Source organism: Bordetella muralis (assembly GCF_965139205.1).
GTDB classification, from domain to species: Bacteria; Pseudomonadota; Gammaproteobacteria; order Burkholderiales; family Burkholderiaceae_B; genus Bordetella_A; species Bordetella_A muralis.
Genome location: NZ_CBCSIU010000018.1, coordinates 70,081 through 121,668 on the forward strand (window position 1 = coordinate 70,081; position 51,588 = coordinate 121,668).

General features: G+C 59.6%; 50 protein-coding genes and 1 pseudogene. 28 read left to right on the forward strand and 23 right to left on the reverse strand.

The features are described from left to right. Window positions 1–220: 220 nt before the first annotated feature. The 3 genes from hpnC to hpnE are packed head-to-tail and all read left to right on the forward strand — an operon-like array spanning window position 221 to window position 3,272. Complete coding sequence (gene hpnC / locus ACNA0I_RS21060; protein WP_415807982.1) at window positions 221–1,045, forward strand: squalene synthase HpnC; 825 nt, start codon at window positions 221–223, stop codon at window positions 1,043–1,045. A 47-nt stretch (window positions 1,046–1,092) separates the two neighbouring features. Continuing rightward, window positions 1,093–1,959, forward strand: a complete 867-nt coding sequence (gene hpnD / locus ACNA0I_RS21065) for a presqualene diphosphate synthase HpnD (RefSeq protein WP_415807983.1) — start codon at window positions 1,093–1,095, stop codon at window positions 1,957–1,959. Continuing rightward, on the forward strand, window positions 1,956–3,272 hold the full coding sequence (gene hpnE / locus ACNA0I_RS21070; protein ID WP_415807984.1) for a hydroxysqualene dehydroxylase HpnE: 1,317 nt from the start codon (window positions 1,956–1,958) through the stop codon (window positions 3,270–3,272). The genes hpnD and hpnE overlap by 4 nt, the downstream gene beginning before the upstream one ends. Before the next feature lie 163 nt (window positions 3,273–3,435). On the opposite strand, the gene crcB is transcribed toward hpnE, so the two are convergent. Further along, a complete protein-coding gene (gene crcB / locus ACNA0I_RS21075) occupies window positions 3,436–3,825 on the reverse strand; it encodes a fluoride efflux transporter CrcB (RefSeq protein ID WP_415807985.1) in 390 nt (129 codons plus the stop codon). Window positions 3,826–3,934: 109 nt separating this feature from the next. On the opposite strand from crcB, the pseudogene ACNA0I_RS21080 reads away from it, so the two are divergent. Next, a pseudogene (locus ACNA0I_RS21080) lies at window positions 3,935–4,262 on the forward strand (PepSY-associated TM helix domain-containing protein); the annotation flags it as partial. A 92-nt stretch (window positions 4,263–4,354) separates the two neighbouring features. Here ACNA0I_RS21080 and clpB read toward each other — a convergent pair. After that, window positions 4,355–6,952: an ATP-dependent chaperone ClpB gene (gene clpB, locus ACNA0I_RS21085; protein ID WP_415807986.1), complete on the reverse strand. Its 2,598-nt coding sequence runs from the start codon at window positions 6,950–6,952 to the stop codon at window positions 4,355–4,357. Window positions 6,953–7,245: 293 nt separating this feature from the next. Between clpB and ACNA0I_RS21090 the strand changes: the two genes are divergently transcribed. Then, window positions 7,246–7,974 (forward strand): helix-turn-helix domain-containing protein, encoded by a 729-nt coding sequence (locus tag ACNA0I_RS21090; RefSeq protein WP_415807987.1) that lies wholly within the window; start codon window positions 7,246–7,248, stop codon window positions 7,972–7,974. A 5-nt stretch (window positions 7,975–7,979) separates the two neighbouring features. Beyond that, window positions 7,980–9,146, forward strand: coding sequence for a hypothetical protein (locus ACNA0I_RS21095; RefSeq protein ID WP_415807988.1), 1,167 nt, complete (start codon window positions 7,980–7,982; stop codon window positions 9,144–9,146). A 100-nt stretch (window positions 9,147–9,246) separates the two neighbouring features. Here ACNA0I_RS21095 and ACNA0I_RS21100 read toward each other — a convergent pair whose 3' ends face one another. From ACNA0I_RS21100 to ACNA0I_RS21115, 4 genes are all read right to left on the reverse strand, one after another. Then, window positions 9,247–9,504, reverse strand: a complete 258-nt coding sequence (locus ACNA0I_RS21100) for a DUF3820 family protein (RefSeq protein WP_415807989.1) — start codon at window positions 9,502–9,504, stop codon at window positions 9,247–9,249. Next, window positions 9,485–10,084, reverse strand: a complete 600-nt coding sequence (locus ACNA0I_RS21105; protein ID WP_415807990.1) for an NUDIX domain-containing protein — start codon at window positions 10,082–10,084, stop codon at window positions 9,485–9,487. Before ACNA0I_RS21105 ends, ACNA0I_RS21100 begins: the two co-directional genes overlap by 20 nt. Window positions 10,085–10,217: 133 nt before the next feature. Then, a complete protein-coding gene (locus ACNA0I_RS21110; RefSeq protein ID WP_415808031.1) occupies window positions 10,218–10,559 on the reverse strand; it encodes a hypothetical protein in 342 nt (113 codons plus the stop codon). A 196-nt stretch (window positions 10,560–10,755) separates the two neighbouring features. Further along, on the reverse strand, window positions 10,756–10,944 hold the full coding sequence (locus tag ACNA0I_RS21115; RefSeq protein WP_415808032.1) for an oxidoreductase-like domain-containing protein: 189 nt from the start codon (window positions 10,942–10,944) through the stop codon (window positions 10,756–10,758). A gap of 282 nt (window positions 10,945–11,226) precedes the next feature. Between ACNA0I_RS21115 and ACNA0I_RS21120 the strand changes: the two genes are divergently transcribed. Further along, window positions 11,227–11,949, forward strand: a complete 723-nt coding sequence (locus ACNA0I_RS21120; RefSeq protein ID WP_415807991.1) for an AraC family transcriptional regulator — start codon at window positions 11,227–11,229, stop codon at window positions 11,947–11,949. 71 nt (window positions 11,950–12,020) lie between these two features. Beyond that, on the forward strand, window positions 12,021–12,677 hold the full coding sequence (locus tag ACNA0I_RS21125) for a LysE family translocator (protein ID WP_415807992.1): 657 nt from the start codon (window positions 12,021–12,023) through the stop codon (window positions 12,675–12,677). A 27-nt stretch (window positions 12,678–12,704) separates the two neighbouring features. On the opposite strand, the gene ACNA0I_RS21130 is transcribed toward ACNA0I_RS21125, so the two are convergent. After that, window positions 12,705–13,127 (reverse strand): organic hydroperoxide resistance protein, encoded by a 423-nt coding sequence (locus ACNA0I_RS21130; RefSeq protein WP_094822217.1) that lies wholly within the window; start codon window positions 13,125–13,127, stop codon window positions 12,705–12,707. Between the two features lie 150 nt (window positions 13,128–13,277). Further along, on the reverse strand, window positions 13,278–13,742 hold the full coding sequence (locus ACNA0I_RS21135) for a MarR family winged helix-turn-helix transcriptional regulator (protein ID WP_415807993.1): 465 nt from the start codon (window positions 13,740–13,742) through the stop codon (window positions 13,278–13,280). Between the two features lie 274 nt (window positions 13,743–14,016). Here ACNA0I_RS21135 and ACNA0I_RS21140 point away from each other — a divergent pair, with 274 nt between their 5' ends. The 5 genes from ACNA0I_RS21140 to ACNA0I_RS21160 all read left to right on the forward strand — a co-directional run bounded on the left by ACNA0I_RS21140 (window position 14,017) and on the right by ACNA0I_RS21160 (window position 19,829). Continuing rightward, window positions 14,017–14,280 carry a hypothetical protein gene (locus ACNA0I_RS21140; protein WP_415807994.1) on the forward strand — a complete coding sequence of 88 codons (264 nt, stop codon included), beginning with the start codon at window positions 14,017–14,019 and terminating at the stop codon, window positions 14,278–14,280. A gap of 56 nt (window positions 14,281–14,336) precedes the next feature. Next, window positions 14,337–14,753: a DUF2946 family protein gene (locus ACNA0I_RS21145; RefSeq protein ID WP_415807995.1), complete on the forward strand. Its 417-nt coding sequence runs from the start codon at window positions 14,337–14,339 to the stop codon at window positions 14,751–14,753. Window positions 14,754–14,869: 116 nt separating this feature from the next. Beyond that, a complete protein-coding gene (locus ACNA0I_RS21150; protein ID WP_415808033.1) occupies window positions 14,870–16,945 on the forward strand; it encodes a TonB-dependent receptor in 2,076 nt (691 codons plus the stop codon). A 57-nt stretch (window positions 16,946–17,002) separates the two neighbouring features. After that, on the forward strand, window positions 17,003–18,361 hold the full coding sequence (locus tag ACNA0I_RS21155) for a PepSY-associated TM helix domain-containing protein (RefSeq protein ID WP_415807996.1): 1,359 nt from the start codon (window positions 17,003–17,005) through the stop codon (window positions 18,359–18,361). 358 nt (window positions 18,362–18,719) lie between these two features. Then, on the forward strand, window positions 18,720–19,829 hold the full coding sequence (locus ACNA0I_RS21160) for a porin (protein WP_415807997.1): 1,110 nt from the start codon (window positions 18,720–18,722) through the stop codon (window positions 19,827–19,829). A gap of 78 nt (window positions 19,830–19,907) precedes the next feature. Here ACNA0I_RS21160 and ACNA0I_RS21165 read toward each other — a convergent pair whose 3' ends face one another. After that, window positions 19,908–20,600 carry a GntR family transcriptional regulator gene (locus ACNA0I_RS21165; RefSeq protein ID WP_415807998.1) on the reverse strand — a complete coding sequence of 231 codons (693 nt, stop codon included), beginning with the start codon at window positions 20,598–20,600 and terminating at the stop codon, window positions 19,908–19,910. Between the two features lie 80 nt (window positions 20,601–20,680). Here ACNA0I_RS21165 and ACNA0I_RS21170 point away from each other — a divergent pair, with 80 nt between their 5' ends. Continuing rightward, the gene (locus ACNA0I_RS21170; RefSeq protein WP_415807999.1) at window positions 20,681–21,559 is read left to right on the forward strand and encodes a spermidine synthase; all 879 of its coding nucleotides are present in this window, start codon (window positions 20,681–20,683) and stop codon (window positions 21,557–21,559) included. 141 nt (window positions 21,560–21,700) lie between these two features. On the opposite strand, the gene ACNA0I_RS21175 is transcribed toward ACNA0I_RS21170, so the two are convergent. The 7 genes from ACNA0I_RS21175 to ACNA0I_RS21205 all read right to left on the reverse strand — a co-directional run bounded on the left by ACNA0I_RS21175 (window position 21,701) and on the right by ACNA0I_RS21205 (window position 28,163). Then, complete coding sequence (locus tag ACNA0I_RS21175; RefSeq protein WP_415808000.1) at window positions 21,701–22,609, reverse strand: allantoinase PuuE; 909 nt, start codon at window positions 22,607–22,609, stop codon at window positions 21,701–21,703. Between the two features lie 14 nt (window positions 22,610–22,623). Further along, complete coding sequence (locus tag ACNA0I_RS21180; RefSeq protein WP_415808001.1) at window positions 22,624–23,100, reverse strand: ureidoglycolate lyase; 477 nt, start codon at window positions 23,098–23,100, stop codon at window positions 22,624–22,626. Window positions 23,101–23,193: 93 nt separating this feature from the next. After that, complete coding sequence (locus ACNA0I_RS21185; RefSeq protein ID WP_415808002.1) at window positions 23,194–24,018, reverse strand: ABC transporter permease; 825 nt, start codon at window positions 24,016–24,018, stop codon at window positions 23,194–23,196. After that, a complete protein-coding gene (locus tag ACNA0I_RS21190; protein WP_415808003.1) occupies window positions 24,011–24,862 on the reverse strand; it encodes an ABC transporter permease in 852 nt (283 codons plus the stop codon). The genes ACNA0I_RS21185 and ACNA0I_RS21190 overlap by 8 nt, the downstream gene beginning before the upstream one ends. Next, window positions 24,859–25,890: an extracellular solute-binding protein gene (locus ACNA0I_RS21195; RefSeq protein ID WP_415808004.1), complete on the reverse strand. Its 1,032-nt coding sequence runs from the start codon at window positions 25,888–25,890 to the stop codon at window positions 24,859–24,861. Before ACNA0I_RS21195 ends, ACNA0I_RS21190 begins: the two co-directional genes overlap by 4 nt. A 10-nt stretch (window positions 25,891–25,900) precedes the next feature. After that, window positions 25,901–26,986: an ABC transporter ATP-binding protein gene (locus ACNA0I_RS21200; protein WP_415808005.1), complete on the reverse strand. Its 1,086-nt coding sequence runs from the start codon at window positions 26,984–26,986 to the stop codon at window positions 25,901–25,903. Between the two features lie 280 nt (window positions 26,987–27,266). Further along, window positions 27,267–28,163, reverse strand: a complete 897-nt coding sequence (locus ACNA0I_RS21205) for a DMT family transporter (RefSeq protein ID WP_415808006.1) — start codon at window positions 28,161–28,163, stop codon at window positions 27,267–27,269. A 191-nt stretch (window positions 28,164–28,354) separates the two neighbouring features. Here ACNA0I_RS21205 and ACNA0I_RS21210 point away from each other — a divergent pair, with 191 nt between their 5' ends. The 8 genes from ACNA0I_RS21210 (at window position 28,355) to ACNA0I_RS21245 (ending at window position 39,634) form a co-directional block, all read left to right on the forward strand. Further along, a complete protein-coding gene (locus ACNA0I_RS21210) occupies window positions 28,355–29,278 on the forward strand; it encodes an MBL fold metallo-hydrolase (protein ID WP_415808007.1) in 924 nt (307 codons plus the stop codon). Between the two features lie 120 nt (window positions 29,279–29,398). Then, on the forward strand, window positions 29,399–30,328 hold the full coding sequence (locus ACNA0I_RS21215) for a LysR substrate-binding domain-containing protein (protein ID WP_415808008.1): 930 nt from the start codon (window positions 29,399–29,401) through the stop codon (window positions 30,326–30,328). A gap of 106 nt (window positions 30,329–30,434) precedes the next feature. Next, window positions 30,435–31,115 (forward strand): RraA family protein, encoded by a 681-nt coding sequence (locus ACNA0I_RS21220; RefSeq protein ID WP_415808009.1) that lies wholly within the window; start codon window positions 30,435–30,437, stop codon window positions 31,113–31,115. Between the two features lie 106 nt (window positions 31,116–31,221). Next, window positions 31,222–32,214: a Bug family tripartite tricarboxylate transporter substrate binding protein gene (locus tag ACNA0I_RS21225; protein ID WP_415808010.1), complete on the forward strand. Its 993-nt coding sequence runs from the start codon at window positions 31,222–31,224 to the stop codon at window positions 32,212–32,214. 200 nt (window positions 32,215–32,414) lie between these two features. After that, window positions 32,415–33,917 carry an ABC transporter substrate-binding protein gene (locus ACNA0I_RS21230; protein ID WP_415808011.1) on the forward strand — a complete coding sequence of 501 codons (1,503 nt, stop codon included), beginning with the start codon at window positions 32,415–32,417 and terminating at the stop codon, window positions 33,915–33,917. Between the two features lie 20 nt (window positions 33,918–33,937). Next, complete coding sequence (locus ACNA0I_RS21235) at window positions 33,938–35,737, forward strand: gamma-glutamyltransferase family protein (RefSeq protein ID WP_415808012.1); 1,800 nt, start codon at window positions 33,938–33,940, stop codon at window positions 35,735–35,737. Window positions 35,738–35,850: 113 nt separating this feature from the next. Beyond that, the gene (locus tag ACNA0I_RS21240; protein WP_415808013.1) at window positions 35,851–37,884 is read left to right on the forward strand and encodes a hydantoinase/oxoprolinase family protein; all 2,034 of its coding nucleotides are present in this window, start codon (window positions 35,851–35,853) and stop codon (window positions 37,882–37,884) included. A gap of 28 nt (window positions 37,885–37,912) precedes the next feature. Then, a complete protein-coding gene (locus tag ACNA0I_RS21245) occupies window positions 37,913–39,634 on the forward strand; it encodes a hydantoinase B/oxoprolinase family protein (RefSeq protein ID WP_415808014.1) in 1,722 nt (573 codons plus the stop codon). On the opposite strand, the gene ACNA0I_RS21250 is transcribed toward ACNA0I_RS21245, so the two are convergent. Further along, window positions 39,592–40,515 (reverse strand): LysR family transcriptional regulator, encoded by a 924-nt coding sequence (locus ACNA0I_RS21250; RefSeq protein ID WP_415808015.1) that lies wholly within the window; start codon window positions 40,513–40,515, stop codon window positions 39,592–39,594. The genes ACNA0I_RS21245 and ACNA0I_RS21250 overlap by 43 nt on opposite strands. A 115-nt stretch (window positions 40,516–40,630) precedes the next feature. Here ACNA0I_RS21250 and ACNA0I_RS21255 point away from each other — a divergent pair, with 115 nt between their 5' ends. Then, entirely contained in the window at window positions 40,631–41,620 is a 990-nt protein-coding gene (locus tag ACNA0I_RS21255; protein WP_415808016.1) for a Bug family tripartite tricarboxylate transporter substrate binding protein, read from the forward strand. A gap of 96 nt (window positions 41,621–41,716) precedes the next feature. Here ACNA0I_RS21255 and ACNA0I_RS21260 read toward each other — a convergent pair whose 3' ends face one another. The 4 genes from ACNA0I_RS21260 to ACNA0I_RS21275 all read right to left on the reverse strand — a co-directional run bounded on the left by ACNA0I_RS21260 (window position 41,717) and on the right by ACNA0I_RS21275 (window position 44,228). Beyond that, on the reverse strand, window positions 41,717–42,631 hold the full coding sequence (locus tag ACNA0I_RS21260; protein WP_415808017.1) for a PhzF family phenazine biosynthesis protein: 915 nt from the start codon (window positions 42,629–42,631) through the stop codon (window positions 41,717–41,719). A 109-nt stretch (window positions 42,632–42,740) separates the two neighbouring features. After that, window positions 42,741–43,109 (reverse strand): HVO_A0114 family putative DNA-binding protein, encoded by a 369-nt coding sequence (locus ACNA0I_RS21265; RefSeq protein ID WP_415808018.1) that lies wholly within the window; start codon window positions 43,107–43,109, stop codon window positions 42,741–42,743. Beyond that, complete coding sequence (locus ACNA0I_RS21270; protein ID WP_415808034.1) at window positions 43,099–43,446, reverse strand: toxin-antitoxin system TumE family protein; 348 nt, start codon at window positions 43,444–43,446, stop codon at window positions 43,099–43,101. The genes ACNA0I_RS21265 and ACNA0I_RS21270 overlap by 11 nt, the downstream gene beginning before the upstream one ends. 77 nt (window positions 43,447–43,523) lie before the next feature. Continuing rightward, a complete protein-coding gene (locus ACNA0I_RS21275) occupies window positions 43,524–44,228 on the reverse strand; it encodes a GntR family transcriptional regulator (RefSeq protein ID WP_415808019.1) in 705 nt (234 codons plus the stop codon). 105 nt (window positions 44,229–44,333) lie between these two features. On the opposite strand from ACNA0I_RS21275, the gene araD reads away from it, so the two are divergent. From araD to ACNA0I_RS21295, 4 genes are all read left to right on the forward strand, one after another. Beyond that, window positions 44,334–46,067, forward strand: a complete 1,734-nt coding sequence (gene araD / locus ACNA0I_RS21280) for an L-arabinonate dehydratase (protein WP_415808020.1) — start codon at window positions 44,334–44,336, stop codon at window positions 46,065–46,067. A 103-nt stretch (window positions 46,068–46,170) separates the two neighbouring features. Next, window positions 46,171–46,890, forward strand: coding sequence for a ribonuclease activity regulator RraA (locus ACNA0I_RS21285; RefSeq protein ID WP_415808021.1), 720 nt, complete (start codon window positions 46,171–46,173; stop codon window positions 46,888–46,890). A 269-nt stretch (window positions 46,891–47,159) separates the two neighbouring features. Beyond that, a complete protein-coding gene (locus ACNA0I_RS21290; RefSeq protein WP_415808022.1) occupies window positions 47,160–48,149 on the forward strand; it encodes a Bug family tripartite tricarboxylate transporter substrate binding protein in 990 nt (329 codons plus the stop codon). Window positions 48,150–48,351: 202 nt separating this feature from the next. Next, on the forward strand, window positions 48,352–48,840 hold the full coding sequence (locus tag ACNA0I_RS21295) for a VOC family protein (protein WP_415808023.1): 489 nt from the start codon (window positions 48,352–48,354) through the stop codon (window positions 48,838–48,840). A 37-nt stretch (window positions 48,841–48,877) separates the two neighbouring features. Here ACNA0I_RS21295 and ACNA0I_RS21300 read toward each other — a convergent pair whose 3' ends face one another. Beyond that, a complete protein-coding gene (locus ACNA0I_RS21300; protein WP_415808024.1) occupies window positions 48,878–49,714 on the reverse strand; it encodes a class II glutamine amidotransferase in 837 nt (278 codons plus the stop codon). A gap of 51 nt (window positions 49,715–49,765) precedes the next feature. After that, entirely contained in the window at window positions 49,766–50,188 is a 423-nt protein-coding gene (locus ACNA0I_RS21305; protein WP_415808025.1) for a VOC family protein, read from the reverse strand. Between the two features lie 187 nt (window positions 50,189–50,375). Between ACNA0I_RS21305 and ACNA0I_RS21310 the strand changes: the two genes are divergently transcribed. Next, the gene (locus tag ACNA0I_RS21310) at window positions 50,376–51,422 is read left to right on the forward strand and encodes an NADP(H)-dependent aldo-keto reductase (protein ID WP_415808026.1); all 1,047 of its coding nucleotides are present in this window, start codon (window positions 50,376–50,378) and stop codon (window positions 51,420–51,422) included. The last annotated feature ends 166 nt before the right edge of the window (window positions 51,423–51,588 follow it).

Sequence of the window (51,588 nt, forward strand, 5' to 3'; positions counted from 1 at the left end):
CCCCCACGCCGCGCCTTCGGCTTGCTGCCCCCCGAGGGGGCGCTTTTTGCCTTGAGGCGGCTCGGCGGCAAAAAAATACCCCCACGCCGCGCCTTCGGCTTGCTGCCCCCCGAGGGGGCGCTTTTTGCCTTGAGGCGGCTCGGCGGCAAAAAATACACTACTAAAATGCCCTTATCTCCGAACACCACCCTCAGCCTCGACATGGCTGATTCCTAGAAGTATGGCCGTCGATCACTACGAAAACTTTCCGGTTGCCTCGCTGCTGCTGCCGCGCCGCCTGCGCGGCCCGGTCACCGATATCTATCGGTACGCACGCGCGGCCGATGACATTGCCGACGAGGGCAACGCCAGCGATGCGCAGCGCCTGGCCGACCTGGCGGCCTTTCGCGCCGAACTGCATCGCATCGGCGCCGAGCCGGGCAGCATGCCCGCCCCGTCGGCGACCCTCGCCCCTATTTTCACGCCGCTGGCGCAGACTATCGCCCAGCATCAACTGCCGATCACGCCGTTTTTCGATCTGTTGTCCGCCTTTGAACAGGACGTCACCGTCAAACAATACGAGGACTACGCCACGCTCCTGGATTATTGCTCACGCTCGGCCAACCCGGTCGGACGGCTGATGCTGCACTTATATAACGCCGCCACGCCCGACAATATGGAGCAGTCCGACGCCATTTGCACCGGACTGCAACTGGTCAATTTCTGGCAAGATGTGCGAGTAGACTGGCGCAAGCAGCGCTGCTACCTGCCTCGCGAGGATCTGCTGCGCCATCACGTCACCGACGAGGACATCGCGGCCTGCCGGCTGACGCCCGCCTGGCGGACACTGATGGCATTCCAGGTGGCGCGCACCCGGGCACTGCTACACTCTGGCGCTCCGCTGGCTCGACGCCTGCCCGGCCGCATCGGCCTGGAACTGCGTCTGGTTGTGCAAGGAGGCCTGCGCATTCTCGAGCGAATCGAGCTCTGCGGCTATGACGTCTTCATGAATCGGCCCAAATTGGGCGTGAAAGACTGGGCTGTCATGCTGTGGCGCAGTCGTTAGAGCGACGCGAGACGTGCTGAAAAACCGATGGGATACCTACCAAATTTATGACGCCTGACGAATATTGCCAGGAAAAAGCCGCCAAAAGCGGTTCGAGCTTTTACTATTCGTTCCTGTTCCTGCCCCCCGAACGCCGCCGCGCCATCACGGCGCTGTATGCGTTCTGCCGCGAGGTGGACGACGTGGTCGACGAATGCACGGATCCGTCCGTTGCACGCATCAAGCTCACTTGGTGGAGAACACAGGTCGATCAATTGTTCGCAGGACAGGCCGAACATCCGGTGATGCGGGCGCTGCAACCACACCTGGAGCCCTGCGGCATCGCACGCGAGCGCATGCTGGCAGTCATCGACGGCATGGAAATGGACCTCGACCAGACCCGCTACCTGGACTGGCCTGGCCTGCGCAAATACTGCTGGCACGCCGCCGGCGTCGTGGGCGAATTGTCCGCCGGGGTATTCGGCTATAGCGATCCGCGCACCATGGAATACGCCAGCAAATTGGGGCTGGCGTTCCAGCTCACCAATATCATCCGGGACGTCGGCGACGACGCGCGACGCGGCCGCATCTACTTGCCTATCAACGAATTGCAGCAGTTCGAAGTCAAAGCCGCCGACATTCTGAACGGTACGTATTCCGACCAATTCTCTGCGCTGATGGCATTCCAGGCCGATCGCGCCCGGCAGCTCTACAAAGAAGCGATGCAGAGCCTGCCCGAAGCGGATCGCCGCGCGCAGCGCCCTGGCTTGATGATGGCGGCGATCTACCATGCGCTCCTGGACGAGATCGAACGCGACAACTGGCAAGTGCTGCATCAGCGGATTTCGCTGACGCCATTGCGCAAACTCTGGCTGGCCTGGAAAACCTGGGTCAGCGGCGGCCGCGGCCTGGTGCGTCGCCTGGCAGCACGATGAAGGCCGCCGTCATCGGCGCCGGATGGGCCGGGCTCGCCGCCTGTGCCGCTCTGCGCGACGCCGGCGCGCAAGTTACCGTATTCGAGGCAGGCCGTACTCCTGGCGGACGCGCACGGCGCGTGGTGCATCCGGAGTTCGGCGGCCATCTGGACAATGGCCAGCATATTCTGCTGGGCGCCTATGATCAGACTTTGGCACTGATGCGCCGACTGGGCCGCAACCCCGCCACGCTGCTCATGCGCCGGTCGCTACGGCTGAGCAGCCTGGACGGACAGTTCCGCCTGTCGGCGCCGGCCCTGCCCGCGCCCCTGCATGCTGCAGTCGCCCTGCTCACGGCCCGTGGTCTGTCCTGGAATAGCCGTTTTGCCGCTGTACGCTTGATGTATGGCTTGAAAAAAATGGCCTGGCACCCGCCACGGGACTGGACGGTGGCCCAGTTGATGGCGCATTTTCAGCAACCCGAACCGCTGATCCGGTGCGTATGGGAGCCCCTTTGTTTGGCGGCGCTGAACACGCCGCTGGGTGAAGCCAGTGCGACCCTGTACGCCCGTATTTTGCAAGACAGCCTGAACGGCCACCGCCACAACAGCGATCTGCTATTGCCCTGTGTAGACCTGTCGGCGCTGTGGCCGGATGCCGTCGCCCTGCGCGCCACCATGCGTTATGGCGCGACCGTGCGGCATTTAGCCCCCTCGGCGCACGGCGTCGATGTCAATCGGGAACGCTTCGATACGGCGGTGCTCGCCGTTCCCCCGTCGGTTGCCGCGCGCCTGCTCGAGGACGCCCTGGTAGACGCCAACACGCCAGGCCTGCTCAAAGCCCTGCAAGCGTTCGACTACATGCCGATCGCCACATTGAACCTGAGACTGGCGTCCCCCTGGCCGTTGCCGGAACCCATGATGCAATTGCGCGAGGACAAAGCCCGCGGCCATTTCGGCCAATGGATATTTGATCGCTCGCGTCTGACTCGCAACAGCCCCGGCGCAGAGCTGGCGATCGTGACCAGCGCAGCCCACGACCTGGCCGAGGATGATCGCGACACCATCATTGCCAACCTGACCGCACAGGTGGCCGAACAGGCCGCGCGCCATCCGTCACGATTGGCGCCCATGCCTGCCACCGATGCGGCCGAGCTATTCATTGAAAAGCGCGCCACCTTTGCCGCCGTGCCTGGACTGAAACGCCCCCTGAACACGACGCCTTGGCCAACCCTGGCGCTGGCGGGCGACTGGACTGACACAGGCTATCCGGGCGTGCTGGAAGGAGCGGTGCGCAGTGGGCTCAAGGCGGCCCAGGTTCTGCTGGCACGATGATCAATCGGATGCTGATGCTCACCAAGCCGGCGCGGATATGGCGGCGCGCGCGAACCCAAACGCAACTCGAATTCGCGCACCTGGCTGGCTCCTGGGACGAGTACGCGCGTTAGGCGCTGAACGCTACGCCCTTACCGGCAGGCGCAAACGCCCCTCATTTTCCTCAGCGCAGCACCGCATGAGCGCTGGCCAATCCCAGCGCCGTCAACGCGAGCGAACCGATCAGGCTCACGGCCGCATAACCCAACGCTGCGCCATAAGCCCCACGCTCCAGCATTGCCACCGTTTCCGCCGAAAACGTCGAAAACGTGGTCAATCCGCCCAGGAATCCCGTCACGGCCGCCAAGCGCACCCATTGTGGCCATTCCGGGTGCGCCAGCAATACCGCCAGGGCCACGCCAATCAAATAGCCCCCGATCAGATTGACGAGCAACGTGCCCCACGGCCAACCGGAGGAGGTATTCAGCCACACCCCCAGCAACCAACGCGCGCACGCCCCGAAAGCGGCTCCGACCGACACGGCCAGAACGTTAAGTGGAATCAGCGATTGCATTTTTATATTTGAGACCCATTCTCATTTAAGTACTAGAATCCGCAGCCTTAGTGCAATATTGGTCATGGACAGTCAACCCGCCTCTCGCTGACGAGCCTACTGGCTCAAGACACTACACCAATGGCATTGGATCAGTTCCGCATTATGCCTCTTGGGCATGTTGTTGTTCGCTATCACCGGATTGACGCTCAATAACGCCTCGTCGATCAGCGTCAACCCGGCGGTCACGACACACGACGCACAACTGCCCGCCGCGCTGCTGGCCGAGCTCAAGGCGTCGACACCTCGGATAAAAACATGCGTCCTTCTTGGGGCGGCCCGGCAACGGACGAGACCCCCACGCCGCGCCTTCGGCTTGCTGTCCCCCAAGGGGGCATTTTTGTCTTGGGGCGGCCCGGCAACGGATGAGACCCCCACGCCGCGCCTTCGGCTTGCTGNCCCCCAAGGGGGCNTTTTTGTCTTGGGGCGGCCCGGCAACAAAAAAGGGCAACGCGACATCGCGTTGCCCTTTTCCATGACGCCAGTTCAATCACTGCAACGTGCGCGTGAACACGAACTTGCCGTCTTGCCAATCGACCGGCACCACATCGCGCGGCCCGAAGTCGCCTTCGAGGATCAGCTTGGCGACCGGGTTTTCGATCTGCTGCTGGATCGCGCGCTTCAGCGGTCGAGCACCGAACACAGGATCGAACCCGGCACGCGCCAACTCGGTCAATGCCGCATCGGACACCTCCAGGCGCATTTCCTGCCGCTCCAGACGATCTGCCAGACGCTTGAGCTGAATCCGTGCAATCGACTCGATGTGCTGTGCTTCCAGTCCGTGGAATACCACTACCTCGTCGATACGGTTCAAGAACTCCGGACGGAACGACTGCTTCAGCTCATCCCACACGACCTCCTTGATCACTTCGTAAGGCTGTCCCGCCATGCTCTGGATATGTTGCGACCCCAGGTTGGATGTCATCACAATCACCGTATTGCGGAAATCCACCGTACGGCCTTGACCATCGGTCAGACGACCATCGTCCAGGACTTGCAGCAGCACGTTGAACACATCGGGGTGGGCTTTTTCCACCTCGTCCAGCAACACCACGCTGTACGGCTTGCGGCGTACCGCCTCGGTCAGGTAACCGCCCTCTTCGTAGCCCACATATCCCGGTGGCGCACCGATCAAACGCGCGACGGAGTGTTTTTCCATGAACTCACTCATGTCGATACGAATCAGATGTTCCTCGGAATCGAACAAGAAGTCCGCCAACGCACGCGTCAGTTCGGTCTTGCCCACACCGGTCGGCCCGAGGAACAGGAATGACCCATACGGACGCGAAGGATCCGCCAGACCTGCACGCGAGCGGCGAATCGCATCGGAGACCAGCCGGACAGCTTCGTCCTGCCCCACCACGCGCTTGTGCAGATAGTCTTCCATTTGCAGCAATTTTTCGCGCTCGCCCTGCATCATCTTGGCCACGGGGATACCCGTCGCGCGCGACACGACCTCGGCGATTTCCTCGGCGCCGACTTGCGTACGCAGCAAACGAGGCTTATCCGATTCGGACTGCTCGCCTTGCTGCTCGGCATTGTCGGCCGCGCTCAAACGCGCCTCCAGCTCGGGCAGCTTGCCGTATTGCAGCTCGGCCAGTTTGTCGAATTGCCCCTTGCGTTGCAATTCGGCCATCTCGGCGCGCACGCGGTCGATTTCTTCCTTGATGGCTTGCGTGCCTTGTACAGCGGCCTTTTCGGCTTTCCAGATTTCCTCGAAGTCGTTGTACTCGCGTTGCAGCTTTTCGAGTTCCTCTTCGATCACGGCCAGGCGGCGCTTGGACCCGTCATCGGTTTCCTTGCGTACGGCTTCGCGTTCGATCTTCAACTGAATGATGCGTCGATCCAGACGATCCATGACCTCGGGCTTGGAGTCGATCTCCATACGAATACGCGCCCCTGCTTCGTCGATCAAATCGATGGCCTTGTCCGGCAGGAAACGGTCTGTGATGTAGCGATGCGACAACTCGGCGGCGGCCACAATCGCAGGGTCGGTGATTTCGACACCGTGGTGGATCTCGTAGCGTTCCTGCAACCCGCGCAGGATCGCGATCGTCGACTCGACATCGGGCTCGTTGACCAACACCTTCTGGAATCGGCGCTCCAGCGCGGCGTCCTTTTCAATGTATTTGCGATACTCGTCCAACGTCGTTGCGCCGATGCAATGCAACTCGCCACGCGCCAACGCCGGCTTGAGCATATTGCCCGCATCCATCGCACCCTCGGCCTTGCCGGCGCCCACCATAGTGTGCAACTCATCGATAAACACGATGTTCTGGCCGTCGTCTTGCGCCAGCTCTTTCAGCACGGCTTTCAGACGCTCTTCGAACTCGCCACGGAACTTGGCGCCTGCCAACAGCGCCGCCAGGTCGAGCGACAACACCCGCTTGCCGCGCAGAGTCTCGGGGACTTCGTCATTCACGATGCGTTGCGCCAAGCCCTCGACGATGGCGGTCTTGCCCACACCGGGTTCGCCGATCAGCACGGGGTTGTTCTTGGTGCGGCGCTGCAGGATCTGAATCGTGCGGCGGATTTCATCATCACGGCCGATCACGGGATCGAGTTTGCCTTCGCGGGCGCGCTCGGTCAGGTCCAAGGTGTATTTGGCCAGGGCCTCACGATTGGATTCGCCCTCGGCGGCAGAGACGTTTTCGCCTCCACGCACAGCGTCAATCGCAGCCTCAAGCGCTTTCTTTTGCAAACCGGCATCGCGCAGGATCGTGCCGGCCGGACCTTTGTCGTCAGCCAGCGCCAGCAAAAACAATTCGCTGGCAATGTACGTATCGCCACGCCGCGCGGCTTCTTTGTCGGTGCGCGTCAGCACCGCCTGCAGGTCGCGCCCGACCTGCACGTTGTCGTTACCCTGCACTTGAGGCAGCGCTTTCAACGCAGCGTCCAACGCGGCCGGCACGCGGTTCACCGCGACACCTGCGCGCGCCAGCAAGCTGCCTGCCCCGCTGTCTGCGTCAGACAGCAGCGCCGAGAGCACATGCACGGGCTCGATATAGGGATGGTCGTTGCGAGCAGCCAAGCTTTGCGCATCAGCCAAAGCCTGCTGGAATTTAGTCGTCAGTTTGTCGAATCGCATAAGAGTTGTCGTTAGGCTTGATGGGGAGCCTGACCGGAACTGCTACGCGGCTTGGCTCGATGAATAACATGTGCGGATGTTGATCGTTTTTTCAAGGCCTTTCAGGCCCCAAAACGTGGGAATTTCAGCACGATTGCACAATATGTAACAATCCAATTCCTCCTCGACTGCACGGTTCCCGCAGTCGCGGGACCCATTCACACGGAGCCGCCTTCGGTGGCGCTTACAATAGGGTACAGCTCGTTCATGTCCTTGCGTCTGCGCGAGGCACCGCACCACTCGCAGCCCACTCTATGCAAAAACGTGTTCCCCTGTCACCAGAATCGTCCAACTGCTCGACATGCATGCTGGGCCACGTCTGCGTTCCCGTCGGGATGGCCGCCGCCGACGTTCAGCAACTGGACAAGCTCGTGCAAGAACGCATCCGCCTGCCCAAGGGCGCGACGCTCTACACCCAGCAAGACAAATTGGACGCGGTATACAGCGTACGCTACGGCAGCGTCAAAACCCAGATCGAAGACGCAGCCGGACATATGCAGATTACCGGCTTTCACCTGCCGGGAGAAATGATAGGCCTGGACGGCATGCTGCAAGGACAGCATGTCTCTACCGCGCTGGCCATGGAAGACGCCGAGGTTTGTGTCATCCGTCTGTCTCAAATCGATCATATCGCCGCCCAACTGCCCTCGCTGCAACATCAGATGCGCCGCCTCATGAGCCGCGAACTGGAACGCTCGTATCAGATGCTGGCCTCGCTGGGCAGCCTGCAATCCGAACAGCGCCTGGCGGGCTTTTTGCTCAATCTGTCGCAACGCTATGCCGCACTCGGATATTCTTCCACCGAATTCGTGCTGCGCATGACCCGTGAGGAAATCGGCAACTTTCTCGGACTGACCCTAGAGACCACCAGTCGACTGTTTTCGCGCCTGGCACGCGAAAACCTGATCGCAATTCGTCAACGCGAAGTCCAATTGCTGGACATCCCCGCGCTGCAGCAACGATTAGGGCAGGAACGTTGCTGAGAGCGATGCTCGTGCCTCGCCTCCCGTCACACCCGGGCTCATCTGGCTGGGCGATGATGGCGCTGATGCTGGCATTGACGCTGGTTGGGGGCGCTGCCGTGGCCCAAACGCCCCTGCCTCCGCCTTACAACTACGATGAACCGCTGCCCAAAGGGCCGCGCCCGCTGCCCGCATGGCAATATCTGACGTTGGGCGAGGCCAAGCACACCTACCGCATGCCGGTCTATGCCAACCACAAACTCGGCAAAGGCCTGAAAAGCATACGCCGCGTCATCGTCGTGCTGCCAGGCGCCCGCCGCGATGCCGGGCAGCACTACCAGGATATCGAAGCCCTCGTTAACCGCGATCCCGCCCACAAAACCGATACGCTGGTTCTGGCCCTGGAGTTTCCCACCTCCGTCGATGCCGACTTTGCGAAACTCCCTGCCTGGCGCAAATCCAGTTGGGAAGTCGGTGGCAAGAGCATCCAGGCTTCGGGGCGCCCGGGGCCGATCAGCGCGTTTCAAGTGCTCGACGATATTGTGAAATGGTCGGCCGATCGCAAAGCGATCCCGGCACTCTCCGACATCGTGCTGGCCGCGCATGGCAGCGGCGCGCAGTTGCTGCAGCGCTATGCGATCCTCAATGACCTGGACGGCACCGTGCGCCGCGAGGGCTTGGGGCTGCGCTATGTCGTGGCAAACGCGCCTTCCTATCTGTACCTGACAGCTGAGCGCCCTCGCCGCACCAGCGGGGGCTATGCCTCTTACGAGCGGGGCATTTGCCCGACCTATAACCAATACCCCTACGGCCCGCAACAGTTTCCTGCCTACGCCAGCGACCCCGGCCCTGCCAGCCTGTACGTGCGTTACGCCTCGCGCGATGTGGTCTATCTATTGGGCGGCGCGGACAACAATCCCGAAGATCACGGGTTGGACAAACATTGCGCCGCCGAGGCTCAGGGTGCCACCCGGCTGTCGCGTGGCCTGGGCTATCTGCGCTATGACCACCTGCTGGCACACCGGGGCAGCTCGCCCATCAACCTCACGCACACGCCACAGCGAGTCATGGGCGTCGGACACGACGCCACGGCGATGTTCGGCTCTCAATGCGGCACACAGGCCTTGCTGGGTCACGACGCACGCATTGCAGAGCGCGCGGCCTCGTGCGAAGCCATTACGCCAGCCCCCTGAGCCCGGTTGCTGGCGAAGTTGCCGAGCCTGCCCCTGCTTGATTGCTGCCGCCGGCAAAGCCATCGAGCCAACACAGGGCCCGCTGCCACCAGCAAGATAATCATGCCTGGACTTTAGCCGCCACCTTCGGCTTGCTGCCTGTCCCGGCCTGTTGGCGCAGCGGTTGCAGCAACGCCGACAGACCATTGTGGTCCAACTCGTGCATCAACGCCAATAACCTGCCGATCTGCCCAGGCGGAAATCCCTTGCGCGCAAACCACGCCAAATAAGGTCCCGGCAGATCTGCGATTAAACGCCCCTGATATTTGCCGAACGGCATCTCCAGCGTGACGAGACGTTCAAGATCTTCTGGATTCATCGTGCGGCTGCCAATCCAACGGCCAATTTCCGGCCAGCACATTTTGCAGCCACAGCGTGCACGTCAGCGTCTTGGCATCCGTCACGCGGCCACTGCGGCAAGCGTCGGCCAATTCGTCAGGCGCCGTAGCGCGCACCTCCAGGAACTCGTCCTGATCGAGCTGGGCCGTGCCAGCGACCAGCCCGCGCGCGAAGAAGATATGGATGATCTCGGTCGAATAGGCGATCGCCAGATGCATCGCCCCCGCGCTGGCCCATTCCTTGGCGGTGTAGCCTGTTTCCTCGAGCAGTTCGCGCTTTGCACACGCCAACGGATCCTCGCCAGGATCGAGCTTGCCCGCCGGGAACTCGGTCATCACCTGTCCCACAGGATAACGGAACTGCCGCTCCATCAACACGCGCCCATCGTCGAGCAACGGAATGATCACCACGGCGCCCGGATGCACGATGTACTCGCGCGTGGCCTGCCTGCCATCGGGCAGGCGGACCGTATCGCAACGTGCTTTGATAAAGCTGCCTTCGCAAAGGGACTGGCTATCAACCAGCGTTTCAATCAAGTGGGCGTCGTCGGCAGCGTTCATGAGTAGCAAAAAAACAAAAACGGATGGAAATGCGATCGCATCAAACGCATTGACGGTGCAGTCAAAAACCGAAATTGCTCTCGGCTCCGGGCACATCAACGTGTCGAAACAATCAGCTTACCATCCCGGTGCTTTATTGTTGACGACGCGCTTCCAGTTCACGCAGACATGCAGCAACTTCGTTTTGCAGTTGTGCGCGATCGACCGCCGCACGATCGGCGTTGTTGCGGCAGCGCTCGTATTGGGCCAGGCTCTCCGGGGTATCGCGCACCACGCCTGACGGGGCTGCCGTACCAGCCTGCGGCTGTTCCGTAATGCGCAAGGTCGAAGGAGGCGAGTAACTGCCGTCGCGCGAGGGATAGCTATATTCCTGCGCCTGCTGCGCAGCCTCATGCATCTGTTGAGCCTGCGCCATCCCGACGGTGCCCATCAGGCAAGTCAAAGCGGTAAAGCTGGAAATTACGATCGTCTTCATCATCTATTGCTCCGGAAAAACCTCGGCACTCATGCCGGGGAAGAGAGGGCGCAGCCTCGTCAGGCATTGGCACCCATTTATCGTAACGTCTGGCACCGCGCCCCAGAGCGCAAAAATAGGTGCCAAAGCGCAACAAAATCTCCGCCCTGATTCCAGCCCTGACGTTGCCGGCCTCAAGCGGCCGCGCACTCGCTATTCACGATGATTCCGCATGCCGAGCCCGCCAAGCGCGCAAAGCCTCGCGATAAGCTTCCATTTCGTCGTTATACATGTCGTAAACGCACGGAATACAGCCACTTTGACAACACTCGTTAGGGCCGGGAGGGGTAGGCGGCACAGGCTCGGGATCATCAGCAGATGAGTCCTGCGCAGCAGCATCCGTCATCACAGCAGGAAATACAGGCTCTTCAGGCGCACGATGCAGGCCAGGCAACGCCGAACCCGGCCGCTGTGCAACGGTGTCCATATCGGTAGCATGTATCGAAGAATTCATAATCACTATTATCGCCCCATCATCCGATGGACGGCGGCCTGCGCTGCCAGTGATAATCTGTTGACTATCGGCCCAGCGTCCTACCGACTCTTTATGCCCCACCCCCAATTTTGGCGCGACGCGCGACTGCCCTACGTGGAAAGCCGGCGGGCTGTTCACAGCCGCGCATGCTACGTGACGCACACGCACGACACCATGTCGATCGGCACAGTCGACAGCGGCCATAGCACCTTTACGTGTGGCGACACCTCATATCGGCTCGCCGCCGGCAGTCTGGTCATGGTGCCGGCGCATTGCGCGCATGCCTGCAATCCCGATTCCGACGCGGCATGGAGCTATCAGATGCTGCATCTGGACGCTCAATGGGTTCGCGCGTTGTTGGCCGAGCACGATGGGGATGCCGCGCTGCCTGATCACGCGGCCGTGAGCCATGCACTGCCCGCCTATCAGCGATTCTGTGAACTCAACGACCTGTTGTTTTCAGACGCCGCGCCCGCCGACAAGGAGTCTGCGCTCATCTTGTATGTAGGGAGCCGTTCATGGTTGGGCCTGCCGCTGGCAGCCCCGCCTCCTCCACTGGTGCCGCACCGCTTCCAACACATCATGGCCGCGCTGCACGAATCCGGTAACCATGACATATCCCTCGCCGCGCTGGCAGACATGGCGGGCATGAGCCGTTATCAGTTCATCCGCGCATTCCGCGCAGCGACCGGCATGACGCCGCATGCCTATCAACTGGATCTGCGCATCCTGCACGCCCGCCAATTGCTGCGGCGTGGCCAGAGCCTGAGCCGCATCGCGCAAGACCTGGGTTTTGCGGACCAAAGTCATTTCCAGAGGGCCTTCAAACAGCGCGTCGCCGCCACGCCTGGCCTCTATCAACGCTCGAGCGGCTGAACCCCTGCAATTTTCTTCAATACGCCATGCGTCTGCCGCTGCAGAATCGCCTCGTTCTCACAAGAGGCAATATGGCAAACGCTTGGCAACTCTTCGCCGTGGTCGCAGGCGCGCATTTCCTGGCGCTGCTCAGCCCCGGCCCTGATTTCTTTTTGATTATCCGCAGCGCGTTACTACATGGCTGGCGTCCCACTGCCACCGTCTGCCTGGGCATCGCAGCAGCGAACGGCATCTTCATCATATTGGCGATCGGCGGATTTGCCGCATTGAACCCCTCTGGTGCGCTTTTCCAGTTGCTGCAAGCGGCAGGCTGCCTCTATCTCGCGTATCTGGGGGCAGCGCTGCTCCGTCATGCCCGCACTGGCGCTGCGTCGCTGCACAGTCCGGCTATCGCTGGCACGGCTGTGCCGCCGTCTTGGCACCGGCGCTTTGCCATGGGTTTCGGCTCCGGCATTCTGAACCCCAAAAATGCGCTGTTTTATGCCAGCCTGTTCTCGCTGTTGGCCGGCGAACATACACCGCCTACGCAGCAATGGGCCTACGGGCTGTGGATGTTTGCGGTGGTATTGGCCTGGGATTTACTGATCTGCGCGGGCATAGGTCACCCGGCCATCGTGGCCGCCATGACCCGCTATAACGCGCTGATCGAGCGCATCACCGGCGTCGTATTGCTGCTGATTGCGGGGGGCGGATTATGGTTGCTGGCCGGCGCGTTCCTGGAGCGATAGCGCCGGCCGGTCTACACCTTGACCGCGTTACACGATCGTCAGCGTGACATCGATATTGCCGCGAGTGGCATTCGAATACGGGCATACGATGTGCGCGCGTTGCACCAGATCCTCGGCCTGCTCGCGTGCCAGACCCGGCAGCGAGATCTTCAGCTCGACTTCGATACCGAAGCCGGTGGGCAGAGGCCCGATACCCACGGCGCCCTCGATGGACGCATCCGCCGGAATCGACAGCTTGTCGCGATTTGCGACGAACTTCATCGCGCCGAGAAAGCATGCGGAATAGCCCGCGGCAAACAATTGCTCCGGGTTCGTGCCGCCGCCAGGGCCGCCCATTTCGCGCGGGACCGCCAGTTTGACGTCCAGGATATTGTCCGACGAGACAGCACGGCCATCACGACCGCCGGTGGCTTTGGCATGGGCACGGTATACGACTTTTTCGAGAGACATGACAGGTTCCTTTAGTTAACAGAGATAAAACGACAGGCGATTTACTCAACATACGGCTCGCCAGAACCGAATACAAATAGCAAGCAAATTAATCGTGCACTACATATATGGCAGATTGATGGCACAAGACAGAGGGCACACCCGGCCCAATCATGCATGCGTCATCAAACTTTCCCGCAACTGCTCCAACCGCACTTTCAATGCGGCCAACTCATCCGGCGCGCACTCCGTCGCACACAACACCTCGACGGGGACTTGCGCCGCCTTCTGTTTCAGCGCGCGCCCTGCGGACGTGAGCGCCACGATGACTTGGCGCTCATCCTGCTCGGCGCGTGTGCGGGTCAACCATCCCGCAGCCTCCATACGCTTGAGCAAGGGCGTCAAGGTCGCGGAATCCAAAAACAGCCGGCGGCCGATGTCGGTCAACGTCAACTGATCCTGTTCCCACAGCACCATCATCACCAGGTATTGCGGATACGTCAGATCCAGCGCGCGCAGGAGCTTACGATACACCTTGTTCATCGCCAGCACCGTCGAATGCAGGGCAAAACACAGTTGCTCGTCCAGCAACAGTGATGGCTCATCGGCAGCAGAGGATCGGGATGAAGGCGTCATGGATTGAATAATACATAGCGCACGATTTAATCGCAAGTTATTTTTATGCAACAGACACGAGGGCCTCGATAGCGACTCCGCCTGCAAGAGAACATACCAGGGGAGACAGGGCCTCCCTCCGGGCGAGCGTCATTGACGAAACCGGCGGCGGGCTCGGCGGCGCCTGACGCCATCCGTAGAATAGAGAGGTTTTCCGTTGCCCTCCTGCCGACCTCGCGTTTGCCAGCAGAGGCACCGCAATTTTTCTTCAACTCTATTTTCTTAAAGGCTCTCCATGGAAACAGAACTTGATGGCCGCTTGCTCGCCATGCGTCAGACCGTCGCACTGGCCCTGGCGCTGTCCACCCGCAGCAACCCGCAAGCCATCGACTTGGCGCTGGACATTCTGGGCGACTTGCGTGCCAACGTTGACAGCGCGCCCGCGGACAGCCCCTTTGACGTGCCCGCCTGGGCAACTGGGGCGCAAGACGAGCTGGATCAGATCGCGCATCTCGTGCGTGCGTTCACGCAGCAATCTGACAACGAATCTAACGAATAAAGCCGCCTCAATGCATGCCGCAGCCGGCTAGAGCTGTAGTTTAGAATTACAGCACCATGCATCCCACAAACCGTGCTTTCACATCGATACGCTATCGCGCTGCCGTCTGGCTGGCGCTCTGCGTATTTGCGCTGAAAGCACTGGTCCCCCAGGGCTTTATGCCTGGGACTGATCCGAGCGCCACACTGATTCAATTGTGTTCGGCCGCGGGTCCGATATGGGTCGAAGGCCCATCCAAGGCCGGACACGATCATCACCCCTCGCGCCAAGACGCTCAACATGCCGAACAATCGGCCGTCTGTCCCGCTGGCGTGGCATTGGCCGCATTGCCGCTCTTGCCCTCCCTGCCAGGGCTGGTACCGACCGGCACCATCACGCTGCAAGTCGCAGCGCGCGCTCCGCCGGCGCTGGCTGACACCTCACCTCAGAGCGCACCGCTCGGTGCGCGCGCCCCGCCTGTCTCACTCGGTTAGTGCTTGATTCCCCGTCGCGCATCGCGACGGCCCTGCCCTTTCTACCGAGAATTTCCATGCCATCCCATTCCGTCAGGACATCCGTCCTGCCTCGGCGCACGGNCGTTTCCGCGACCGTGGCGCTGCTATTGGCCAGCCCTGGCGTCCGAGCCCAGACCGCCACGCTGCCCGCTATTTCCGTATCCAGCGACGCCTTCCCCATCACGCTCAATGAGATCGGCGCAACCGGATCATCGCTGTCACTCACGCCCTTTGAGACCCCCGCCAGCCTGGAAATCATCACCAATGAGCAACTGCGCGCACGTGGCGACGTGACGGTGATGGATGCTATCACGCAAGCGGCCGGCATCAGCGCGTTCCGGCATCCTGGCAACGGCGGCTCGTCGCTCTCTGCGCGCGGCTTTACCGATTCGAATTCGGTCGCGATCCTGTACGACGGACTGCGTCAATACGGTGGCCTGGGCCAGACCTTTGTCTACGATCCCTGGTCAGTCGAGCGCATCGAGGTCCTGCGCGGCCCCGCCTCGGTCCTGTATGGCGAGGGGGCGATTGGCGGCGTGGTCAACATCATTCCCAAGAAGCCTTCCCGTGGCCCGATCGAAAATGAAATCCAGACCACAATCGGCACCCACGACACCCAGCGCCTGGCGTTCGGCAGCGGCGGTGCGATCGACGATCGCTGGTCGTATCGGTTGGATCTCAGCGGCAACCACAGTAATGCCGACATGAGCCTGGGGGATTCGAAAAACGCCGCCGTCACCGCGGCACTGCGGCTCGACGTCTCGCCCGAACTGAATTTCACGCTGACCCAAGCCTATGCGTGGCAAGAGCCGACCCGCTATTTCGGTACACCCTTGATTGACGGCGACATCGATTATTCCTTGCGCCATCAGAACTACAACGTCGATGACAGCAAGATCATCTATCGCGACCAGCGCACCGAACTGCAGACCGAATGGATGCCCAATGCGCAAACGACCGTCCGTGGACGCGTCTACTACATCGGCAGCGACCGCGACTATCGCAATGCAGAGAACTACACCTGGCAACCCGACAGCGGCCTGATCGAACGCAGTGCCTACACGGCGATTCAGCATGACCAGTCGCAAATCGGCGCGCGAGCCGATACCGCCTTTCGCGGCCAGGTATTGGGCTTGCAGAATCAAGTCTCGGTGGGTGCCGAAATCAATCGCAGCAAGTTCACCCATACCAACAACTCGCCTTATAGCGGTACGTCCTTGGTTGATCCCTACGATGTCGATCACGGCGAATTCATCAACGAGGCCGGCACCTCGCCACGCTACCGCAACACCGCGACGCAGTACGCTCTCTTTGCCGAAGACCGCCTGATGCTCACCGAGCGATGGTCCGTATTGGGCGGCGTGCGCTATGACCATATTGATCTGCAGCGTGAAGACCTCGTCACCGGCACCACGGCCTATCGCACCACCTTTACCAATGTGGGCTGGCGAGTCGGATCGGTCTACGACATATTGCCCACGCTCGCGATATACGGACAATACGCCGAGGCGGCCGACCCTGTCGGCGGACTGTTGCTCTTGTCGCCAGCCAACAAGGACTTCGAACTCTCGACCGGTCGCCAGATCGAGATCGGGCTCAAGCAGACATTCTGGGACGACAAGGGCCAATGGACCTTGGCGGCCTATCACATCCGCAAAAATCATCTCGTCACACGCGACCCCAATGACCCTGCATTGCGCGTGCAAGTCGGCAGTCAATCCAGCCGCGGGCTGGAGCTCACCGTAGGCATGGAGATTGCCCACGATTGGCGCATCGATTTCAACGGAGCGATCCTGGATGCGCATTACGACGACTATGTAGATAGCGCCAACGGGACCGCCGTCTCTCGACGAGGCAATGTGCCGCCCGACGTGCCCGAGCGACTGGCCAATCTGTGGGTGAGCTGGAATTTCGCGCCGCAATGGACCGCCAGCGCAGGGTTGCGCTATGTGGGCAAACGCTATGCCGACAGCGCCAACGAGCTCGAGATGGCCGCCTACACCACGACGAACCTCGCCCTGCAATGGGAGCCTCGCCGCGACCTGAGCCTGGCCCTGCGAGCCTACAACGTATTCGATAAACAGTACGCCGAGACCGCCTACTACAACCAGACGCAATGGCTGTTGGGCGCAGGACGACGCGTCGAATTGTCCGCGAACTATCGGTTCTGAGCGATCCCTGAATCCTGGCCGGATGCTGACATTCGGCCTCCAACTATCTGCGTCATCATGAACACTCAAGCAAACACACCAGATACTGATGCGATCCGTCATGTCGATGTTTATCGGGCTGTCTGGCGCTGGCACTTTTATGCCGGCCTGCTGGTCATCCCTTTCCTGATTGTGCTGTCTGTCACCGGCGCGCTTTATCTGTTTCATAACGAGATCGAGAACGCCTGGTATCGCGAACTGAAATCGGTGCCCGCACAAGACACTCCGGCATTGGCGCCGTCTGCATTGACACAGGCCGCCTTGCAGGCCTACCCTGGCACGCTGGCCAAATACCTGCCGCCCGCCACACCCGAGGCGGCGGCACAAGTCGTCATCAAGCCGGCAGCCGGCGCGAGCCTCAGCGTTTATGTCAACCCGTATGACGCTCACGTTCTGGGGGCGATCCCTGAACGCGGCACGTTGATGTGGACCATACGCCGATTGCACAGTCTGGACTACTTTGGCCCGATCGCCAACGGCGCCATTGAAATCGCGGCAGGCTGGAGCATCCTGCTGGTGCTCACGGGGATCTACCTTTGGTGGCCGCGCGGCCGCAAACAAGGCGTCATCAGCATACGCAGCACGCCATCCAAACGCGTCTTCTGGCGCGACACGCATGCCGTCACCGGAGTGATCGTCGGCTTTTTCATTCTGTTCCTGGCCACCACCGGCATGCCTTGGTCCATCGTGTGGGGCGCCAAGGTAAACCAATGGGCCAATGGCAACAACTTTGGCTATCCGGCAGGCGTGCGCGTAGCCGTCCCCATGTCGGATGAACACCTGGCGCATATGGGACACACAACATGGTCGCTGGAGCAAGCCCGCGTGCCCGCATCCACGCCTGCTCACACCGTGGGCGAGCCCATCGGCCTGGACGCCGCTGTCAATATTTTCGATCGGCTGGGCCTGGCGCCGGGTTACGCCATCAACGTGCCGCAGAACGCCACGGGCGTCTACACCGCCTCGGTCTACCCCAACGATCTGTCACGCCAGCGCGTCGTGCATCTGGATCAATACAGCGGCCAACCGCTATTGGACATGAGCTATGGCGACTATGGGCCGTTGGGTAAAACGCTGGAATGGGGGGTCAATGTACATATGGGCCAGGAATTCGGCCTGGCCAATCAATTGATCCTGCTTGCAGCCTGTCTCGCTATTGTGCTGTTGTGTGTGGCGGGCGCGACCATGTGGTGGAAGCGGCGCCCAACGGGCAGCCTGGGCGTGCCTCCTATGCCGGCGGCGCGCGGTGCGCTGCGTGGCGTCATGGTGTTGATGGTGATTGGCGGGATCATCTTTCCACTGGTGGGCGCCTCGCTGCTGGTCATGCTGGCGCTGGACTTGCTGCAGCAACGGCGCAGCAAAGACAGCGTCTGCTGAACATCAAACGCAGCAAACGCTGCTGCGCATTGAGTCGGCAATTCAAGCGGAATATGCACACCATGCACGAATAGACTGCCATCCTGAACCGCATTTCGATGCAAAAAAACAACGGCCACGCGCAAAAAAACCCTTGCCGCTGTCGTGGCCGCTGCGGCGCTGCGCCCGCGCTAAAAAGGCATCTCCAGGCCTGACGCGAAATCGTGAGAAATAACTACTTTTAGCCGCAAAATCCTGCAGTTTCCGAATTTGGCGGCAATCGATGCTTTACCATGAAGCCCTCAGGGATAATGCGCAGGCCTTGGAACAAGACCTGCGCCGTTATCTCTGATTGTTCAATTCAACGGAGATTTTCTTTATGAAAAAGACGCTACTCGCCGCTGCACTGCTGGCTGGTTTCGCAGGCGCCGCTCAGGCTGAGACGTCGGTCACTCTCTATGGTGTCATCGACACCGGCATCGGCTACAACAAGATCAAAGGCGATGGTTACAGTGGCAGTCGCGTAGGCATGATCAACGGCATTCAAGCCGGTTCGCGCTGGGGTTTGCGTGGTACCGAAGACTTGGGCGATGGTCTGCGCGCCGTATTCCAACTGGAAAGCGGCTTTGATTCCAGCAACGGCAACAGCGCCCAAAACGGCCGTCTGTTCGGCCGTCAGGCCACCATCGGTTTGGCCAACGACAGCTGGGGTACCCTGGAGTTCGGTCGTCAGACCAACATGTCCTCCAAATACCTGGCAGACATCGACCCGTTCTACACCAGCTATACCCAAGCCAACCTGGGTCTGGGCTTCAGCGCAGCGAACACCACCCGTTGGGACAACATGGTGATGTACCGCACGCCGTCGTTCAGCGGTTTTGAATTCGGCGTGGGCTACTCGTTCAATGTGGACGACACCAACAGCAACGAAACCGGCTTCCGTACGGCAGACAACACCCGCGGCATCACCGCCGGTCTGCGCTATCTGAACGGTCCGTTGAACGTCGCCCTGACCTACGACCAACTGAACGCCAGCAACAGCGCCTCGAACATCGATAGCAACGCAACGCCCCGTCAATATGCGGTCGGCGTCACCTACGACTTCGAAGTTCTGAAGCTTGCTGCCGCCTACGGCCGCACCACCGACGGCTGGTTCACCGGCCAGGACCTGGATTCGGGCACGCCCTTCAGCAACGAATTCGGCTCTAACCGCTTTGTCGATGGCTTCAAGGCCAATTCGTACATGGTCGGCGCGACGGTACCCATCGGCGGCGCCAGCAACGTCTTCGGTTCGTGGCAGCGTGTCGACCCCTCCAACGACCGCCTGACCGGTGGCGATTCCACCATGAACGTCTGGAGCCTGGGCTACACCTACGATCTGTCCAAGCGTACCAACCTGTACGCCTACGGCTCGTACGGCAAAGACTATGCCTTCATCGATGGTCTGAAGAGCACGGCTGTCGGCGTCGGCCTGCGTCACCGCTTCTAAAGCAAAACCGGCAACAGGCTTGTGCAGCGTGTTGCCGGCATNGGCGGGCTGAATCCCCAGCCCGCCGATTCAAACCAGTCAATTCGATCCGGGCTCGCGACGACTCAAGTGTCGATTCGCCGCCAGGTACGCATCACGCGACGGCGCCAGATGCCCACGGCATACCCGAATCAGATCCTCCCGGCGTCCCTCTTCCAACGCCGCGATCATGGCCCAGTGTTCCAGGCGTGCACGCTCGCGATACGAGGCGTCCACCAGAGAGCTGAAGCGAATCGCATGCGTCTGGCGTGCATATTCCTGAATCGCGCGCTGCAGCACGCTGTTATTGCAGAAACCAAACAAGGTCTCGTGAAACCGCAGATTGGTGTGAAACACCGCACGCGGGTCATCATCGGCCACCGCTCGGTCGTGTTCGCGTTGAATTGCCTTTAACCGATCCAAGGCCTCGGTGGGTAACGGGCACGGCAAAATGCGGGCCGCCTCGGCCTCAAGCAGCTCTCGCAGTTGATACAACTCAAGCACTTCCTGCACGGCGAATGCCCGGACCTCGCAGCCGATGTTCTTGCGCCGCTCGACCAGCCCACGCCGCGCCAACTCTGCCAGCACTTCTCGGGCGGCGTGACGCTTGAGCGTGAATCGACGCATCAATTCGTCCTCGATCAGACGCTCACGCGGATGCAGGCTGCCCAGCACAATGTCTTCTTCGAGCTCGCGCACGGCGGCGGAAATACCGGAACTCTCGATAGAGGCGTCAGGCAGCGAATCAGACATGGGATCAGAAAGTAAGAACGGCACGGCAAAAGTATAAACGCGAGATATGATGACCCCAAAGCCACCGTCCCTGGTCTCTCATGCCTCACATTCGCCCTCGCCTGATTTTCCCGCTTGCCATCGGCGGCATGGCGTTGCTGCTTGCGCTATCGATACAGGCAGAGCCCCGGTTGCTGCATAGCGAGCCATCGCCCTTTGGCCAGGTGCTGGTATTCGAAGACAACGGCGAACGATGCCTGAATTTCAACTCCATGACCGATCTGGGACGGCAGACCTGCATGGATCTGCAGGAACCCGACGAACTGGTGTTTTCTTATACACGCATGATGATCAGCGCCCTGTTCGTCAATCCGGCACCGCGGCGCATCCTCATCGTGGGCCTGGGCGGCGCCACACTGCAGAAAGCGCTGGCCGCCCTCCTGCCCGACGCGACCATCGATACGGTGGAAATCGATCCCGCCGTCGCGCGCGTCGCCGAAGACTACTTTGATTACCGGCCTGGCCCGCGGCAACGGCTGTTTGTAGAGGACGGGCGCGCCTATATCGAAAACGCGCGTCGCACGGGACAGCAGTACGACATGGTCATGCTGGACGCCTTTGATGTGGACTACGTTCCGGAACACCTGATGACGGTCGAGTTTCTGGAACACGTCAAAGCCATTTTGGCCAAGGACGGCATTGTGGTTGCCAACACGTTTACCAACAGCGATCTTTACGAACGCGAATCGGCGACCTATGCCCATGTATTCGGACCGTTCTTTAACCTGCGGCAAGGCAATCGTGTCATCGTCGCGGCGCGTGACACACTGCCCGGCATGGACGCCATTCGGTCCAATGCCAAGGCATGGAAAAACAAACTCGAACCGCTCTCTGTCGACGTCGAACAGGAAACAGACAGGTACGCTCAACGCCAGGAAAAAGGATCGGCGGACCTACTGAGAGATCCCAAACCGCAGTAAACAGGCAGCCGCAGTACGCACACCTCATCGGTTGCCTGGTACGGATATCCCGCTACACCTCTGTACCGATCGCACACACGGTTCAACTATGGGACTGGGCAACAGGAGGACCGCGCCCGCGTCCGCGCACGAGGCACAAATCTATTCCTGATAGGGATGCGTCCGGCGCCAATGCTCCGCTATATCCAGACGACGCGTCACCCACACTCCTTCGTGGCTCATCACATAATCCAGAAAACGCTGTAATCCGGCCGCTCTGGCCGGATGACCGACCAGCCGCATATGCAATCCCACCGACATCATTTTTGGGGTTTTTGCACCTTCGGCATACAACATGTCAAAAGCATCTTTCAGGAAACCGAACCACTGCTCGGACGTACCCATCCATCCCGCATACTTGCCGTCATTATTCGTCAGCGAGTACGGCACGATCAGTTGCGGCTTGCCTTGGACCAATTGCCATAGAGGCAGCTCGTCACCATAGTAATCCGAGTCATATAAAAAGCCCCCCTCTTCCACAAGTAAACGCCGGGTATTCACACTGGGACCATACCGGCAATACCAACCCGATGGACGCACGCCGATTGTTTGCGTCAAAGACGCGATGGCCTTCCGAATATGTTCGCGCTCTTGGTCCTCGCTCAGCTCATAGTGCTTGACCCAACGCCATCCATGGCAGCACACGTCGTAACCCATCTGCCTGATTTTGGCCGCAGCCAGGGGATTGCGCTCTAGCGCCAGGGCGCAACCAAACACTGTCATGGGCAAACCACGCTCTTCAAACAAGCGCACTAGCCGCCAAAACCCCACGCGACTGCCATACTCGAACATCCCCTCGGCGGCCAGATCACGGCCATCTCCCATCTGGTTCAGACCGTGAGCCTCAGTCAATCCAGTTTCCGTATGATGCTCGCCATCCTGAAAAGAAGGCTCCGAGCCCTCTTCGTAGTTCATGACGAAGTTCAATGCCAGCCGAGCTCCGCCTGGCCATTTTGGATCAGGCGGCTGATCCCCATAACCAATAAAATCTCGCGTGGGTTGCCATGCCATATCGGATTCACCTCCTAGTTGGGCAATACATCGAACGGTTCGACTTCTACGAATTCCTCATCGCCCTCGCCGCCCGTAGACCACATGAGAACGGCAAAACAGGCGGGTCGCCCAAACACGGTCATGCCGTGATGCCACGTATCTGCACGATAGGTCACACCTTGATTACCGCTGGCCAAAAAAGCCCGCGCCTGCATGATGTCCGGGCCACCCTGCGGCAAGTGAGGCGCCACCACCACCAGATATTGCTCGACATCGATCGGGATAAAGGTTTGCGAGGAATACTGATGCCGCTCGAGCATGCTGGCTCGCAACGGCAATGCAGGGCTGGGTTCACGCAACGACAACGACAGGCTGGGCCCTGCCTCTTTTCGTGCGTTAGACAGCGCATCGTTGTAGTAATTGCGTCCCGCACGAGTAGGCAACGTCAACACGTCGCCATAAGGCGTAAACGCCTCAACAGTTAACGGCTCAACTTTAACGGTATGCATGAATCCCTCTTTTGATCTAGATGTATTGACGAACGGCAGTACGCCCTCTGATATAGCAAACCCGTGCGACATCATCGCGACAATCATCTCGCGTCATTGCCCTTGCAACCGCCGGCTCAGGCCGGTCAGCCGCTCCATCACCAGCATCAATACCAGAACACTGACAATCAACACGCCCGATACCGCCGCGACCCGCACATCTAATGTGGACTCCATCATTCCCCACATGCGGATGGGCAACATGTCGCTGCGGGGGCTGGATAAGAACAGTGAAATAGGTACGTTATCGATCGATGCCATGAACGCCATAAACGTGCCTGCAGCCAGGCCTGGAAAAATAATAGGCAGTGTGATTCTGCGAAAGGTATACAGCCGCCCTGCTCCCAGACTGGCCGAACACTCCAACAAGCTCCCTTCCAACTGAACCAGACTGGCGCTGGTCGTGCGCACAACAAACGGCACGATCATCACGGCATGCCCCACCGCCATCAACATCAACGATGGCCTCAACCCTATTGCCGTAAAAAACACCAATGCCGCCAACCCAAACGCGATACCGGGCAATATCAACGGCGACATGAAAAAAGCATCCAGCGCCCGGGCCTTGCGGCTGCTCGACCGGGCAAGCGCCAAGGCCGCTGCGCCCCCCAGCACCGCAGCAGCCGAGGCAGACCAAGCCGCCACCATCAGGCTATTTCCCGCCGCTCGATGAATCGGTGCAGAAAGAACCGGATCAAACAGCCGCCGATACCAATCCAGCGACAAACCCGAAGGTGGAAACCGCAATGTCTGGCTATCCGTCAACGAGGTCACCAACACAACGATCACGGGCCCTGCCAACACCAACAACGCCAACCCCGCGATGCCGCCGATCACCGAGTAATAGCTCACATCGGAGAACGAGTTTCGTCTAGACATGCAAATACCTCGAACCACGACGGCCCAATGCGGCAATCAACACAATGCACAACATGACCGACGTAAGTAACATGATTGAAGCCACTGCAGCCAAGGGCCAGTTATAGACGACCAGCGACTGCTGCCAAATCACCAGGGGCAGATAGACCAGGCGATTGCCACCGATAATGGATTGCGAAATAAACGCCGTCGTCGAACTGGCAAATACCAGCGTACAACCCGCGACCAGTCCGGGAATCGACAATGGCAACACGACTTTGAACAAGGTTCGCCAGCGCGATGCCCCTAATGCGACCGATGCATCGATCAAATTGTGATCCATGCGAGCCATCACACTGATCAGCGGCAATAACATCATGGGCATCTCGATCTGGGTCAGAGAAAGGACCAACCCCAACTCGGTCTGCAAGAGGCGCAACGGCGTCGGACTTAGTCCCAGCGCCATGATGACCTGATTGATGACGCCCTCATTGCCCAAAATGACAATCCAGGCAAAAGTACGCACCACGACCGACAGCAGTACCGGCATGATGATGATGAACAACATCAACCGCCGCCATCGCTCACTCGACTGTATGTACACCATCGCCAGGGGATAGCCTATCAGCAACGTGGCGCAAACCGTCATGACACCGAGCTTGAGCGTATCCAGGGTGACTTTCCAGTAGAAAGGATCCGCAACGAACTTGCGCCATGTCGCCCAGCCTGACTGAGTCAGCCCATCGTCCTCATAGGCGCTAGTTGCCACCAGCATCAATAACGGTGCCGCGAAAAAGACCAGGTAGGCCAATGTCAGCGGCACGGCCAGCGGCCAACGCCCCGGCGAAATGGCGGCCTGGCTCAACGGGCGACTTCCCTGTTAAAGCGCTCGATCCATGCCGCACGCTGTGGATTGATCTGTGCCCAGTCATGTTGCACCATGCTCGACATCTCGGCCAGGCTCGTCAACGGCAAGGTATCGTCCAGCTTTACATCCGACGCTACCGGCGCCATGAAATAGGGCCCTTTCATCAGCGCCGTTTGCACTGGCGCAGAGAGCACGGTATCGATGTATCGATACGCGTTATCTGCCTGCTCTGCGCCTTTGGCGATATGCATGGTCGTAAAAAACGTGATGACGCCGCTAGCCGGCCGCACGAACTCGATGTCAACGCCACGCGCTTTCAGGGTACCGACTGTCTGCGTATTGGCGTACATGATGTCGCACTGTCCTTGCTGAAACAGGCTCGGCATCGAGGCAGGCGCGCCGATGACCGCGATCTTGGGCAGGGCCTTTTTCAGCTCGGCGAAAAAAGGCTCTACGTCTGTCCCTTTGGCGCCGAACGCTTTGGACATTTCCAGAATTGATACCGTCCCGAATGTCGTCTGGAACCCCGTCAATCCCAAGCGCGACACGTACGGTTCGGCAAACAAATCGGCCCACCCGACAGGGGGTTTGTCGAACTTTTTAGGGTTATAGGCAATCCCGACAAACTGCGCGGCGATCGTTACCCCATGCTCGTCGGCCATGCCTGGCTGCAGTTTCGAGGCGTTGCTCAAGCGAGACGGATCAAATTTCTCGAATAACCCGGCGTCAATAGCCGTCACGCGCGGCCCGGGGTCCAGCAAGAAAGTATCGAATAGCGGATTGCCCCGCGCCGCGCGCGCCTTGGCAATCTGGTCCACGGCATAGAGCGGCTGCATTTCCAGCGTCACCCCATGTGCCTTGGATAGCGCAGGCGCCACGATAGAACGGTAAGCCTCTTCCCAAGAGCCCGGATAAACCGCACTGACGACGCTACCCTCTGCATGTGCAATGCGTGGCATCATCGCCAGCGCCCCCAATGATGCAGCACCAGCCAGGAGTTGACGGCGAACGGGATCATGCTTCATGGTCTTTCCTTCAGTTAGCGTTAGAGGATGACAAGAACAGCGAAGGCAACGCATCCGGGCGTACACCGCACCACGCCCTGCCCTGCGGTGTATGCGCAAGGCCCCTGCGCGCAGCGGAGATCTTCATAGACACTTGATCACGCGTCAGCACTTGATGCACCACGCTCGGCCCCAGAGGCAGACTCAGCGTGACATCGACCGGCCAGCGTCCCGCCCCGTCTTTATCAAAGAGATCGAGATGCTCGGGCCGTAACGAGACCATCACGCGTTGACCTGCAGAAAGCTCCTTAGCGTAGGGAACGACGATACTGGCGCCTGCATCCAACGCGATACATAACCCCGCGCCCTCCGTTGAGGACACTCGCCCCTCGAGCAAATTGGTCGAGCCGATAAAGCTATTGACGAACAAAGTCTCAGGACGATCATAAATATCGACAGGCGTGCCCAATTGCTCGACGCGGCCTCGATTCATGATCGCGATGCGATCCGCCACACTCATCGCTTCTTCCTGATCATGCGTGACCAGGATCGCCGTCAGCCCGAGTTGGCGTTGCAGGCGTTTGATTTCGATCTGCATATCCAGGCGCAGATTCTTGTCCAATGCGCTGAATGGCTCATCCAGCAGGAGGATATGCGGCTCGGTCGCGATGGCACGAGCCAGCGCCACGCGCTGTTGCTGACCGCCTGATAACTGACGTGGATAGCGCTGAGCCAAATGGGGCAACTGTACGGCTTCCAGGCATTCCTGCACGCGACGCGCAGTATCCACCCGGGAACGGCCGCGTGCGTCGAGGCCATAGGCAACATTCTGCGCCACCGTCATATGAGGGAACAAGGCGTAGTTCTGGAACACGATGCCGATATCCCTGCGATTCGGCTGCAGATCATCGATGGACCTGCCATCGACGCGAATCCTGCCTTGTGTCTGTTTGACAAAACCCGCCACGATGCGCAGCAACGTGGTCTTGCCACAGCCTGACGGCCCCAGCAAGGCAACCACCTCACCAGGATCGACGGAAAGATCGACCTCATCGACGGCCAGGAAACTGCCATATCGGTGACTTACGGATTCAATGTCCAGCGAATGCTTGCTCATCGTATTTCCACATCTCCTCTCCCTGTTGCCGCATGCGCGGTAACCCGTCGGGCTCATGAACCTGATGCAAGGTTCATGCCAACTTTTGAAACAAGGAGAAAAAAGCAACGATGCGCCAACTGACAACCGCACGAATACTGACCGTCAGCCCGATTTGAATACTTGATGGGATACCAGAATTTATGCCGTAAACGGCCCGCAACGGCCATGGATGCCCCAGCAAAGCGAACGATCGCTGCCCTGCCCTGGTGCAGAAAAACTCAATATGGTGCGAAGCAACTCAGCCGCGTCGTTCCTTGCCGGTTCGCGTCTCGCGCCACGCAATGTATAGGCCGCTGCCCACGATGAACGCCGCTCCGAGATAATCGGGCAACTCGGGAATATCCTGCCAAACGAACCATCCCAGCAGCGACGCCCACAGCAAGCCTGTGTAATCAAAAGGCGCCACCACTGATGCAGGGCCGATGCGAAACCCCTGGGTAATAAAGGTCAGCCCCAAAGTGCTGAACAGCGCAATGCCCGCAAAATACGGCCAGTGCGACCACTCGGGCGGCGTCCAGAACGCAGGAACGGCGACTGCGCTGCAAACCAGTTGCCCCAACACGATATACAAAGTCGTCGTCAGCATGCTCTCGGCCGCACCGATCGCCCTGGCCGTCAACATCATGACGGCATACAAGGACGCAGTCGCCAACGGCAAAAGCGCCGCCATCTGAAAACTCGCAGCGCCAGGCCGTACGATCACCAATACCCCGGCAAACCCGGCCGCCACCGCTAGCCAGCGTTTGCCATCTACCGGCTCCTTTAACACGAGCACGGACAGGGCAGTCACAAACAGCGGTGCTGAAAACGCGATGGCCGTTGCCTCCGCCAGAGGCAATGACTGCAGGCCCAGATAGAACATCGACGCCGAAATGATGTTGAGCGCCCCACGCACCAAGTGCAGCCCCGGATGACGCGTACGCAAGGCTCGCCGCCCGCCCAGCGCCAGAACCAGCACCAAGACCACGGGCAATGCGATCGCTGCCCGCAGGAACAGGATTTGCACAGGGCTGTAATGTTCCCCCACCCATTTGGCCAGCGCATCGCTGCACGTCAGGAACAAGATCCCTGCAGTTACACAGGCGATACCAGCTAATGGCGTAGCGTTGGACGAAGGACGGGGCGAGAACGGCATGGAGACTACTCGGAATTACGGTGACAAAGCCCCATGATAGGACAAGCACGCGGAATACGGCTTGCCGCACCACCAAAATCCGGCATGTCATCCGATCTGCCATTGCCCGTCGCAAAAAGCAGATAGCCACGCATACAGATACAATTCCTGTATACGTCCAGTACAGTTGAATTCAATCGGCAGATATTGCTATGGATACCGCACAGGATATCGCGATCTCGATCGTGCAACGCACGCTACGCGGCGAGTTGCCGCGACCGGACGTGCATACTTTTTTCGACCCTGACACCTTCACCGCGAGCCATATCGTGCGCGATCCCGGTGGGGATGCTTGCGCCATCATCGACAGCGTCCTGGATTTCGACTATGCCAGCGGCCGTACGGCCGAAACCTCGGCCATGCGGATGGCTGACCATATCAAGGAAAACGGTCTGCATACGCAATGGGTGCTGGAGACCCATGCGCATGCCGATCACCTTTCCGCGGCACCCCTGCTGATCTCGCAACTGGGTGGCCGGCTGGCTATCGGCAAACACATCACTACCGTCCAGAATGTATTCGGGAAAATCTTCAACGCCGGTACCGAGTTCGCCCGCGATGGCACGCAATTCGACGAGCTGTTCGAGGATGGCGATCAATTTCAAATAGGCAGCCTGCAGGGGATCGCCTTGCACGTGCCCGGGCACACACCAGCCTGCATGGCCTATGTCATCGGCGACACCGTCTTCACCGGTGATACGTTGTTCATGCCCGACTACGGCACAGCGCGCTGCGATTTTCCGGGTGGAGACGCCGCGGCGCTTTATCGATCGATCCAACGTTTGCTGGCCTTGCCCGATGCGACGCGGGTGTTTGTGTGTCACGACTACAAAGCCCCGGGCCGGGATGTTTATGCCTGGGAAACCACCATCGCAGACCAGCGCGCGTCAAACATTCACGTCCACGCAGGCATCGATGAGCAGACATTCGTCGCCATGCGCGAAAAACGCGATGCTACGCTGTCCATGCCCAAGCTCATCCTGCCGTCCATACAGGTCAACATGTGTGCGGGGCAATTGCCGGCACCCGAGGATAATGGCGTCCGGTATTTGAAACTGCCGCTGAATGTGTGGTGATTGGTTTCGGCATCACGTGCACGGAACACCGAACAGAAAAAAACAGACGTCTCACAACGCCATCGTGCAGCAAATAACCGCCAGGATAGCTCTCACACAAGAGTTTATTGAACGATAGCCATGAACTTAAGACACCTGCGGTTCTTTATCGTCCTTGCGGAAGAACTCAATTTCACCCGGGCCGCTGCGCGGTTACACGTCGCGCAGCCCGCGCTCAGCCAGCAAATCAAAGCGCTCGAAGACCGGATGGGGACACTGCTGTTCGAACGAGCGGCGCGTCCGTTGCGGCTGACTGATGCGGGCGCATATTTTTTTGCCCAGGCAAGGGAAATATTAGATCAGTATGCGCAGGCGGAATCGGGGGTACGCGACATCGGGCGGGGCTATGCAGGGTGGCTGGGCATAGGATTCACTCGCTCGGCGATTTATAGCGTGCTGCCTCCCGCCCTCCATGCTTATAACAAGCAACATCCCAGTGTCGAACTGAAGTTGTTTGAAATGCTGACCGAGGAGCACGAGCGTGCCCTCCGTGAGCATCGGATTCACATCGCCATCGGCCGTCAGGCGCAGCCTCTCACCGATTGCATCACGCGAGTATTGCTGCGCGAACGGCTGATGGTTGTGTTGCCTCTCGGCCATCGATACCGCCACCGCAAACGCATCCGTTTGGACACCTTGAGCGATGACGCCTTTATCCTCTATCCCAATCATCCGGGCGCCGCATTTCCGACGCTGATAAAAAAACTATGCGCGGACGCGGGCTTTCAGCCAAACATTGCTCATCAGACGTTTGAGATTCAAACGGCGATTGCCTTAGTAGCGGCAGGCCTAGGCGTCACGCTGGTGGGGGAATCCGTCGTCAAAAATGGTCGGCAGGATGTCAAGTATCTGCCACTTGAGGGAGGCGACACTGAGTCGCTGACAACACTTACCTGCACTTACCGAGCTGGCGACACATCGCCTGCCTTGCAGGACTTTGTCGAGATATTGTGCCGCGATCTCGACACCAACATCTCGCAAAACCGCCCCTCGCGCTCCCGCAAACTATAAGCGTTTTCTTATAAAAGCATAAAAGTCCTGTCTTGGACGCGATAACGCAGTGCACGTAGCATGCCCTCGGACTTAACGTTGAAAAGCCGAGACCATGAGCACTGCCTTGACCACATCTCAAGAACTAAGCGAAATATCGAAACCCATTCCTTCGCAATACAGCGAGCTATCAACCGCAGAAATCTCAGACGCATTAGATCGTTTGAAACTCCCGGGCAGCGCATTGGGAATCGGGCCAATTTCCACGAATAAAAAAATTCTGGGTCGTGCCTACACCGTCCGCTTTGGTCCCGTCGAGCTCATTCCCGGCACCGTAGGCGACTTCGTCGACACAGTCCCTGCGGGCGCCGTGGTTGTTCTGGACAACGGCGGCAGAGTGGATTGCACCGTTTGGGGAGGGATCCTGACGGAAGTCGCCACACGGCGATCTATCGCTGGCACAGTGATTCATGGCGTATGCCGCGACACCTCTGCAGCAGAGGCGTTCAATTATCCGCTATACAGCCGCGGCAAATTCATGCGCACAGGAAAGGACAGAGTCCAGGTCGAAGAAATCAACGGTCCCGTCAGCTTGGGAGATGTCCGTGTTCGGCCCGGCGACATCCTGATCGGCGACGCAGACGGCATCGTCGTGGTGCCAGGCGGCCGTGAGGACGATGTGTTGGCCGTTGCCCTGAAGACACGCGACGCCGAGCTCGCCATTATTGAAAGCGTACGAAAGGGAAAAACGCTGTCGGCAGCACGCATCGAACATAACTATCACACGCTGCAACGCAGCCAGTCATAGAGCGTTGAACACGGGGCCGGCCTCGCCCTTACGGGCCGCAGCGCAAAGCTCGCTGCAATCCAGCAACCGGCAACCGGCAATTCACAGAACCATGCAGGAGACAGAAATGACAATAAAACGGAAACCTCGCGGCCAGGCAGCGATCACGCTGAGTTTGGCGCTTTGGGCCATCACGCCAACGCAAGCCGCCATCGCCGCCGACGCCTATCCATGTAAGATGCTCACACTTGTTTCCCCTTATCCCGCTGGCGGCACCACGGACATTCTGGCCCGGCTGCTTTCGCCTAAACTGCAAGCGTCATTGGGCACCACAGTGATCGTCGATAACCGTGGCGGCGCCAGCAGCAACATTGGAACCGAGTACGTCGCTCGTGCCGAAAAAGACGGTTGCACAGCGCTGCTGGGCAACAATACGGGGATCGTCATTAACCGCAATTTATATTCGCTGCGCATGGATCCCGTACAGGCCCTGCAGCCCGTCGCCAAGGTTGCAGCAATGCCCCTCGTACTCTATGTGAACCCCAAAGTACCGGCGAAAACTGTTGCCGAGCTGGTCAAAATTCTGAAGGAACATCCCGGCACCTACAACTTCGCCTCTGGCGGCAGTGGCAGTCCGCAACATCTGGCAGGCGAGCTGTTTAAACTGGCAACGGGCATCGATGCCCTGCATATTCCCTATAAGGGCCAAGGCCCTGCCATGATGGACGTAATCGCGGGACAGGTGCAATTCGCTTTCGAAACCACGGCGGCCCTCTATCCGCAGGCGCAGGCAAAGCGTGTTGTTCCACTAGCCACCACGGGAGCGGAAAGATCCGACGCCTTTCCCGACCTTCCTACGATGAAGCAAGCAGGATATCCTGACCTGACGTTGACGAATTGGTACGGAGTGTTCGTTCCCGCGGGGATCCCACAAGATCGGGCAGATCGCTTGAGCGTAGCGGTATCCGCGGCATTGGCAGAACCCGACATCCAACAAAAATTGACCGAGCTGGGGTCAGAACGCGTCAGTAGCGATCCTGCGGAATTCAAAAAATTCATCCAAATGGAAGTCCCTATGTGGGAAAACCTCGTCAAACGCTCGGGGGCCAAGGTCGATTAGTGCGTAGGGATCAAGGCTATCCCGGCGCGAGCCCCCGTTATGACGTCTCGCCAAACCAGCTACATCGGGCGACACGCTTACCGGGACCACAGAGTCAGAAGTAGAATCGGTTCATGACAGAGTCGTGCTCAGCCAGATGATCCCCTTTTCTGGCAGCGGCTCTCCTTCACTGTCTTTACGATCACCGATAGAGGACTCTCATGCGTAGCCTATGCCTAGCCCTGGCCGCGGCCGGCCTGCTTGCCAGCGCCGCCGCCACTGCTCAATCCACCATGCGTATCGGCCTGCAGGATGATCCCGATGTTCTTGACCCGGTCCGAGCCCGCACCTTTGTGGGCCGTATCGTATTTGCCTCGCTGTGCGACAAGCTGGTGGATATCTCGCCGGATCTGAAGATCGTGCCGCAGTTGGCCAAGTCGTGGAAGACCAGCGACGATGGTTTGACGCTGACGTTCACGTTACGCGAGAACGCCTTTTATCACGACGGCGCACCCATCGATGCAGCCTCGGTCAAGGCGAATCTGGATCGTGCCATGACGCTACCCGACAGCAACCGCAAGAGCGAGCTCATTTCGGTCGCCAGCGTAGATGCGCCCGATGCCCGCACAGTGGTCCTGCACCTGAAAGAACGCGACGCATCGCTGCTGTCGCAGCTCTCTGACCGTGCCGGCATGATGCTGTCGCCCGCGACTTTCGATAAAGAGCCTGGCCGTCATCCCGTGTGCTCCGGGCCGTACAAATTCAAGGAGCGCGTGCAGAACGATCGTATCGTGCTGGACCGCTTCGACAAGTATTGGGACAAGGACCACTACCATTTCGATCAGGTCGTCTTCACTCCCATGCCCGACACCACGGTGCGTTTGAACAATCTGCGCGCAGGCGGTCTGGACATCATTGAGCGAGTAGCGCCCAGTGACGCCGAGGCCGTGAAATCGGACTCGAATCTGCGATTGGCGCCTGTCACCGGCCTGGGTTATCAAGCGATCTCGGTCAACATCGCGAACGGCCCCCGTGCCGACAACCCGCTGGCCAAAGACAAGCGCGTACGCCAGGCGCTGGACTTGGCCATCGACCGTGACGTGATCAACCAAGTGGTAGGCGAGGGTATGTTCCAACCCGCTTACCAACCCTTTCCACCGGCCAGCTTTGCCTATGACAAAAGCGTAGAGCGCACCGGACGCGATCCGAAGAAAGCGCAAGAGCTGCTCAAACAAGCCGGCTACGATCGCGTCAAGTTCGAATTGACCTTTGGCAATAACACCACCATGCAGCAGGTGTTCGAACTGGTGCAGGCGATGGGTTCGGAGGCCGGCTTTGATATTTCGCTGAAGCCGCTGGAATTCGCGTCGCTGCAATCGGCGCTGCCGCAAGGCGACTTTCAAGTAGGGCAAACAGGTTGGTCAGGCCGCGTCGATCCCAGCGGCAATATTTACCAGTACATCACGTGCAAGGGCACGTTGAACGATGGCAGATATTGCGACGCCGATATGGACAAGCTGATGAACGAAGCCCGCAGCGTTGCTGACGAGTCCAAACGCCGCGAGCTGTATTCGCAAGCCATGCAGAAAATGCAGGAAGACGATCCTCGTATCTATCTGTTCTATCTGCCCTGGATTTTCGGCACGCAAGCCAAGGTCCAAGGTTTTGTGCCCTACCCTGACGGCCTCATCCGCCTGAAAGACGTGACGGTGGCTGCAAAATGAGCATCGACTCCGGATATCGCATGTTCACCACGCGCCCGGAGATTCTGGGCACGTTTGGTGTAGTGACCTCGACGCACTGGCTGGCCAGCAGCGCCGGCATGGCGCTGCTGGAACGCGGCGGCAACGCATTCGATGCGGCCGTGGCAGCCGGCTTTGTGCTGCAGGTCGTAGAGCCGCACCTGGTAGGCCCGGCGGGTGAAGTGCCGGTGATTTTTCATTCGGTACGCACCGGCCGCACCGAGGTCTTGTGCGGCCAAGGCCCGACACCGGCAGGCGCGACGCTGGAACATTATCAATCGCTGGGGCTGAACCTGATCCCCGGCAATGGCCTGCTGCCTGCCGTCATCCCCGGCGCATTCGATGCCTGGATGCTGATGCTGCGCGATCACGGCACATTGCGGGTGCGCGACGTACTCGAGCCGGCGATCTATTACGCCGAACAAGGCCACCCGCTGATGCCACGCATCGCCAACACGATCGCGGGGCTCAAGGATTTTTTTACGGCGCACTGGCCCACCACCGCGCAGGTTTACCTGCCTGGCGGCAATGTGCCTCAGGCGCGCAAGCTGTTTCGTAATCCCCGTCTGGCGGAAACCTGGCGCCGCGTATTACGCGAGGCCGAAGCCGCTGGCAATGACCGCGAGCGTCAGATTGACGCGGCACGGGATGCGTTTTACCGCGGCTTTGTGGCTGAGGCGATAGACCAATATGCTCGCAATAACGAGGTCATGGACGAGAGCGGCACGCCGCATCGCGGCGTATTGACGGCACAGGACATGGCCAATTGGTCGGCGAGCTACGACACACCGGTCACCTATGACTATCATGGCTATACCGTTGCGAAAGCAGGCGTATGGAGCCAAGGCCCCGTCTTCCTGCAGACCCTGGCATTGCTCAAAGGGTTGAACCTGCAGCAGGCAGGACCGAACGGCGCCGAGTTCATTCATCACGTTACCGAGGCGATGAAGCTGGCGTTTGCCGATCGCGAGGCCTATTACGGAGATCCGTCGTTTGTGGACGTGCCGTTGGCGCATTTGCTGTCGGACACCTACAACGACGAACGCCGCGCCTTGATCGGGCCCATGGCCTCGCACGAGTTGCGGCCCGGCCGTGTGCCCGGCTTCGATGCGCAAGTGGATCGGGTCATGGACGTTCTATCGCGCCTGTCCAAGGTCACGCCTGTAGGCGCACCCAGCAGCGAGCCCACGCTGGCCGACATGCGCGCCTCGGTCAAACGCGGCGACACCACCCATGTCGATGTGATCGACCGATGGGGCAACATGGTATCGGCAACGCCATCAGGGGGATGGTTCCAATCATCGCCCGTGATCCCGGAGCTGGGGTTCCCGCTCAATACGCGCGCGCAGATGTTCTGGCTGGAACCTGGCCTGCCAGGCACCCTGGCGCCAGGAAAACGGCCACGCACGACGCTGACGCCGTCGCTGGCCATGCGCGACGGCAAGCCCTACATGGTGTTCGGCACACCTGGCGGAGACCAGCAGGAACAGTGGCAATTGCTGCTATTCCTGCGCCATGTCCATCACGGACTGAATCTACAGGAAGCCATCGATCAACCCATGTCGCACACGATGCACTTTCCGTCGTCGTTTTACCCGCGTGATCGCAAGCCGGGGCACCTGGCAGTAGAGATCTCATTTGGTACAGAGCTCATCGCCGATCTGCGCGCCCGCGGACACGTCATCGAAGAAGAACCGGAGTGGTCCACGGGCCGCTTGACGGCTGCGACCCGGGACGAGGACGGTTTATTACATGCCGCGGCGACGGCCAGGCTGATGCAGGCTTATGCCGTAGGGAGGTGACCACGCCGGCATAAGCCAACCAGATGACGCCATAAGCCACACCCTATTCTCCCTCCCTGCCCCCGGCTTCTACCATCGAGTCCTCTTCAGTTGTCGTACCTAGGACTCAAAGCATGTACAGAATCGGTATAGACGTCGGGGGCACGTTCACCGACTTCACGCTGGTGAACAGCCAAAATGGCGAGGTCGCTTTTTTCAAGGTTCCCTCCACCCCCAGCGACCCATCGGAAGCCATCCATCAAGGCATCACCGGCCTCATGGACAAACATGGCCTGCAGCCGGATCAGATCGAACACATCGGCCATGGCACGACTGTCGCGACCAATCTCATCATCGAGCGCAAAATAGCCCCCTGCGGCCTGATTACGACGCGGGGATTCCGCGATGTATTGGAAATTGCCCGACAGGTCCGCCCTCACCTGTACGACTATAGTGTGACGCGCCCCACCCCACTGGTGCGCCGCGCCTGGCGCCAGGAGGTGCCCGAACGCATCTCCCCGCAAGGCGAAGTCGTCGAGCCCCTGGACGAATCCGCGGTACGCGCGGCTGCCGAAGTATTGCGCGATGCTGGCGTACAGGCCGTCGCGATCTGTTTCCTGCATGCCTATCGCAATCCCGATCACGAACGCCGGGCGCGCGACATCGTGCGCGAGGTATTGCCCGAGGCCTACATCAGTCTATCCAGCGACGTTTTGCCCGAATTCCGGGAATTCGAGCGCCTGTCCACGACCACGCTCAATGCCTCGGTAGGACCACGCATGGAGCGCTATCTGCAGCGCTTTCTGGAACGTGTGGCCGATATCGGCATTCGCCATGAACCCCACACCATCCATTCCAATGGCGGCCTCATGTCGGTGCAAACGGTGCGCCAGTTCCCCGTACGCACGTGTCTGTCTGGCCCGGCGGCTGGCGTCGTAGGAACGGCCGTACTCGGCCGCACCATAGGCTTCCCCAATGCTGTGACTTTTGATGTGGGCGGCACCAGCACCGATGTTTCGCTGATTCTGGAAGGACGCCCTGCGTTTACCTCCAGCCGCTCTGTCGCAGGTTATCCGGTAAAAACGCCGATGGTGGACATCCATGTCATCGGTGCAGGCGGCGGCAGCATTGCCTGGATCGACGAGGCGGGTTCTTTGAAAGTCGGCCCTCATAGCGCTGGCGCGGTCCCCGGCCCCGTCGGCTATGGCCGTGGAGGTACCGAGCCCACCATTACCGACGCCATGTTCACGCTGCAGCGCTTGAATCCAGTCAAACTGTTGAAGGGTCGAATGAACGTTGACGCGGCCGCTGCACGCGAAGTGATCGCACGCCGTATCGCAGAACCACTGGGCTTGAGCGTAGAGGCCGCAGCCGAGGGCATCATCCGTATTGCCAATGCCAATATGGCGCGTGCGATACGTTCGGTATCGACAGAGCGGGGCCATGAGCTCTCGAAATTCGCCCTGTGCGCCTTTGGTGGCGCAGGCCCCCTGCACGCGCTCGACGTAGCGCGGGAATGCGGCATTCCTACTGTCATCATCCCTCAAGAGCCTGGCACGCTATGCGCGCGCGGCATCCTGCTGACAGATATTTCCTTTGACTTTGTCGAAAGCGAAATCGCGGTCATTGAGGCTGAAGGCTGGACACGCGTGCTCGCACGCCTGGATAGACTGCGCGAGGAAGCCAATCGCTGGCTCGAAGAAGAAGGTGTCGATGTACCGAACCGCGATTACGAAGTCGTGATCGACGCGCGCTATGTCGGACAGAACTTTGAGGTCCAGGTCGCATTGCCCGCGCACGAAACACCCACTTTCGAAGCGTTCCACGCGGGCTTTGGACAAGCACACCGGCGCGAGTACGGCTATGACGTGCCTGACCGTGCCATCGAAATCATCAACTGCCGTACCAAAGCCATTGGACGCGTGACCAAAGCCCCACTGGCAAACATTGCCGAGCGTGCGATTCCTCAACCGGTTTCGCGCCGTCGCATCCATTTCGGCGAAGCCATCGGTTGGCGCGAGGCCGACGTCTACGACCGCGATCAACTGGGCGCTCATGCCAGTTTTGAAGGCCCGGTGGTTTTCGAAGAGATGAGTTCAACCACTGTCATCGCCCCCGGCCAATCGGCGCGCGTCGACGAATTCGGCAACATCGTGGTGCGGGTTTGAGCCTCGCCGCTGCTTCCAGGACATACTCATGACGACTCAAACGCCTGCTTTGCGAGACCCCATCGAAATGGAGGTCTTCATCAACCGCCTGCTTTCCATCACTGAGGACATGAACAATACGCTCGTGCGTTCGTCGTTCTCGACCAACATCAAAGAGCGCAAAGACTGCTCTGTGGCACTGTTCGACGCCACGGGCAGGCTGGTTGCCCAAGGGACCCAAATTCCTTTGCATCTGGGCTCCCTCAACGGAGCCATGCGGGCAGTGCTGGATCAATATCCCATTGCACAGATCAAACCGGGCGATGCGTTTATCAGCAACGATCCCTATCTGGCCGGCGGCAGCCACCTGCCCGATATCAATATCGTCACGCCTGTTTTTCATGAGGGACAGCTCGTATTTTTCACGGCCAACGTCGGCCATCATGCCGATGTGGGCGGATCAGTACCGGGCTCCATCGCAGGCAGCCTGCGCACAGTCTTCGAAGAAGGGATTCGTATTCCTGTGGTGCGCATCGCACGTGACGGTGTCATCCAGGAAGACCTGTTGCGGCTGATCTGCAGCAATACCCGCGATCCGGAAGAACGCTGGCTGGATCTGAAAGTCCAGGTCGCCACCAATCAACGCGGTGCCACAGCGGTGCAAGGGCTGCTCACGCAAATGGGGTTGGAGCGTGCATTGACTGCCGTGGAGGACTTGATTCAATACACTCGCTCGCGCCTGGAGCGCCGCATTTCCGAACTGAATCCGGGCACGTATTCCTTTGCTCACATGATGGACGATGACGGCCTGGGTGGAGGCGATCCAGTACGGTTACAGGTCGCAGTCACCGTGCTGGAGGGCCGCCTGCGCTTCGATTTCTCAGGATCTGGGGCTCAGGCACGCGGTGCGATGAATTTGCCGGAAAGCGCGCTGAAGGCCTGCGTCTACTATGCCGTCAAAGCCTTGCTGGACCCCGAACTCGCCGCGAACTCCGGGCTGTTCGAGCCGCTGGAAATCGTGGCGCCGACAGGTTCCATCGTCAATCCGCAGGCCCCGGCAGCTGTAGGCGCACGCTCTCTGACTGCACAAAAAGTCGCTGGTGCGATTTTCGGCGCATTCCGCGAGGCGCTGCCCCAATCACGCATCATGGCATCGGGCAATGACGTGTGTCCTGCGATCGTATTCTCTGGCCGTCTGGCCAGCCGTCCGGGAGATTTCGTTTATTTGGAAACCGTCGCTGGCGGGTCTGGCGCTCGCGACGACATGGACGGCATGGACGGTGTTCATGTCCACATGACCAACTCCTCGAACCTGCCCGTGGAGGCGCTGGAAAACGAGTACCCCTTGCGCGTCGAACGCTATGCGCTCGTGTCCGATTCCGGCGGCGCCGGCCGTCAGCGTGGAGGTATGGCGGTAGCTCGCGAGATACGGGCGCTCGCCGATGGCATCATTTTCTCGGCACGTTCAGATAACCACGTCGTGGGCCGTGCGAGCGGCGTGCTGGGCGGCGGTGACGGCAGGCAAGCACGCCTGGTTTACAAGCGTACCGACGGCAGCGAGGAAATCATGTCCTCGAAAACCGCCGGCCTGCGTATGGCAAGCGGAGAAAGCGTGTGCCTCGAAACCTCTGGTGCTGGAGGTTTTGGCAACCCCAAAGACCGCGCGGCAACCGCATTGGCCGACGACCTGCACGATGAGCGCGTATCCTTGGCCGCAGCCCGGAAAATCTACGGCGATCTCGTGGATCGGGCGCTGGCATCGAAAGCCTGACCCATCCGTTGCCTCAGCCAGGCATGAGCATCATCGTTCTGATAGCGCTCATGCCAATAAAGCGACACACTCAAGGGTGGCAGCGGCAAGGGTGCTGGCAATAATTCGATGCCTGCTGCTGCCTTTAACTGACTGGCCACGCTCAATGGCAAGGTGGCAATCATATCGGTCTGCGCCACCACAAATGGCGTAGCCATATAGCTGCTCAAGAGTACTGCCACGCTACGTTGCAGGCCTATGGCACGCAATGCGGCATCGACCTGCGCATTGAAGTAGTTCGCATACCCTGAGGCATTGACGTGGCTGTATTGGAGATAGGAGTCCAGATTCCAGGCACGGGTCAGCGCGGGATGCCCTTTGCGCACGACGCAGGTGCATGCCTCTTCGAACAGAAAACGCGCCCGTAGATTGTCGGGCGGGTCGGGATAGTGGCCGATATAAAGCTCGACGTAATTCTCGGCGAGCATCTCCAGCGCGCCTCCCAACTTCGGCGGCAAACAACGCAGGCCTATGCCTGGCCCTTCGTCTTGTACGGCGGACAAGATCTTCGGGAACACTGCCAACTGCAAATAATCGCTGGCACAAAGGGTAAACACACGTTGTGTCGAGGCCGGATCAAAGGCCGTCTCGCGCGAGATGCTGCGACGCCATGCCTGCAGCAACGGCTGAAAATTACGATGCAGTTCCAGCGCGCGCGGCGTGGGCATCCAACGATTGCCTTGGCGCTGCAGCAATGGATCGCCAAACAGATAGCGCAACCGGCTCAACGCCGAACTCATCGCGGGTTGACTAATGCCCAGCAACTCCCCTGCTTGAGACACGCTGCTGCACGTCATCAGTGCATCGAAATGCACCAGGAGATTTAAATCGGCGGCTTTCATAGCGTGCGCTTTATAGGCTTATAAGTTTCACCCTGTCGACGCTCTAGGGCATCGTCCCTACTATTTAAACATACTCCCCCCACGCAGGAGGGAGACACAAAACTCAGGGGAAATCATGTTGTCTGTCAAAAAAACGCTTGCCTGTTTCCTGGTTTGCGCTGTCCCGGCGCTGTGCACCATCCCGGCCGCAAATGCAGAGGATGCCTGGCCTGGCAGCAAACCTGTACAGCTCATTGTGCCTTATGCCAACGGAGGATCCACCGATCTGGTCGCGCGGCAGCTGGCCGACGCCGTCAGCAAGAAAACCGGTGGGCACATCATCGTGGAAAACCGCGCCGGTGCGTCGGGCGTGATCGGTACCTCGTACGTCAATCGCCAACCCGCAGACGGCTACACCCTATTGCTTGGCACTGTCACCAGCCACGCGATCGCACCCAGCGTCACCGCCAATCTGCCCTACGACATCGTCAAGGGTTTCACACCAATCACGACAATAGGCACCATTCCCGATGTCATAGTGGTTAACCCTCAATTAGGAGTGAACACGCTGAATGACTTCATCAAGCTGGCCAAATCCCGGCCGGAACAAGTTTCCTATGCGTCGGCCGGCACAGGATCGTCCAGTCATCTGGGTGGCGCCTACTTCGCGGCAGAGGCCGGACTGAAGATGAATCACATCTCCTATCGCGGATCGGGACCAGCATTGATTGACGTATTGGGTGGACACGTCGACATGATGCTCGACGTCGTCATGACTTCGTTGGAGCCTGTCAAAGCCGGCCGCCTGAAGGCCTTGGCAGTGACATCGACGGAACGATCGCCATTACTGCCCGACGTGCCGACGGTACAAGAAGCCAGGATTCCTGGTTTTGAAGCCATGATTTGGTTTGCGCTATTCGCGCCAGCCAACATGGATCCGGCGCTGCAGGCCCGCATCGCAAAGGCTTTTGATGAAACGATCCAAGAGCCCCAAATGAAGAAACTGTTGCTGCGCCAAGGCATCACGGCCTCGGGAACGGGCCCGGCAGCCCTGGCCGAGACCGTTCGCGCGGACACAGCCAAATGGCGCGACATCGCGAAAAAAGCGGGCGTTAAACCACAATAACTGATGGCGTTGAGCGCGATGGCGTCCATTCTACAAACTGCGGCCAGCCGAAAAATTGGGCTTTCGATCAAGCAGCGGACCTGACAGGAAAACGCCTCACGGAACCAGTGGCGGGAGCAGACTGCCCTCCATCACTACCACCGCCTGCCCCGCAACATTCGCCCATATCCCATCAGAACGGTGCTCGGCACGCGCGAGCAATAAACTCGCGCGCCCCATATCCACCCCTTGTCCCACGCGCAATCGCAATGTGCCATCGCCACGCAATGATGCCCGCAATGCCGTTGCTGCAACGGTCGCGCTGCCCGTGGCGGGGTCTTCCGTCATGCGGCCGGTGAACATACGCGCCTGTATATCTGTGGGACTATCAATCGTATCCGCAGCGGTGTCCGTAGTGTAGGCATAAATGGACTTGGCGCCATCCAAAGGCAACAAGGCCGCATACTCGTTCGCATCCGGCACGATGCGGCGCAACGCATCACGGCTGGCAAGCTGAGCGATCAAGAAAGGCGCTCCCACCGACGCCACCTGAGGAGCGTGCTCGGACACTTCGATATCCGAGACATTCAGCCTCAACGCACGTGCCACAGATTCGACCGGCACCTTGCTGCCCAGCGATAAAGGTTGCGGCGCCAAGAGCTCTGCTCCATCAATGCCCTGCTCGCTGCGCGCGAGCGAAATCCGCACCAACCCTGCGATTTCCTCAAACACGAATTCGTCCGGCACAACCTGGCCGGCGATAGCCAGCTCGCGAGCCAGGACCACCGCTGTGCCAATGTTTGGATGCCCGGCAAACGGCATTTCTCTATCAGGCGTGAAAATCCTGACCCACGCCGTATTCGCGGGATCCTTTGGCGGCAGGACAAAACTGGTCTCTGAATAATTGAATTCCCGAGCAATGATCTGCATTTGCTCGGTACTGAGGCCCTCGGCGTCCAACACGACCGCCAGAGGATTGCCGCAATAGGCCTGGCTGGTAAAAACATCGGTGGTAACGTAACGGTAGCGCATGCAATTTCTCGTCTGATTGATGCGGAACAGTATATGGGAGCGGTTTACGCCGAAACAGACACAGAATGGATAAATTTAGACCATAACAGCGACACAGCATCCAGCAGAATTACGCTGCTCGCCGCATTAAATGCATATCCACATGGATATCAACGTAAGGACAAAACAAGGCCCCTAGCTCCGTACGTTCTAACAATCCGAGCGCGACAAGAGCACTTGCATCCTCATGCACACGCTTTACGTCTCGCCCTAGACGGCGCGCCAACTCACGTACACCGACCACTCCCTCACCCAACAACTCCGTAATCAATGCCCACCGTCTCTCTGTTAAATGAGAAAAGAATGCACCCGCGCTCTCAAAGTTCAACACTTCCCCTTGATAACGCTTTTCCCGGATCCCAGCTTTGGCCTGGGCAGCAGCGCCGCGCAACGCGGCCTTCCAATCCGAGTCGATGGTGATAGTTAGTTTACGGACCATAGTGCCTCTCATTCTTGTAGCGTTCGACATGTGCAAGAAAATCCTCGACCAACTGATCAATACTCACAAACTCATAAGGAATTTCTCGGCCGCATGAGTGGCAATGGTCGCCCTTACCGCGTTCATTATCAAATCCAATGACTCGTTCATTATTGGCGATGTAAACGAGCCTGTACTTGACTGTATGCAGACAGGGCGCGACAGGACGAGGTACCTGCCAAACTACGATTTGAATAATAGCCCCGTCATCATCCACAGACTTGAAATCAATGATAAGTTGTGATGTCTTGTTGTCAATTACGCCAACAGCCGTACTGTTGGCAAAGCAACACTCCATCACAAATGTGGCAACGAGCTGCTAAACACCAGAAAATCAGACTGACAGCGTCGCGATCGTGCCGCAGCCCACGGCCGCTACCTCACCGTCACATAATCCGGATAGCGTGCGCAGATATCGTCGATCTGGCTCAGCGTTCCTGACAGATGCTCGCGCAGTGCCGCCTGCGCGCCAGTGACATCCTGTTGGGCAATGGCGTCCAGTATGCGTTGATGATCGCGCAGGATGCGGTCGGCTTTACCGGCCTCGGGCAGATGCAGGCGGCGCAGGCGATCGACGTGGCCGCTATAGCGTTGCTCCAGTTCCCACAAAGCCCCTACGCCGGCGGCGCGGTGCATATCCTGATGAAACGCCTGGTCAGCGGCCATGAAAGCGGGATATCGTTCAGCGACACGATTGGCATGCTGGACGTCGATGTGGGCCTGCAGTTGCTCGATCAACGCAGGATCCTCGCGGCTCGCGAGGACACGTACGATCTCCAGCTCCAGGGACAGCCGTAAGAAATGGGCCTGCCGGGCGGCGGCAATGTCGATACGGCTGACGGCGGTGGTGTGCTGCGGATAAATATCCACCAGCCCCTCATCGCGCAATTGACTGAGCGCATCACGAATCGGCGTCTGACTCAGCCCGAACGCCTCTGCCAGTTCGACGCGCGCCAGCGGTGCGCCCGGCTTTAGCTCCATCGACACAATGAGTTCGCGCAGCTTTTCGAACACCTGCGGCGCCGCATGGCGGGAACGGTCCAGGCGCAGATCGATGGGCGGCGTTGACGATTGGGTCATAGGCGAAAAAAGGGAAAGATGGCCGGATTGTACCGGCCAGGGGATTCATTGACGCACTAATATATTAGTGTTTTAATCGCCCAAACAGCAAGGGAGACTCCACTCATGACCCGCTCTTACGAAGACCTGCGCAGTGCGCGCTGGATGGCGCACGATGATCTGCGCTCGTTCGGTCACCGCTCGCGCATGATGCAGATGGGCTATGGCCCGCAGGATTGGGCCGGTCGCCCGATCATCGCCATCGTCAATACCTGGTCGGACCTGAACCCCTGTCACAGCCATTTCAAGCAGCGCGTCGACGACGTCAAGCGCGGCATTTTTCAGGCGGGTGGCTTCCCGGTCGAGCTGCCGGCGATTTCCGTATCGGAATCGTTCGTCAAGCCGACCACCATGCTGTATCGCAATTTTCTGGCGATGGAAACCGAGGAACTGCTGCGCAGCCACCCGGTAGACGGCGCCGTGCTGATGGGCGGCTGCGATAAATCCACCCCTGGCCTGCTGATGGGCGCCTTCAGCGCCAACCTGCCCTGTGTCTATCTGCCGGCCGGCCCGATGCTGCGCGGCAACTGGAAAGGCAAGATCCTGGGCTCCGGTTCCGATGCCTGGAAACTGTGGGATGAACGCCGTGCCGGCAACATCACCAAAGAGGATTGGACCGAGGTCGAGGGCGGTATCGCGCGCAGCTACGGTACCTGCATGACCATGGGCACGGCCAGCACGATGACGGCGATTGCCGAATCGATCGGCATGACCTTGCCCGGCGCCTCGTCGATCCCCGCCGCCGACGTGAACCACATGCGCATGTCCGCCGAGTGCGGCCGCCGCGTGGTGGAAATGGTTTGGGAAGACCAGACTCCGCAGAAAATCCTGTCGGTGGCGTCATTCAAGAACGCCATCAACGTGGCCATGGCCATGGGGTGCTCGACCAACGCGATCGTGCACTTGGTCGCCATGTCGCGCCGCGCAGGCTGCGCGGTAGGCCTGGACGATTTTGACGCCGCCAGCCGCAAGGTCCCGGTGATCGCCAACATCCGTCCCAGCGGCGACAAATATTTGATGGAAGACTTCTACTACGCTGGCGGCCTGCCCGGCCTGATGACGCGACTGGCCAAAGACCATCTGGATCTGTCCGCCATGACGGTCTCTGGCCGCACGCTGGGTGAAAACCTGGAAGGTGCCGGCGTCTATAACGACGACGTGATTCGCCCGCTGGATAACGCCATCTATGACGAAGGCGCGCTCGCCGTCCTGAAAGGCAATCTGGCCCCCGATGGCTGCGTGATCAAGCCCAGCGCCTGCGCCCCGCAATTCCTGCAGCACACGGGCCCGGCCTTGGTATTCGACGACTACCCCAGCATGAAGGCCGCCGTGGACGACGAGAATCTGGACGTTACCGCCGACCACATCATGATCCTGCGCAACGCCGGCCCGCAAGGCGGCCCGGGCATGCCGGAATGGGGCATGCTGCCGATCCCGACCAAGCTCGTCAAACAGGGCGTGCGCGACATGCTGCGTCTGTCCGATGCCCGCATGAGCGGCACCAGCTATGGCGCGTGTATTCTGCATGCGGCGCCGGAATCCTACATCGGCGGTCCGTTGGCCCTGGTGCGCACAGGCGACCTGATCACAGTGGACGTGCCGAACCGCACGATTCATTTGAACATCAGCGATGAGGAAATGGCGGCTCGCCGTGCAGCCTGGACACCCCCGCCCAAACGCTACGAGCGTGGCTACGGCTGGATGTATTCCAAGCACATCCTGCAAGCCAATGAAGGCTGCGATTTTGATTTCCTGGAAACGAGCTTTGGCGAACCGGTGCCCGAGCCCAGTATTTTCTGATTTTGCCTGCGCCTGCTGTTGAGGTCTGTCGGTTCCATCGCAACGGCCTCACAGCTCTCGCGCCCTACCTTATAAGCCTGACCTGATAACTATAGAGACATCAATGACCACCCTATCCGATACCACCCGCAGCATCCTGCAGGGCGTCAGCACCGCCACCTTGTGCACCGCACTTTTCAAGCGCGGCCTGCGCAATCAATTCATCCAGGACGTGCGTCCCTTGAACCCAACGCTGCCCAACATGGTCGGCCCGGCCTTCACGCTGCGCTACATCCCCGCGCGCGAAGACCTGAACACCATCAAAGTATTTGAAGACCGCGGCCATCCGCAACGCGTGGCCGTGGAAACCTGCCCCGAAGGCGCAGTGATGGTGATCGATAGCCGCAAAGACGCGCGCGCCGCCTCGGCAGGCTCTATCCTGGTGACGCGCCTGATGAAACGCGGCGTGGCCGGTGTCGTGACCGATGGCGGTTTCCGCGATTCGCCGGAGATCGCCAATCTGGAGATCCCGGCCTATCACAACCGTCCTTCCGCCCCGACGAACCTGACGCTGCACCAAGCCCTGGATATCAATGCGCCGATCGGCTGCGGCGACGTGGCCGTGTTCCCCGGTGACATCGTGGTCGGTGACGGCGAAGGGGTGGTCATCATCCCTGCGGACATCGCCGACGACATCGCCCGGGAAGCCCATGAAATGACGGCGTTCGAGGACTTCGTCACCAGCGAAGTCCAAGGCGGCCGCAGCATCCTGGGCCTGTACCCGCCCACCGATCCGCAAACCCGCGAACAATTCGCCGCCTGGCGCGCGAAAAACGGACGTTAAAACCCGTCATTGGCCTGCTGATTGTCGAGATTGCGATGACGACCAGCAGGCCGCAGCAAGGCCCCGTCGATGCCCTGTCCGCAGCAGTAACAATAAAAGCCTCACGCCACGCCCGTCCCGTATTCCCAAGGGACCCGGCACAGGCAGCGACAAGCAGCAGCACTGACCTCGTAAGCACGCAGTATCCCCGCCGAACACTCGGCCAGTGCCTGCCGTTCCCTCGGCGGCACGCACGCTCGCCCCATCAAACCATACGGAGACAACCAACCATGAACCTCATCCGACGCCGTCATCTGGTGCTGACACTGGCCGCGGCCGCCCTGGCAACTTGTGGGCTGCCCACGCAAGCCGCGGATTGGCCGACCGAGAAACCGATTTCGTATGTCGTGCCCTTTACCGTAGGCGGCTCCACTGATGTGGTGGGCCGCCTCTTGGCGCAGAAACTGGCCGAACGCTTGAAACAGAACGTGGTCGTGGAAAACAAACCCGGTGCGGCAGGCGGTATCGGTGCGAGCTATGTCGCCAAGGCCATTCCCGACGGTTACACCCTGTTCGGCGGCACCATCAGCACGCACGCCATCAACGCCAGCCTGTACAAGAACCTGCGCTACGATCCGGTCAAAGACTTCGAGCCGGTATCGCTGGTCGCCACGTTGCCCAACGTGTTGCTGGTGGATCCCAACCTGGGTGTGGATTCCGTTGCAGACCTGATCGCGCTGCTCAAACGCGATCCGACCAAGCGGACCTTTGCCTCGTCCGGACAGGGCACATCGACCCATTTGGCCGGTGAACTGTTCGCAGACACGATCGACGTACCTCTCACCCATGTGCCCTATAAGGGCACCCCACCCGCCATGGTGGATGTGTCCTCAGGCGCGGTGACTTTCATGTTCGACCAGATGACGGCCGCCCTGCCCTTGCTGCAGAACGGCAAACTCAAACTGCTGGCCGTGACTACACCCAAACGCATCGCGCTGGCCCCTGATACGCCCACCATGGAAGAAGCCGGGGTAAAAGGATTCCAGATGGCATCATGGCAGGCGGTGTACGCCCCCAAAGGCACGCCAAAGCCTATCGTCGACCGCCTGTCCCAGGAAATCGCCGCCATTCTGAAAGAACCCGATGTCCAGGAGAAACTGGGTAAAACGATGGGGATGGAACTGGTAGGCAGCACCCCGGAAGCCCTGCGCGATCTGATGGCGACGGAAATCCCGCGCTGGGCGGAAGTGGTCAAAAAATCAGGCGCCAGTGTCGATTAACGCGACGCTCACGCCCAGCCCTCAAGCCGCGGCCCTGGCCCCTGGGAAATACATCCGGGGGTTATAGGCCGCCAGCCCCGCTGCTCGGCCTCACCAGCGGCTGTTGAAAAAAAGTCACGCAGTTTGTCGATCTGGATGTCTATCATTCGTCGTAGGGATAGAACCCTGCCAGTCCGGCAGGGGCACCTTTCAGGAGCCCGCCATGGCCACTGTCAAACCCATTCCCGAAGACATGCATACCGTGACCCCTCACCTGATTTGCGAGGGGGCAGCCGAAGCCATCGCCTTTTACGTCAAGGCTTTCAATGCGGTCGAACTGGCCCGCCTGCCAAGCCCCGACGGCAGGATCATGCACGCGATGGTGCAAATCGGAGACTCCAAAATCATGCTGGCCGATGCGTTTTCCGAGTGCGGCGCCATGAGCCCCAAAGGGCTGAAGGACTCGCCGGTGTATCTGCATATCTATGTCGAAGACGTCGATGCCGCCATGGCGCAAGCCGAAGCCGCTGGCGCAAAAATCACCATGCCGGCGACGGATATGTTCTGGGGGGATCGCTATGGACAGCTCACCGATCCAGTTGGACACCGCTGGTCTATGGCAACGCATAAACAGGATCTGTCCCCTGAGCAGATCCAGGAGGCCATGCGCGCGGCATTTTCTGCGGATGGGCAGTGCAAGCCTGCATCCTGATCTGCCACTGACTCGAACACGCGCTACAGGCTGACGCCTACAAGCCTCCCGGCACAAAGGGGAAATACTGCACGTCCCCTTTGTGCGCGATGATGGCCGTAGCCTCGGGGACTTCCTGCCAGACGCCGGGCAGTTCGGTCAAAGGCTCGGACAGCAACATGTAGGTGTCGTCCCCTAATGCAGCGATGCGAGGCTCGTCGGGATAGAGCTGTTTCAGATGACGCACATCGTTGTTGTGAAACAGCGTGCGAGAGTTGGCCTCGCTCGAATAACGCACGGCGATCAGGCGCTCTCCGTCCAGCGCGCAGATGGTCATGTTCAAAGGATGCGCCACACCGTGCCGGTGGCCGGCGTCTTCCACCGTGGCAGCCATGCGTTCCAACGCGGGCAGCGGGTCGGTTTCCAGACCGAACGTCAACGCCAGCAAGAACATGACCTCGGAATCCGTCGATCCCTCCAACGAAAGAAAGTAGCGCGGGTCCACCTGCATCAGCAGCTCGCGCCGCAACACGGGATAATCCCTGATCGATCCATTGTGCACAAACAGCCAACGGTCATGGCGAAATGGATGACAGTTGGTTTCTTGTGCGGGCGTATCTGTTGCGGCACGAATATGCGCGACAAATAAGGGTGCCCTGATCGCCCGCGCGGCCTCGCGCAGATTGCGATCGTTCCAGGCCGGGTGAATACTGCGATAGCGAAATGGCGCCTCGTCGGGATCGGGGCCATACCAACCCACGCCAAAGCCATCCCCGTTCGTCGTGGTCGCCCCCAGACGCGAATGCAGGCTCTGATCGATCAGCGAATGCTGCGCCTTGAAAATCACCAGATCCAGCTGCAAGGGATTACCGGAATACGCCATCCAGCGGCACATAGCCATGCTCCTGCGGGTTGCTCGTGGGGCAGTTATAGCAGCAAAACCGGTTCAGTCCTGTGGCAGGAACTCCGGATTCCAGACGACTTCCCACAGATGGCCATCCGGGTCTTGAAAATAGCCTGCATATCCGCCCCAAAACGTATCACCTGCGGCCTTGACGATCTGAGCACCCGCCTCGCGGGCCTGCTGCATGACCAGGTCGACTTCGGCCTTGTCGGCAACGTTATGGGCCAACGAAAACTCTGTCGCGCTGCGAGGTCCCTGTGGAACCTGCGTGTCGTGCGCCAGGCTGGCACGAGGCCATAGCGCCAATTTCAGACCGGGCTGCATATCAAAAAACGCGACGGCGCCGTGTTCGAATTCCGTGCCGATAATGCCCGGCGTCTCGAGTCCCAGACCATCGCGATAAAACTGTATCGCACGATCCAGATCGTCCACGCCCAAAGTGATAAAGCTCACGCGAGGTTTCATTCCTACTCCTGAAATGTGCTGGCCGGCACAACGCGGCAACGCGCATCGATCGATGTAAGGGCCTTTCCGTCACGCCACGCGCGTAACCCCTGCCGGAGAGCATTTGCCCATGCCCTCCTATTTAATCACTCATTCAGCTCTGAGGAGTAACATCAACGCGTTTCCCTTCCTCACCCGGAGCCCTCTCTTGAAATATCGCAAACTTGGCCGTACCGATACCGAAGTCAGCCTGATTGGCCTGGGCACCATGACCTGGGGCGAGCAAAACAGCGAAGCCGAAGCGCACGAACAACTGGACTACGCGCTATCGCGCGGCGTCAATCTCGTAGACACCGCCGAGATGTATCCCGTGCCGCCCAAGCCCGAAACCCAGGGCCGCACTGAAACCTATATCGGCACGTGGCTGGCCAAAACGAAACGCCGTCAGGACATCGTATTAGCCAGCAAGGCGGCGGGGCCGGTGCGCGATCCGAAACGCCCCGGACACATCCGCAACGGCAAGACCAACCTGGATCGCAAGAACCTGACCGAGGCCCTGGACGCCAGCCTGAAACGCCTGCAGACGGACTATCTGGATCTGTATCAACTGCACTGGCCTGATCGCACGACGGCGACGTTCGGCCGCGACTATCCGTGGATCGACGACGATTACACTGTGCCGGTTCAAGAAACACTGGAAGTCCTGCAGGATTTCGTACGCGCGGGCAAAGTCCGTCACATCGGCGTATCGAACGAAACGCCGTGGGGCGTCGCACAGTTTCTAAAGCATGCCGAGAACCAGGGCTTGCCTCGCATCGCCACGATTCAGAACCCATACAGCCTGCTCAATCGCACCTACGAAACCGGCCTGTCCGAATTCAGTCATCTGGAACAAGTCAGCCTGCTGGCCTATTCACCGTTGGCAATGGGCGTGCTCTCAGGCAAATACCTGAATGGCGCGCAGCCCGAAGGCGCCCGGCTCACACTGTTCACGCGTTTTACGCGCTACAGCAATCCGCAGGCCGAAGCAGCGACCGAGCAATACGTGAAGCTGGCGCGTGATCACGGCCTGTCGCCCACGCATCTGGCGCTGGCCTGGGTGAACCAGCAACGCTCTGTCGCCAGCAATCTGATCGGTGCGACGACACTCGAGCAGCTCAAGGAAAACATCGACAGCGTTGATGTGACGCTGTCCGACGACGTCCTCAAAGCCATCGATGCGATTCACACACAGCACCCTAATCCTGCGCCGTAAATCAATCGGGGAGCATGGTCGGGTTATCGTGGTGATATCGGATGCCGTCTGGATTGGATTGTCAGAGGTTGGTGTGCTTGTCTACGAGAAACCGTCGCTCGAGAAATCTTCTGTTCATCCCCGATGCCACAGCCTTCGCATGCCAATCACGAACGCTATGCATGGG

Excerpts from the sequence above, each read along its gene's own strand:
- ACNA0I_RS21200 (WP_415808005.1), bottom strand. The coding sequence starts at position 26,986 with ATGAGCAAGCATTCGCTGGACATTGAATCCGTAAGTCACCGATATGGC.
- ACNA0I_RS21115 (WP_415808032.1), bottom strand. The coding sequence starts at position 10,944 with ATGACGGATGCTGCTGCGCAGGACTCATCTGCTGATGATCCCGAGCCT.
- ACNA0I_RS21305 (WP_415808025.1), bottom strand. The coding sequence starts at position 50,188 with ATGAAACCTCGCGTGAGCTTTATCACTTTGGGCGTGGACGATCTGGAT.
- ACNA0I_RS21230 (WP_415808011.1), top strand. The coding sequence starts at position 32,415 with ATGCGTAGCCTATGCCTAGCCCTGGCCGCGGCCGGCCTGCTTGCCAGC.
- ACNA0I_RS21135 (WP_415807993.1), bottom strand. The coding sequence starts at position 13,742 with ATGACGCCTTCATCCCGATCCTCTGCTGCCGATGAGCCATCACTGTTG.
- ACNA0I_RS21160 (WP_415807997.1), top strand. The coding sequence starts at position 18,720 with ATGAAAAAGACGCTACTCGCCGCTGCACTGCTGGCTGGTTTCGCAGGC.
- ACNA0I_RS21105 (WP_415807990.1), bottom strand. The coding sequence starts at position 10,084 with ATGAACGCTGCCGACGACGCCCACTTGATTGAAACGCTGGTTGATAGC.
- ACNA0I_RS21270 (WP_415808034.1), bottom strand. The coding sequence starts at position 43,446 with ATGGAGTGTTGCTTTGCCAACAGTACGGCTGTTGGCGTAATTGACAAC.
- ACNA0I_RS21250 (WP_415808015.1), bottom strand. The coding sequence starts at position 40,515 with ATGAAAGCCGCCGATTTAAATCTCCTGGTGCATTTCGATGCACTGATG.
- ACNA0I_RS21180 (WP_415808001.1), bottom strand. The coding sequence starts at position 23,100 with ATGCATACCGTTAAAGTTGAGCCGTTAACTGTTGAGGCGTTTACGCCT.
- ACNA0I_RS21155 (WP_415807996.1), top strand. The coding sequence starts at position 17,003 with ATGAACACTCAAGCAAACACACCAGATACTGATGCGATCCGTCATGTC.
- clpB (WP_415807986.1), bottom strand. The coding sequence starts at position 6,952 with ATGCGATTCGACAAACTGACGACTAAATTCCAGCAGGCTTTGGCTGAT.
- ACNA0I_RS21090 (WP_415807987.1), top strand. The coding sequence starts at position 7,246 with ATGCAAAAACGTGTTCCCCTGTCACCAGAATCGTCCAACTGCTCGACA.
- ACNA0I_RS21110 (WP_415808031.1), bottom strand. The coding sequence starts at position 10,559 with ATGAAGACGATCGTAATTTCCAGCTTTACCGCTTTGACTTGCCTGATG.
- ACNA0I_RS21245 (WP_415808014.1), top strand. The coding sequence starts at position 37,913 with ATGACGACTCAAACGCCTGCTTTGCGAGACCCCATCGAAATGGAGGTC.
- araD (WP_415808020.1), top strand. The coding sequence starts at position 44,334 with ATGACCCGCTCTTACGAAGACCTGCGCAGTGCGCGCTGGATGGCGCAC.
- hpnD (WP_415807983.1), top strand. The coding sequence starts at position 1,093 with ATGACGCCTGACGAATATTGCCAGGAAAAAGCCGCCAAAAGCGGTTCG.
- ACNA0I_RS21095 (WP_415807988.1), top strand. The coding sequence starts at position 7,980 with ATGCTCGTGCCTCGCCTCCCGTCACACCCGGGCTCATCTGGCTGGGCG.
- ACNA0I_RS21285 (WP_415808021.1), top strand. The coding sequence starts at position 46,171 with ATGACCACCCTATCCGATACCACCCGCAGCATCCTGCAGGGCGTCAGC.
- ACNA0I_RS21165 (WP_415807998.1), bottom strand. The coding sequence starts at position 20,600 with ATGTCTGATTCGCTGCCTGACGCCTCTATCGAGAGTTCCGGTATTTCC.
- ACNA0I_RS21275 (WP_415808019.1), bottom strand. The coding sequence starts at position 44,228 with ATGACCCAATCGTCAACGCCGCCCATCGATCTGCGCCTGGACCGTTCC.
- hpnE (WP_415807984.1), top strand. The coding sequence starts at position 1,956 with ATGAAGGCCGCCGTCATCGGCGCCGGATGGGCCGGGCTCGCCGCCTGT.
- ACNA0I_RS21295 (WP_415808023.1), top strand. The coding sequence starts at position 48,352 with ATGGCCACTGTCAAACCCATTCCCGAAGACATGCATACCGTGACCCCT.
- ACNA0I_RS21145 (WP_415807995.1), top strand. The coding sequence starts at position 14,337 with ATGCATCCCACAAACCGTGCTTTCACATCGATACGCTATCGCGCTGCC.
- ACNA0I_RS21205 (WP_415808006.1), bottom strand. The coding sequence starts at position 28,163 with ATGCCGTTCTCGCCCCGTCCTTCGTCCAACGCTACGCCATTAGCTGGT.
- ACNA0I_RS21170 (WP_415807999.1), top strand. The coding sequence starts at position 20,681 with ATGCCTCACATTCGCCCTCGCCTGATTTTCCCGCTTGCCATCGGCGGC.
- ACNA0I_RS21140 (WP_415807994.1), top strand. The coding sequence starts at position 14,017 with ATGGAAACAGAACTTGATGGCCGCTTGCTCGCCATGCGTCAGACCGTC.
- crcB (WP_415807985.1), bottom strand. The coding sequence starts at position 3,825 with ATGCAATCGCTGATTCCACTTAACGTTCTGGCCGTGTCGGTCGGAGCC.
- ACNA0I_RS21195 (WP_415808004.1), bottom strand. The coding sequence starts at position 25,890 with ATGAAGCATGATCCCGTTCGCCGTCAACTCCTGGCTGGTGCTGCATCA.
- ACNA0I_RS21215 (WP_415808008.1), top strand. The coding sequence starts at position 29,399 with ATGAACTTAAGACACCTGCGGTTCTTTATCGTCCTTGCGGAAGAACTC.
- ACNA0I_RS21235 (WP_415808012.1), top strand. The coding sequence starts at position 33,938 with ATGTTCACCACGCGCCCGGAGATTCTGGGCACGTTTGGTGTAGTGACC.
- ACNA0I_RS21210 (WP_415808007.1), top strand. The coding sequence starts at position 28,355 with ATGGATACCGCACAGGATATCGCGATCTCGATCGTGCAACGCACGCTA.
- ACNA0I_RS21300 (WP_415808024.1), bottom strand. The coding sequence starts at position 49,714 with ATGTGCCGCTGGATGGCGTATTCCGGTAATCCCTTGCAGCTGGATCTG.
- hpnC (WP_415807982.1), top strand. The coding sequence starts at position 221 with ATGGCCGTCGATCACTACGAAAACTTTCCGGTTGCCTCGCTGCTGCTG.
- ACNA0I_RS21175 (WP_415808000.1), bottom strand. The coding sequence starts at position 22,609 with ATGGCATGGCAACCCACGCGAGATTTTATTGGTTATGGGGATCAGCCG.
- ACNA0I_RS21265 (WP_415808018.1), bottom strand. The coding sequence starts at position 43,109 with ATGGTCCGTAAACTAACTATCACCATCGACTCGGATTGGAAGGCCGCG.
- ACNA0I_RS21185 (WP_415808002.1), bottom strand. The coding sequence starts at position 24,018 with ATGTCTAGACGAAACTCGTTCTCCGATGTGAGCTATTACTCGGTGATC.
- ACNA0I_RS21260 (WP_415808017.1), bottom strand. The coding sequence starts at position 42,631 with ATGCGCTACCGTTACGTTACCACCGATGTTTTTACCAGCCAGGCCTAT.
- ACNA0I_RS21225 (WP_415808010.1), top strand. The coding sequence starts at position 31,222 with ATGACAATAAAACGGAAACCTCGCGGCCAGGCAGCGATCACGCTGAGT.
- ACNA0I_RS21255 (WP_415808016.1), top strand. The coding sequence starts at position 40,631 with ATGTTGTCTGTCAAAAAAACGCTTGCCTGTTTCCTGGTTTGCGCTGTC.
- ACNA0I_RS21290 (WP_415808022.1), top strand. The coding sequence starts at position 47,160 with ATGAACCTCATCCGACGCCGTCATCTGGTGCTGACACTGGCCGCGGCC.
- ACNA0I_RS21240 (WP_415808013.1), top strand. The coding sequence starts at position 35,851 with ATGTACAGAATCGGTATAGACGTCGGGGGCACGTTCACCGACTTCACG.
- ACNA0I_RS21100 (WP_415807989.1), bottom strand. The coding sequence starts at position 9,504 with ATGAATCCAGAAGATCTTGAACGTCTCGTCACGCTGGAGATGCCGTTC.
- ACNA0I_RS21130 (WP_094822217.1), bottom strand. The coding sequence starts at position 13,127 with ATGTCTCTCGAAAAAGTCGTATACCGTGCCCATGCCAAAGCCACCGGC.
- ACNA0I_RS21125 (WP_415807992.1), top strand. The coding sequence starts at position 12,021 with ATGGCAAACGCTTGGCAACTCTTCGCCGTGGTCGCAGGCGCGCATTTC.